This window comes from Desulfurococcus sp. (assembly GCF_038881575.1).
In the GTDB taxonomy this organism is placed as follows: Archaea; Thermoproteota; Thermoprotei_A; order Sulfolobales; family Desulfurococcaceae; genus Desulfurococcus.
Genome location: NZ_JAVZPN010000001.1, coordinates 259,415 through 316,726 on the forward strand (window position 1 = coordinate 259,415; position 57,312 = coordinate 316,726).

Consider the following 57,312-nt stretch of genomic DNA (forward strand, 5'->3'; position numbering starts at 1 on the left):
TTAAGGAGTAGGTATAGTGTCAGCGATCTTCATTACGTCCCCGACGGCGTTAAGGAATCTCTTCTGAGATCTCCTGACATGTCACAAATCTTTAGAGATAAGTACCACGTGTATGACCCCTTCGTAGTATATGTTGGCAGGTTACACCCGCTCAAGGGCATAGACATACTGATAAAGGCGATGGCCCTGGTAACTAAGGAGATGAGAGAGGCAAAAGCAGTGATAATGGGGCCCGGGGATCAGAGGTCCTATAAACAGCTCACTACAAAACTCGGCCTAGACAAGGCTGTGGTCTTCACAGGGTACGTGGAAGAGGATATGAAGATAGCCGCTATAGATGCTTCTAGTGCTTTAATACTTCCTAGTATAAGCAATTATGTAGAGGTTTATCCCATGGTAATATCAGAGGCTTGGGCTCGGGGAAAACCTGTGATAGCCTCAGCTGTGGGAGGAATACCCTACAGGGTAAGAAATATGGTAAATGGTGTATTGGTGCAACCAAGAGATCCCAAGGCGCTAGCCAATGCTATAGCGATGCTACTAAGTGATGAGGGGCTGGCTAAAAAGCTTGGGGAGAGAGGGAGAGGAGAAGTCAAAGCTTGGGGAGAGATAGCTAGAGAGGTGTTGAGGCTCTATGTCGAGTAAGATTCTGGTAACCGGTGGGGCAGGCTTCATAGGTAGCCACATTGTCGATAGATTGATGGGTGAAGGGTTTAGCGTTAGAGTAGTCGATAATCTTAGCAGCGGTAGGTTAGAGAATATTGAGCAGTGGTTGGGGAATCACAGGTTCGAGTTTTTTAGGGGGGACTTGAAGAGCTATAGCGATGCTCTGGAAGCTGTTAAGGGAGTTGACGTTGTTTTTCACTTTGCTGCAAACCCCGAGGTGAGGGTGAGCACAACCAATCCCAGGGTGCACTTCGAGGAGAATGTTGTAGCAACATTCAATCTGTTAGAGGCTATGAGGGAGCGCGGGGTAAAGGAGATAATATTCGCATCCTCGAGCTCCGTCTACGGAGAGCCGGAGACAATACCCGTGGACGAGAATGCCCCGATGAAACCTGTTTCCGTCTACGGGGCAAGTAAGGCGGCATGTGAAAACCTTATCCACTCCTACAGCAAGCTCTACGGGATCAAAGCAGTGATCCTGAGATACGCAAACGTTATTGGGCCGAGGCTGAGACACGGAGTAATATACGATCTCCTAATGAAGATTAAGAGAAGTAGAGAGGTTCTAGAGGTTCTAGGCGACGGTACACAGACTAGGAGCTACATATACATAGCAGATGCTGTAGAGGCTACAATAGCAGCGTGGAGAAATAGTAGAGAGGAGTACAACGTATACAATGTTGGCTCGGAGGACTGGATAACAGTGAGAGAGGTGGTCAACATAATACTAAGTGAGCTAAGATTAGACAATGTGAGAATAGTGTATAGGCCAGTGCTCCACGGAGTTGGATGGCCAGGGGATGTAAAGAGAATAGCCCTAGCCATAGACAAGCTAAAGAAATTGGAATTCACACCTAGACATAAATCAAGAGAAGCAGTAGCAAAAACAGTAAGAGAATTGGCAAAGGAGCTATTATGAAAATAGCATTAATCAGGAATATGGTAAAAATATGGTTCCACAAATACGGCTACCTAGTCTTCACAAAAACACATCAACAAGACAGAAGAGCCGTGGAAGAGTATCTCGAAGAGCTAAAAATTGCCACTTTCGGTAGATGGGGGAACCGGCACTACTGGAACACAGACATGATATATAAAAAGCTTCAGAGATGAGAATACCCTAATATTGTTTCTATATATCACTATGCAATCTATATTAAAGAGAGGAGAAAATGGAATTAAGGTTTAATCACCTAGGCTATCTTTTTAATGTGGCGCCGGTAGAGATTCGAGGAGTATTCCAGGTAGCTAGAGCTTTCACCTTTCGACTAGGAGGCTTTGTACCTCAATTTGAAGCAGGGCTCTCCAAGCCGATCTTAGTTCGTACACGGGATGGTTACCTCTTTTTCTGTAGGCCACATACGCCAGATCTATACACGGTATGTTGCCACGAGCTTTACGAACTTGAGAAGTGGTTTAAGCCTCTTGTTAGAGGGGTCTTTGTAGATGTTGGTGCCTATATAGGCACTTATACTGTTAGGGCATGTAAAAATGCTGAGATAGTTATTGCTATCGAGCCTTTACCGCACAACTTCGCGGTGCTTAAGAAGAATATTGAGCTTAACCAATGCAGCAAGAAGGTAGTGTTGGTAAATAAAGCCGTGGGCTCGATGAGACGTGTATCCTACATGGAGTTACAAAAAAGCATGAATTACATATCTTATTCCACAGCCTCACTTAAACATCATAGGGATGAGGCAAGCAAGCTGATTAGGATACCTGTTATTGAAGAACCGTTAGACGATATCCTTAATTCGTTGGGGGTTGATAAGATCAATCTTATGAAAATAGACATTGAAGGCTACGCAACGCAAGCTCTTCCTGGAATGGTTGATAGCTTAAGTAAAACACGATATCTGATTATCGAGATTTTCAAAGAAGAGCTTGGCGAAGTTCATAGAGTATTAAAACGACTCGGGTTTAGAGTTGTTGACGTTCATGGACTAAACTATTTATATCTTAACGAATCTATATCTTTGTGAATTAGTGAAATGAAATCCCAATATAAAACGCTCATTTTACTGCAATTCTTAAGTTTATGTACTATGTAGTAATTAGGCTGGTTCTGCGTATGATGCATGTAGAGGACATTTTTAAGGCTTTGGATAACCTGCTGGGTTTGACAAACACACCCGTTATTATAATATTAATGTTATCTTTTGCGGTTTTCTTCTTTACATCTTTTCTTCTTCTCTGGCTTGGAAGAGTAAAGGATGAGAAGCTTAGGGATTTCAAGAATGGTGCTAAAACGAGGCGTGGGCACTGGCTTAATAATCTTGTGCTACTTTCAATAGTAGTGCTTGTAATTGGATATGTGCAGAGTATTGTTCTCTTAAGCGTTTCATGGTTGCTGGTTGCAGGTTTAGTGTTGAGCGCCATAACCCTTGTGCTGATCTCCGCCGATGGATCAAACTATGTGTCTGTGGAAAAGCTTTTAATTCTTATCATACTGTTTGCCGCAGTCTTTTCAAGCCATGTAATAATCAATGGTGTTGAAGGTGGCGAAACAACAACTGATACTCTGCAAATCTATATTAAGGGGTATTTTAGGTTCTCAAGACATGCTGGCTGGTACGACCTAGCACCAGTAGATGCTATAGTAAAGAATTTTGTGCTCTACTCCGCAGGTGTTAACAATCCTTACGATCCTCTAACAACAACCATAATCTTCACAGCACTAGGTATTTCAGTAATCATTTATCTACTAACCTATGTGAAGACCTTGCGTGGCAATGGCGTCTTTGATTACTTTGCATTAGCGGTCATACTCATGGCCGTAAACCCATATTCGCTTTTGATAGGAATGTCATCACCACCTACAAATTTCTCCTTGGTTTTCAGCCTACTAGCTGTGTTAGTCATAGCTAGGCATGTAGCCACATCTGCTCCGATAGATTATCGTACGTTAATCCTCGTAGCAATACTTGCTGTATCTGCTACCTTAGCCCACCCCAAGGCTATAATGATACTGTTATACGTATCTTCAATATTGGTGACCAGGCTTTTCGTTCATCGGGGTCGAGGAGACGATCTCACCAGAAGGCTTATTAGTCTCCTGATCATTGTTTTAGTGATCTACTCATTGAAGGCTCTTTATACGGCTACTGCTGAGGGTCTAAAGGGAGTCGTTGACATGATACTGAATGGTTTAACTGATTTGCTTTTTGGAATGGAGTTTAGAGACGTTAATGTATATTTAGGCAGTAGTATGCCTCCACCAAGGTCAACCCTAGTCTCCTTCGCAACCTTCCCAGCCTTCTTGTCGGCAGTATTTCTCGTAGAGCTGTTAAGGTTTTTGAGGAGGGGGGACGCTGATGCGGATACCATAGTCGTAACATTTGTAGTTCTCCTCGCATCGTTCTTCGCTTTAGTTACCAACATAGTCTATAGTGCCTCGAGATATTTAGGGTACCCAGCACTTGTGCTAGGCGGTTTCCAAACATTGACATACCTCATGCATGCAAAGATTAGGCCGACCTATAAGAAGACTATCATAATTCTACTTGGGGTAATGTGTATTTTAAGCATACTTTCGCCAAATAGTCTAATAGAGCAATACAATGTATTTACAGGTGGGAGATGGGCAAGGGTAGAAAACTTCATTTTAACACGGGAGCTATTTGAAATGCTGGACTACAGCTACGTTGCCAGCGTCTTTAATGGATTTGAAGAGGCCAAGTTAACGCTTTATCTGCCGCAGGATATTCTGCTTTATGGTCACCCCTACCACCATGTAGAATGTTTGATTGTGGAGAGAATCCTCATACCAGGAATTGTGAACGCCAGGTCTTACTGGGACTTTTATTCTGGTAATAGGATGTTCTTAAGATCCGAATATCTAGACTCGCCAAATCAATTGGCGAACACAAGTATTATTTTTAGTGGTTGGAAATGGGTGCTCGCATGGAAGCAATAAGAAAAGTTGATCATCCACTGGTTTCAGTTGTCATATCAACGTATAATAGTGCCTCGACAATACGTGATGTCTTAGAATCGCTACTTAAGAACGTGTAGAGATTATAGTTGTCGATGGTCATTTCTCAAGACGAGACGCTGGAGATAGTTAATGAATTTAAGAGTAATAATGCGCATTTGTTTCACGATTTCAAGATCATAGTACACGAAAGAAATTTTGGTGTATCTAGGGCTAGGAATGATGGAATAAAAGCTTCAAAAGGAACCTATGTGCTAATCCTTGATTCTGATGTTGTATTGCCACATAATGCTATTAGTGAATTGGTGAAACTCATGGAAAGAGATCCGGCCCTTGGTTGTTGTCGGCCATTACTTACACCCTATTCAGAAACTAAGATTTCTAAGTGGCTTTTTGACGTCGATCGCAATAGAAAGAGGCGCATTATGAGTTGTGCGGATGCAGCCATGATTAGAAGAGAGGTCTTCGAGAAAGCCGGGTTCTATGACGAGGAATTGGGCCTTTTTTTTTTTCGGTTGATGAGGATATGGAGTTCGCTGCTAGAATATTGAGAGCCAGGTACAAGGTAATTCAGCACGGAGGTCTTATTGCAATCCATTTAAATGAGAAGCGCGATGCCCATCTACTGAGACTAAAGGGGTTAGACGAAAGGAAAGCTAAGATCACCGTAACAACTCTTATTAAGTGGCTATTAGACTACCTTAAACCTAAACATGGTTGGTCGTGGTTTAAGTTCCTTTGTTCACTACCAACAACTTTAAAAATTAGATTTATTCTCCACTCCACTTTCTTACCGTTGCTATTCTTATTGCTAGTTTTCCTAATAATAGTTCCTTCTCCTTCACTTTTAACAGCGATATTTGTTGCCATATTAGCAGTTTTCCTAGATGCGCTACGAGACTTCCTCAACCCAAAGAGGTTACACAAAAGTATTATACTTTCCCTATCAGCACTAGTTAACAGGTCTGTTAGAACTGTTGGGGCATTAGTATATATCATCTATAAGGCTTTGTACAAGAACAAAGTCATCATAAAATAGGGTTTTGGTGTATAAAAATGAAGGTGGCCTTTGTCTCTACACAACTCAGCGTCAATCCTACAGATGGTGTGGCTGTTTATTGCTCTAACATAGCCTCTGAGCTAAGAAAGTTAGGAGTGGATGTCTATGAGATATGGTCTGAAAAAGGTTTCCGAAAGAGATGGCCTGTATACAACCTATATGCTTTTAAGAAGATATCAGATTTGGTAAAGAGCAAACAGATCGACATAGTCCATGGAAACAACGCTGATGGCTTTTTAGCACCACTTCTCGACATTCCCTTTGTCCTAACAGTACATACAGTGTTTCCAGATGAGGTTTCCGCTTCTGGAGATCTTGTAGACGCAGTTAAAAAGCTAAGACTAGACAGACCAGTGATTTTAGGGATGCTCACCTTAGCCGAAGTTTTCGGCGCATATGAAGCTGACATTGTTATAGTTCCAAGCGAATACACTAAGCAACGTCTTGTAAAGCTCTATGGAGTATCGCCAAGCAAGGTTAAGGTTATATATCACGGCGTAAACATAGAAGAATTCAAGCACATTAAAGTACAAAAAGCTGAGGAAACCTGTGACAAAAAGCAGATCACTATATGTTTTGCAGGAAAGTTGGCGAAGTGTAAGGGCGTAGAGTATTTGATTAAGGCCGTTGAAACCCTTAGTAAGAGGTACCCAGTTGAATGTAGAATCATAGGCGATGGCCCATTAAGGGCTAGGCTAGAAAGCCATGTTACCACGAGAAGACTTGACTTCGTTAAGTTCTTAGGCTCCCTTCCACAGAGTAGAGTGATAGAGGAGTTAGCAAGATGTGATATTTTCGTTATGCCAAGTCTGCATGAGTCACTTGGAATAGCTATTCTAGAAGCCATGGCTGCAGGCAAACCTGTTGTAGCTACGAGGGTGGGTGGCATACCAGAAATCGTAGTGGATAATGTTACAGGCATCTTAGTACCACCAGGAAATACAAACGCCTTAATAAAAGCACTCGAAAAACTCATCACCGATGATGAGCTTAGGACAAAAATGAGTCACAATGCTCGTAAGTGGGTTGAAAAATTCTCATGGAAGAGATCAGCCAAAGAACATCTACACATATATACCAAGTTAATAACCTGAGATTTATCAATTAATTATATATGACATAAAAATGTTGTTAATATTGAATGATGGAAAACCATTAATTATATGTGTACAAAAGATCTCTGTTTAAGAGGCATGATATAAGATTTTAGATAATAAAAATAAACTGTACAGCCAAAAAGATTGGAGGTCGTAGCAAGCATTAAAATAGATATTTTACAACATAGACCTACACCTTGCTTATAACATACTTGACACGTTTATCATAATCATATAATTGATGCAAGAGTTTATCAAGACTACAACTTCCGGCATATCTGTGCCGACCTCTTGGAGACTTGTATTATGGTAATTACGTAAAAACGCTAAATTTATGCGCTATATAAATTTATAAATAAGCGAGCTGGGATTGCCCGATGAATAATTTGCATAGCATTAGTGTTGTTGTTGTGAATAGAAATGGGGAGAAGTTTTTAGATAAATTATTTAAATCGTTGTTGGATTCTCTTATTTATGTTGCAAATTTTTATCCTCATGTCAACTTCGTAGAAGTTATTTTTATAGATAACGCTTCAACTGATAGTAGCTTGAAGAAAGCGCATTACTGGAGAATCGTGTTCAACAATAATGGCATAGTGTTTAGGATAGTTCCTCTTAGAAGAAATTATGGTTATACTTTTGCGGCAAGTTGCGGTGTCGTGCTAGCTCGCGGTTCCTATGTAGCTATTTTAAATCCTGATCTATATGTTGATCGCGACTGGTTAGTGCATATATTGAATACTTTTATGAAGTATAGAAGAGTTGGTATAGTACAGCCACTAATATTAGATTATAAAGATCCTAGTATCACACAATCTAAAGGACTTTTCTGTGATGAGGTATATAACTATAAAGGGAATGTATTTAACTCTCAGATAATTCTTGCACCTTTTGGTGCCGCCTATATTGCAAGACGCGATATTCTCATGAAAATAGGTCTCTTAGACTCTCTATTCTTTATGTACGGTGACGAAGTTGACCTCGGTTTACGTGTCTGGCGGTATGGCTATATAGTGCTTTTAGACCCAAACGCACGGGTCTATCATTTCGGTGGAGGAGTGACACCACAAGAGATAGCATTGATAAAGCGGTACTTAGGATTGAGAAATCAACTAATAACTTTGATTAAGTCATGCGACGGAATAACGTGTGCAATTAAGTTTGTGATCTTACTAGGAATTAATGTTGTGCGATGTTTGAGGAGCTTACATACTTGCCGAGCAATACTTTCCGCGTATGCCTACTTGATTAAGAGGCTAAAGGTGCTTCATCGAAGAAGGCTATGTTTATCAGCAAGCAAGCTACTGAAGGAATCTTCTCTCAGAAAAATGGGGCTCATAAGACCTGTTCTGGAATGAGGCCTAGATGTGAATCCTCCACAACTTATGGTAGAGATTGTACAGAGGTCTCTCATAGTTCTAGTATTAAGTCTCGGCTCTCTGGTTTTCTGAAATAAGGATAAGAGAGCGTGGTTCTTTGAGTAAGGTTCCTTGATATTGGCTGCGATTTGAGTTTAATGGGCTCTCTGTTGCGTGCGTAGATTATTGAGTATTAATACTTTTTAGCTACTTTGGCTCTATTTTGGCTCTATGTACTTTGACCTTAATCCCTTGATGCTTCTTCAGTTTTCCTAGTACTTCTTGGACAGGTATATCGTCACCCCATCTTTCGTATACTTGACTACTGATGCCTAGAAAACGTACCATCCCAGTGTTTAAGTCAAGTAAATAGTTAAAATAGTTAAACTAACTTATTGCTCATTCCATAACATTCAGGCTTGTATAGAATGTTTAACCTTAAGGAAGAATATCTTAAATAATCCTCCTAGGTTCAGAGTTGAAGTACCAGTTTCTGCTAAAAATTCTAAGGAGGCTAAAAAGTTTTGAAAAGTTTAGATTAGCAATAGATAAAGCTATTGAGATTGCTCTTAGTTCCTTGGAATAGCTGTTGAGGAAATATGTGACCGATTTACATAACATTAATATTTTAATATTCTAAAAAGTAACTAATGGTTCGCGCTGAGATTGGGGTGATGATGTATTGCAGGCTATAAATGGTGATTTGGGTAAGGTTATTAGCAGGTATCGTGATTTGGTTCAGAGGTATGGGTATTCGTCGTATCTTTTATCGAACCTCGCTTCCCATATTAAATCTTTGGAGGATGCTCTGCGAAAGGTTAAGGATGAGTTTGGTGGGGAACAAGTAAGAATAGCTGATCTGGGGTGTGGTTATGGTGTGCTTGGTAGAATTGTGGCTGACTATCTTGGGGTTGCTGAGCTTCTATGTGTTGATGTTGACCCGAAGAGATTGGAGATTGCGAGAAATCTCTGTGATAGGGTGTTGTTGATTGATATAACTAGTCCTGAATTGGGCGAGAAGTTTTTGGAGGGGTACCATCTTGTCATGATGCATGGTGTGTTAGAGCATGTATATGATTGGGATGCTGTTATAGTTAATGTGAGCAATATGCTTGTTAACGATGGCTTTTTTCTTTTATCAATCCCGAATCTTGGGAGCTGGGTAAACAGGCTTCTCCTCTTGTTTGGGTATCAACCAAGGGATCTTGAGATATCTAGGAGAGGTCTGTTTGGGGTGCTGAAGACTAAGAGATATGGAACAGGGCCGATAGACCATGTGAAGAATAGCAACATATAGAGCCCTAGTAGAGTACTTGGAGAGCTCCAACTTTAAAATCATACGTGCGTACTCCTTATATTCCCGGGAACACCCGCTGATACTGCTAGTAGATAAAATCCTACATCCTTTTCCATCGCTTAGTAGAAGAGTAATGATATTGGCACAAAAATCTCAAAAACACAGGCAATCTTATGAAGGAACAACATAATCTCAAATCTTCTTTATTGCTTTCCTGTAATAATCAAACAGCTAAGTGTTCTGACATTATATTTGCCTATTCATGGATGTACCAAAGAGGCATCGAAATTGGTAAGGTACTTGTTGTAATCAGGGCTAAGGCTAGGGGGCTCGTCTATATTAGCTTTCGAGAAGCTTCCATAGCCCCTCTGCGCAATTCAATACACTACGGTGCTCAAGAAGACTGCCAGGGTGGCGAAGAGAAAGGGTGTTGATACAACAAAATATGTTTTGCCGCCTTTTTAGTAACAATAACAATAAATGGGATTTGGACTGGGTACTGGGTTTTCCGGGGCTGTTTAAAGTTTATTAGTTCATTTTTGCTCTAGATTGATTAATGGAAAGGTATTAGAAGGGTTGGCATGGAGATCTATGTCTTTGGAGGAGTCTTCAAGGAAAGGGCTGGTTAATGAACTTTACAAGGTTCTCAAATCCCACTATATAGCTCTCTATGCCGAGGATAAGTTCTTCGAGTATCTTCGAAAAAGGCTTTGTGTTTATAGTGATGAATGGTGTGATGTGGTATATGCTAGAAGAAATGAATCTACTAGAATAGGATATGTTAAGGCATTGATAAATGATCTTCACCGTGTTGTCTATAGCGATTTTGCTGTAGTTAGAGATGTTGCTCTTGAAAAACTGGAGCTTGCATGGCATGGGCGTGTAAGAGAACAGGTGTCAGAAGATCTTAGCACAGGAATAGACATCGTGTATCTGATACAGTATCCCTATGGTGGTAAATCGGTAGTTTTGCCGCTATTCATTGCAGCAAAATCACAGCAAAATGATTTTACAAAGGTAAAGCCCTCTGAGATTATTAATAGGCATCTAATGTACTTTGGCAAATTCCTTGAAGAGAAACACGGGTATATCAAAGTAGCGATGGAGAGCATTCCGCATTTTGTACGAGGAGTTGTAACGGGCATCGAAACAGAATCAAAAAGAGGTGATTGTCTAGTTGAAAAAGATAGGATGAGAATCTACACAGACATGGTTTGCGGTGCTCTAAACATTGTTTTGCGCGATATACAAGAGATATACAATGAAATAATAAACGATCAAGAGTTGAGATCACTTGACTTAGCTACTTGGATTATAGTATTACTGTACGTATCACGGAAACTAGATTTGGTAGTGTTATCAAGTGCCGAACCCCCTAAACCCCCATATGGAGGACTTAGTCAAATAAATGATATAGTTAGCGAGGTTATGGAGAGGCTTCGCAAGGATGTCGCTGGTGAGAGAACAGAAATTCCAAAGACGTTGGGAAAGCAAATTGAAAATGCTGTTAAAGAGGTATTGAGCAATACTGAAAAAATTGAAAGACGCGGATACAGACGGCCTGTCCCAGCATAGGGATTTAACGCCATAGGCAAAACTTTATGGAAAAATGGAGAAGCCAACACTTGAAGAGCAAAACCATTTTTGATCCAAGAGTTTTTAGATTATTGATCCATAGCTTTTTAGCAAAGTCGATAAAGCCCTTTATATCTATGCCTTAATAGCACTACACACCACAATTCATAAATTTTCGAACAAGAACCTCAGAAACGCTATTATTACGCCTTACTGCAACAGGGTTTTTCGCGGAGAACTACAAAGACCACTCAACATTCAGGGGTGTAGCTTGTGAGAGTACTTATTACCGGTGGCGCTGGTTTTATTGGTCATAACCTTGCTCTGTATCTGGCTGAGAGGGGCTTCGATGTTCTTTGTTTTGGATAGTTTGGAGAGGTCTACTGGCTTCGCGCTGGAGAGGCTTAGAGCTGTTGGAGTCCCTGTTGTGAGGGCTGATGTCAGGTCGTTTGACGGCTACAGTGGCTTCGACGTCGCAGTCCACGCAACCGCCTACGTGAGCGTCCCAGAGTCTATCGAGAGGCCTATCGAGTATCTCGATAACAATGCTCTCGGGACAGCTAGGGTAGCATACAACTGTGCCAGGCATGGTGTTAGACTCGTTTACTTGAGCTCTGCTGCTGTCTACGGGGACCCTGTTAAGCTCCCGATTCCAGAGGGTCACCCGGTCAACCCCGTCTCCCCCTACGGGTTCAGCAAGTGGCTTGGGGAGCTGGCTGTAAGCCACTTCGGCTCTGTCTACGGCCCCGGGCAGAACCCGTCATACGCGGGAGTAGTTGCGAGCTTCCTCGAGAGGGCTTTGAGGGGTGAGCCCCTAGTCGTATACGGTGACGGAGAGCAGACGAGAGACTTCATATACGTCGACGACGTCTCAGAGGCTGTACTGAGGATTATAGAGGAGGACGCCTTCGACAGTGAAGTGTACAATGTGGGTACAGGCAGGCCGATAACCATAAGGATGCTGGCCGAGGCTGTGAAGAGGGTTGTCGGCAGAGAACTAGATATAGTCTTCAAGGACCCCAGGCCGGGTGATATCAGGCACAGCTACGCGGACAATACAAAATTATTGAGAAAGTTCAGAGTAAGCTTCACACAGCTGGAGACAGGGCTGAGGAAGACACTGGAGCTCCAGTACAATCAATAGCCTTAAGAGATTGAACTAGGCATGTGATGAACTTTGTAGCCAGTTAACATTCAACATTCTAAGTACATAAATAACCTTATCTACCCGCTCTAATTACATGAAAGATTAAGATTTTTGTATTGTCAATTAGCGACTTCTTATGCAAGATCTTATTGTTGTAGCAGCATCATTGTTGCATCTGACCTCCTCCCCGCCCTAAAAGGCAGGGCTTTCAGTTGTAACATGCTTTATAGGTAGCGTTGCATCAGCCACATTATCACTCATCTGGTACTGTGACACGCACTATCGCCTCCTTTCTATGCAGGTGCTGTATCTTCGAGCTGAGCTCCTTCGGAATGTATATACACAACAATCCATGGCTTGTCTTCGAAACCCTAGCGTGAAACACGTACTCCTCAGGCATGGCAACACGCCTCCACGAGTAATTACTACAGAAAAACTTGTAAATACTTCTGTAAATTACAATAACGAAATAGGGATGAACTCGGTGAGCAATGCGAGGGGATGGAAGCCGCTCAATGAAGCCCCGTGCCCGCCCGAGGGAGGCAGGCTCCCGAAGAGCGGGCACAGAAGCCGGGCAAGGGGTGATGAGGCGAGCAACGAAATCAACCATCATGAACCACTATGAAACCAGAACCCCTACACTAGGTAGAGGGGGTGATTGTTTTTACTCCAAGTGCTTGGGCTGCTTTAGCTTGTTTTTCGTCTAGTGTAGCTAGTGGTAGCTTCCTCTCCATGGCTACTGCAATGTATAGGGCGTCATACACCGTCACACCTGTTTTAAGAGCTATTTCGAACGCTTTCGGCAAATACTTGATCTCGGGTTCAACATCTATGTTGACTCCCACCATTGATAGCAGTATTTTCATGAGCTGAGTTGCTACATCAATGCTCATGGTTTTCCTGACTACGGCATCTTTCCACACAGCATTCAACACCTCCTTCAACGCTAAGTCAATAGTCACGCACAACTTCAGGTACTCGGCAAGCCTTTCCCAGCCGGGCTCCCTGCGAATGAAGGCTGCTAGCAGGGATGCATCAACGACTATCACGGTCCTCCCTCACAGAAGTAACCGAGGATCCCCTGGGAGACTCTAGTGGTACTTGTGAAAGCGTCTTGACTATATTCTTGATGTTTTCCTCGGCCTCAAGCATCCTCAACCTGCTCTCGATAAACCTCCTCACCTCCTCGGCCCAGTTCACCCGATCCCTGTACTTATCCATCTTCTCCCTGATCTCTCTCCTAAGCTTCACACTGAAAACACTCACTACTCAACCACCACAGTTTATATATTGGTAAACCCAATATTTAAACATATGATAAACCTTAATGGTCTACCAGCTCTAAAACCCGATGTCCCGCCCACTCGCTGAATAAACATGATATGCTGAAGAATCAAAGCCATGTTAGCGAAACACATGGATAAGCTATTTCTCTCCAGATGCATTGATCAACTCATATATAGCGGTTAAAACGAACACCCAGGGAGTCCCACCTTGCCCGCAATTACAACTGAAAGCCCCGCCTTTTAGGGCGGGGAGGAGGTCAGTGGAGGCGTTGAAGCCGTGGTGTCAGAGACCCGAGAATAGTGAATAGCGTGTACCACTCATATTACAGAAATACTACGAGAGAAAGATGCCCATAGGAGAAACCGAGTAATGCGTATATAACTCTGTGAAGTGTATTGTGTTAAGTGATTTTCAAAAAAAAAAGATTTTTAATTCATTCACTGTTATTGTCTCGTTAGGTGGTTGCTGAATCATGGATCTTTACCACCTGGGTCGCTACAGGTTTTTGCTTTCTGCTTCATCTGTCGCGCTCTTCCTGCTATTCTATGTAATTATAGCCATAGTGGACCCCGTGGGCACCGTGAGGCGCGAACTGGTCGACTACGCTTTCTGGCTGTTGTTCATTCTCTCTTTCACAGCTGGTTTCCTAGATGTCTGGACTTATTGGAGGATGCTCCCGGTCTTCTCAACGTACCTCGTTTCATTGATGGGGCTTATCCTGCTGGCCGTGGGCAGGCTTGGGTCTGTGATATATAGTCTTTACCTATCGGGCCTTTCCATTCAGCCCATTGGAGGAAGCCTCATAGATCCCGCATCTATCTACTTGGTATCATATACTACCGTGCCCGGGGCTTACCTCGTCTTCGTCGCGACGACCTGGCATGCTCTCAGAGGCCCAAGGGTTTTCAGCGCATCGCCAACCCTTAGCGAGATCGTTGATGATGCCACCGGGAGGCTGGCCAGAGTGCCTACCACGCTTCTCTACCTCGTCGCTTTTCTCACTGGCTTTCTCATTAGGGCCTACCCGGAGACAAGGTACAGCCTTCCTATTGGCTGGGATACTCTCGAGCATGTCGCGAACTCCCTAGACTTCGCCCAAGACCCGCATATAGTTACAACGTATATTTGGCTCGGCTGGCCCAGGAACCTGCCGCCTCTACTCACATGGATCTCAGGCCTCTTCGCAATGTTCTCGAACCCGTTTCTATTCTACAAGCTCTACCCACCCATAGTATTCGGGTTATCAACCCTCGTGGCATGTGCGATAGCCTACAGTATCTCCAAGTCGAGGCTAGCAGGCATCCTGGCAGCGCTCGCGGTAGCCTTTAACCCGTGGATACTTGGGCAAAGCCAGCAGTGGCAAAGACATATGCTCGGCCTCTCACTCCTACTATTCTACTTATACCTAGACCAAGCGGGAAAGAGCCGGGGCTCTAAGACGGCTGTCTTAACGCTTCTCGCCCTCAGCTATGAGCCTGGAGCAGTTATTGCGCTAGCAATATCCGTGCTAGAGGCTACTTGGACGAGAGATAAGAAGTTCGCGATACCAGCTATTATCTCGTCGATAATGCTCCTCTACTATATACGTTTTCCAATAAATCCTCCTGTATCCATTACTCCCAAAGGCATCAGCGTCGCCGGCGGGGTCAGCTACCCAATGTGGGACACGCTCCGCTACACGATAACGTGTTTCCTCCTATTATCCCCATCCATAGTCATATACAGAATATGGGAAGAGACCGGGAGAGCCGTCAAGGCGACTATAGTGATCCTCCTAATAGTGTTTCTAACACCGGTGGTCTCAACGATCGGCGTCGTCGATCAGCATAGATGGTACCTAATGCTGCTATCAATCCTAACACCATACACAATACTAGCCCTTACAAAAATAAGTAAGAGATTCGCCACAGTGATAATACTCCTCCTAGCACTCATCGGGTCCGCCTACCCTCTCACACCACAAGGCCACTACTACTTCAATATATGGGCCTCAGTATCGACGCCATACGCATACGGTTACCCGTGGAGCTTAACACCAGCAATTGGAAATATTTCAGAAATCGAGCTTGCCGCAGAGATTGTAGAACCATATAGGCTTACGACAACCCTGGTTCCATTCGACCTCTATCCAGCACTACACATATTCATAAGAAACCCATCAAATATCATAATATTGCAACAAGTCAGCATCTTTCCAGTCGTAGACATAATGAAAAAACTTGGAATACAAAAAGCCATAGCTGTAACATACACCAACATGACAAAAGAGCTGGAAGAACTGATAAAATCAAACTCCACGACAGCAAGCCAGATCAAGCTGGAAAAGCTTAGAGAAGACGGCATCAACATATACGTAGTTGAACTAGAAAATTCAACAATAGCAACACCCGTCCCTCAAACATAGCGACAATAATGGTTAAGTGTGGTAGCAAGACATATAAACTTCGTCCAAGTCTTTATAAGTAGCAATTATTATAGAGACAGAACTACTGCTAGCCTCGAATACTTTAAGGCGCTTAGCTTTAGATTTACAGATGCACCTATTAAAAAATTGTTCCACCTTGCTTCATGGAGTTTGATTATATGGGAAGAAGCATTAGATTCCTTGATCCATCACCATTTCTATAAGATATTCTCTTCGAGAACTTCTATGGAGGAGTATACGATGACCTGGATGTCAGGGACAACGTGGCCGTATATGTTGGAGTTGGCATCGGAGATATCAAGATTATCTCTATTAAGAAGCACTAACAGAGTTATCGAGCTAGAGCCTTATCACAAGCCCTCCGACCTGGCTCGCACCAATATTAGAGTCAATGGTTTCGAGGATAGAGTTAAGCTTCTGAACGTAGCTCTAGCCACTAGCAACGGGTACACTCACGCCCCCGGGAAGGAGATTCGCGAATACGCCCTCTTCAGGCCGGTATCGCGGGGCAAATCAATAAAAACCATTGCTCCCAGATCTATTATCGAGGGCTATAACATAGTGAATGGAGTGCTCAAAATGAATTGCGAAGGATGCAAGTACCAGGTATTCAACCACACGGATGGAGATACCCTGAAGGTCTTCAAACAAGTAGTTATCGAATACCATGATGGAGCGAGGCCTATAGCTGGTTTACTGAAGGATTTACGCTACGATGTAATCGCGAAGCCCATTAGGAGCACCAGTATACTCCTGGAGAAGCAGGGCTACACAGCGGCAAAACTCTGAAGCCGGAGAAAGTGATTGTGCTATGTGGCCAAGGATCTCTATAATCTGGCTCAACTACAACTCGGGAAGGATAATCGAACTGGTTCTCAAGTCTCTTGAAGCAGTTGCGAGCCTGGACTATCCGAGTGATAGGTACGAGCTCATAGTGGTGGACAACGGGTCTACCGACGGCAGCTTTGAGGCCGTGAGAGATTATCTCGAGAAGAAGGGTGGCTTGAGGAAAAAAGTGGTCAGGCTTGAGAAGAACCTGGGTTTCACCGGTGGCAACAACATCGGGTTTAGAGCGAGGGATAGAGACTCCGAGTACGTCGTGCTATTGAACAATGACGCTATCCCGTTCCAGGACAGCCTCAAGGCCATGGTCGAGCACATGGAGCAGTTCAACTACGCAGCCCTACAGGGAGTTATCCTGAAGTATGGAGCTAAGAACATTATTGATACAGCCGGCGACTTTCACGACGAGTTCTTCAACAGTATACCGGTCGGACAAGGTAAACCATATCCCTGGATCATTAGAAAACCCTTCTACATAACCTACGCGGATGGCTCATACTCCATATACAGGGTAGACGCTGTTAGAAGATGCGTTGGCGAGAGGCTCTTCATAGACGAGAGCTTCGCCTACGGAGACGACAACTACCTGGGGTTAATGTTCTGGAACTGCGGCTACAGAATAGTTACTATACCGGTTGCTACAGCCGAACACTACAGGTCGGGGACATTCGGTAAAATACACGGCATCCAGTGGTATCTCTCAGTGAGAAATGAAATAGCCCTCAACGTAGTTGCAAACTCGAGGTTCAAAAGCCTAGTTAATCTATATGCTCTAAAAGGCTTCATAACACCAACTGTAGCGAAGGGAGGGCTGTGGAGCCTGCACCTCCAAGCAGTACGCGACGGGTTAAGATATGGCAGGAAGCTGAGGAGAAAAATTGGGCCCATAGACATCTACAAGGCACCACTGGTAGATCTAAGCGTGGGTGAGGCATTAAGCCTCCTTCTTATGCCTCGAAGAGTCTACGCGAAGACCATGGAAGGTAAACTGGGAAGAATTATTGAGAAGTACCAAGCACCATCTAGTTAAACCGATGCCCACTCGGGTAATATTTTTATGCTCGGAGCCCAGCATCTATCCTTAGGAGGAGGTGTTTTAGTGAAGGGGCTTATCCTTGCTGCCGGCGAGGGCTCTAGGCTCAGGCCTTTTACGTTCTCTAGGCCTAAGCACTTGATCCCTATTCTAGGCAAGCCTATGATACAGTATAGCCTCGAAGACCTCGTCTCCTCTGGTGTTAAAGATATCGGCGTCGTCGTAGGCTACTTTGGCGACATGATCAGGGAGTTCCTAGGGGATGGCTCTGGTTTCGAGGCCAAGGTAACCTATATCCACCAGGAGAAGAGGCTCGGAATAGCCCACGCTATCCACAGAGGGATTGAGGAGGGATTCCTGGACAGAGAGTTCATCGTCTATCTGGGCGACAACATCCTCAGCGACAGGGTGAGGAAATACGTTGAGCACTGGCTTGAGAACGGTAGCGATGCCCACATCCTCCTAGCCAAGGTACCCGACCCAAGGCTTTTCGGCGTAGCAGTACTGAGGGATGGAATAGTTGTCAAGCTCGTTGAGAAGCCTAAGGAGCCCGTGTCAGACCTCGCCGTGGTAGGCGTCTACATGTTTAGAGACCCAGAGCTTGTAGCCAGGGCTTTCAAGAGCCTCAAGCCATCATGGAGAGGCGAATACGAGGTCACAGAGCTGATACAGTGGTTTATAGACAACGGGTTTAAAGTCACATACTCTACAGTAGACGGCTGGTGGAAGGATGTAGGAACCTACGAGGGCCTGCTGGACGCTGTCTACCTATTGCTAGACAGAGCCGAGCCAAGAGTTGAGGGCGAGGTTGAAGGCGAAGTCAGGGGGCGTGTGATAGTTGAGAAAGATGCTGTAGTCAAAGGGGTTGTACACGGCCCAGCATACATAGGCCGGGGAGCTATAGTTGAAAGGAACGCTACCGTAGAGCATTACGTGTCGATAGAGCACAACTCGAAGATTACCTCGGGTAGTGTATCCAGGTCTATCATCCTCGACAACAGTACGCTAGACTTGAATAAAGCTAGACTCGTAGACAGTGTTATTGGATCTAGGAGCCAGGTGAAATGCTCTAGGGAGGCCTACGGCGACATCAAGCTTATTGTCTCAGACTACAGTACCATAATACTCTAGGGTGGGCTAGTTGAGGCTCCTGGTGACAGGTGGGGCAGGCTTCATAGGTAGCAACTTCGTCAGATACGTGGTTGAAAAACTAGGCTGGAATATCCTGGTCTACGATAAATTATCCTACGCTGGGAGGCTCGAGAACCTCCAAGGGGTGTTAGACAAGATCCTCTTTATCCGGGGCGATATAGCTGATGAAGAATCGTTTAAGAAGGCTGTGGAGGAGTTCCAGCCCGACGCTATAGTAAACTTCGCGGCGGAGACTCACGTTGATAGATCTATCAACGAGCCCGCGCCCTTCATATGGACGAACATACTCGGGGTTTTCACGATCCTCGAGGTCTTGAGGTCTCTAAAGCATGACATCTTACTCCTCCACATGTCTACAGACGAGGTCTACGGGGATCTATGGGGTACAGACAGATATGCTTCGGAGGATGACCCCTTGAATCCCTCTAGCCCCTACTCGGCTTCAAAAGCATCCGGAGACCTCTTGATCAAAGCCTACGGGAGAACATATGGGATTAGGTATAGGATTATGAGACCATCCAACAACTATGGCCCCTACCAGCATCCCGAGAAGCTTATCCCTAGGAGCATCATCAGGCTAATCCATGGCAAGCCTCCTGTGTTATACGGTGAGGGCTCCCAGGTTAGAGACTGGCTCCACGTGGAGGATACTGCTAGAGCCATCCTCACGGTGCTCGAGAAGGGCTCTGACTACGAGGTCTACAATATCTGTGGGGGCATGTTTGCAACCGTGAGAGAGGTCGTAGTCAAAGTTTTAAAGGCCATGGAGAAGCCCGAGGACTACATCATCTACGGGAAGCCGAGGCCGGGAGAGGACAGGAGGTATGCTATGAAGTGCAATAAGATCAGGGAGCTCGGCTGGAGGCCCCTGATACAACTAGACCAGGGTCTGGAGTCTACTGTCAAATGGTATCTCGAGAACGAGTGGTGGTGGAAGGGACTAGTTGACGAGAGATACGTGTTAGCCGATGCCCCGTGGTGAAATCATGAGGGTCCTTGTCACGGGCGGTACAGGGCTCCTGGGATACAATCTAGTCAAAGTATTGAGTCCCCTAGGCTATGATATCTATGCAACCCACCACGGGCATAAGCCACCTCAAGCTGATGAGGTTAAATGGCTCAAGTTGAATCTTGAAGAACCCGAAACCATAATAGATGCGTTGAACACGGTTAAACCCAACGTTATTATCCATACAGCCGCTTACACCGATGTAGACGGGTGCGAGGTATACAAGGAGAGAGCTTTCACTGTAAACTATATTGCTACGAGAGCAATGGCGAGACAAGCCGCTAAACACGACATCTTCCTAGTCTATATATCCACAGACTACGTCTTTGACGGCGAGAAGGGACTATACAAGGAGAACGATGCCCCAAATCCTGTCAACTACTATGGATTGACGAAGCTCCTCGGCGAGGCATCTGTGGCTTCAATACTTAGCGAGGAAGAAAGCCTCATAGTGAGGATTAGCGGCTTATACGGCTATAGCCCTACCGGGAAGAAGAATTTTGGTATCAATGCTTTAGAGAAGCTACTACATGGAGAAGAGGTTGTAGCATTTGCTGATCAATATCTATCGCCTACATATGCATACTTCTTGTCAGAGAGAATAGCTAAAGCAATTGAAAAGGGAATTCACGGTGTTATCCATATTGCTGGACAGAGGATGAGTAGACTAGAGTTTGCAGCATTACTAGCAAGAATTTTAGAAGCTGATGAGAAGCTTGTAAAACCTACAACGATAAAACAATTCAAATTTAATGCTAGAAGACCCAAAGACTCCAGCCTAGACACATCATATGCAAAAAGCATTGGTCTTGATATGCCTCCTCAGGAAGAATGCATTAAACATTTTGTTGATACATATTTAAGAGAGGTTAAGAGGTGAGTAAATGCCGTTCAAATCATTTAAACAATTAGACATACCTGGTGTTATTTTAATAGAGTATGCTGTGTTCCCTGATCAAAGAGGGTTATTTGCAGAACTCTACAAGAGAACAGATTTTCTATCTAGTGGAATTCCATATGATTATGTCCAAGTAAATCTAAGCTTCTCTAGGAAGAATGTTGTTAGGGGTCTTCACTACCAGCTTAAGCCTGCTGAGCAGGGTAAGCTTGTCTATGTTATCAACGGTAGAGTATATGATGTTGCTGTCGATATAAGGAAGGGTTCTCCATGGTTCGGAAAATACGTTGGCATCGTTCTAGAGCCTGGCAAAGCCCTCTGGATCCCACCTGGATTCGCTCATGGTTTCCAGGCTCTAGAAGATACATATTTCCTGTATCTAGTGACCAAGGAATACAATCCACAACTAGAGAGATGCATAAAGTGGAGCGATCCAGAGATAGGTGTTTCATGGCCCATCAAAGAAGGTGTCATACTTAGTGGGAAAGATGAGAAATGCCCGCCACTGAGAGAAGCTGAGACGAATTTTGACTACCCGGTATAAACAATGCTACAGGTTCAAGGATTGCAGAGTATGTGGCCAGAGATATCGATTATTTGGTTTAACCATAACTCTATGAAGATTACCGACACTGTGTTAGAGTCTCCAAATTTATGAATGTTCCATATCTCTTGGAGACTCTTTTCGTGTGTTATATGCTATCATGTATAGCCTTTAGATATGTTTTGGATGAACCATATCTTAGTGTTGTTCTTCCTGCAACCCATTTTATTCTATGTAGTAAAGCATATGCTTTGTACCTGGTATTGGAAATTAGTATAGTTGTTATTCCATTTTCTTAGCATTAGATATGAACCTGGACTATTCATTTGCCTAAATGTGGGGCTTCTTCTGTGAAGAGTTACTGGATGCAGTATAGAGATTTATTTATATCCGCAACTCCGCATCATTAACCCTAATATGTTGCCATCACCTAGGCAAAAACTCATCTATAAACATCTTATTCCCAATTTTTCTTTCAACGCAGTTAATTATCGCTTCAATTGAATAGAGGGCGTATGCGCCATCTGCATAGGATAATGTAAAAAGGTTTCTTGATGATCCATGGATATATTTCTCCATTCCCTGTTAGATGCGTCGTCAACAACTCATCAACGAATTCTCCAGCAGTGTCTATGCGTTTTCATCATAATCCAGTATAACTCTGTTTAGTCCTCCTATACCCCATTGAATTTCTCTGCATAGTCCACCAAGTCCTTTAAACTGTTTCGCATTGGTATAGCATCATTGTTTACCAACAAAACATATTTTGATTCCTTATCTCTTTCTCTATAGCCTACGTTGCATCCTCCTGTAAAGCCGAGATTATCATCAAGCCTAATAATCTTTTTCCTTGAACCGCTTGTCTTATCGAGGAATTCCCTGATTTTCTCGAAGCTTTCCATCTGTAGAGCCATTATCAACAACTATAAGCTCATACCTATCATTTGGATAGTCTAGATCCGCGATGGCTCTAAGAGACCATATCCATCCTACTCCATCTCTGTGGACTATTAGTGTAGCTCCAATTGCAGTCGTTCCAGCTTTTGATAGCATGAGGTATTCTGCATAGGGTGGACGTAGGTAGAATGAAGCTCTCCAAAAGGATGTTTCTAAGCTTCTGCCTTGTGCATTTCAATAGTGAGCTTTTCAGCACCAATACCTAATCTTATGCAAAGGGTGCATTATCGATATCTTCAGGCGTAACCTATGTACTCTTATAACTAATGATTTTTAAAGAACAATAATGCATTCATTTCAGATCAAAGCAGAAAATCCCTGAAATGCCCTGTTTAAACCCAGACTCCATGAGACCTTGCTTAGTAGCTAAAATAACCTATACGAAGAGGCATTCATGTTCATAAAACACTATGTGATCAATACGCTATACGTAGCTTTAAAGCAAAACGGGTTATAATATTCAGAGGAAAGAGCCACTGGACAGAGATCTAGACTGTGGTGGTATATATGGATAAACCACGCTTAGTCTGCGTGTCGATGCCAACACCGCATAGTGGTGGTGGTGGTTTAAGGGCTTTAAGATCTTTAAAAGAATACTCTAAATATTTCGAAACATATTTGTTTCCTCTTTTCACACTCAGAGAGCGAAGATATATCGATGTTGTAAAAGAGTTGCAAAGTACTGGCGTGAAAATATCCGGCTACATTAATCCATCTGCTCTTCTCTATGGGATTAAACTTACTAGGAAGATCCTTTATCTCTTTCCAAGACTACTTAGACCCCATATTGGAGCTGTAAATTTTAAAGGTGTAGTAGCTCTTCATGAGGGCTTGGACGCTATTTTCATCGGGAATATTCTAGGCGATTATTTCAATATTCCAAAGATCGCACTACTGCAACTTCCTCCTTTTTATAGTTCTAAGGATAGAGTACGTAATATCTTAAGGGCAGCTATGAGGTGGCGAAAACTTATAGCAGGGAACTCACTGCACGAGAAGATCTCTAATATGGAATCAATAGTGAGATTCAATACCTATTACGGGTTGACCTCTAGGAGATTGAGAAGACTTCTAGGAAAATACGATGTAATTATTACAGTCTCAAAATCTATTCCAATGGAAATGGGTGATGAATGGTTAGATAGGGTCGTCTCCCTTGATCCCGGGGTTTCCCTGGATGAAGACGATTTGAGGACTATTATTAGCCTGAGATCCAGCGTCAGGAGAAAAGCGAATTACTTAATTTTTGGAGGCAGACCTGTCTACGAGAAGGGCTTTATAGACGCTTTAATAGCGTTTAAATCAATTTCTAGACACCATAGCGATTTAAAACTTATTGTAACAGGTTACCCCAGGGGTATCCCGATTCAAAGACTGAGAAGAGCCTGTAGGAAACTTGGAGTCGAAGACAAAGTTTTATTTACGGGTTTCTTGGCGAGAGAAAGAAGATTTGAACTGGTTGCAAAGGCAAGATTGATGCTCTACCCCAGCTACATGGACGCTTTTCCCTATGCAGTTCTAGAATCCCTTTACCTCGGGACACCTGTTGTAGGATACAGTATACCTGCTCTGGACATCTACTACGGAAAGCATCCAAGCGTAAAGCTCGTCAGCGAAGGAGATATTGAGGCATTAACCATTGAAGCATTAAATATGCTTGAAAAAACTGGTGAATTCATAGAACCACCTAAAATACGGAGTTGGAGAGAAATAATGGATGAAGAAGTCTCACTTATCAAGAAAACTATAGAGAAGCTTTCGGGTCTTCGAGAGCCCTAGCATTATTTAACGTAGAAGTCTCAGGATCTCCTCCACGAGGAATTCGGCTCCATCGGGGTACACTGGTGGTTTACGGTTCCTAGCTTCCTCGAGTACTCTTATCGCGGGGTTTTGATTAATACCGCGTTTAATTTCTCAGCTAGTACTTCAGCGTCTTAGTGCAGCGTTTAAAGTCGTTTTACCGTAGTGCGATATCACTAGGCTTACACCTGCTATATACTTGTTGAAATCGAATACCATGTCGAACACGATCCATTCATTTCCCATGTATTTACGTGGATCACAGTGTCTATCTGTCTCTGGCCTCTTCCCCCGCCCTGAAGGGTGGTTCACCGGTTCCCCGCATCTATTCCAGGTTTACACCTGTAAAACAACCATGTCTAACTTCATTATCATATATGATATCAAATAATTTGCAGAAACCATATATGTTCCACCAGTAACAACTATATACCCCTCATCTCTGTTCTCGTACTCAGGTAGCTCGTAGAATGGCCCATATACCTTGCCATCTGGGCGGGGTCTCTTCTGCTCAGGCCGCTGAAGAACAGTGATATTACTAATTGGTTTAAGCCACTTAGCAGTCAGGCCCGGCTTAGTAAACCTTTTTCCACCCTCGAGGTTATATATCTTTGAACCCTTAATCTTAGCAGCAAGCACTGGCGCCGCACAGTGATTACTCCCAGTGCTACGAAGACCTCCCCACCTGGAACCCTAATTAAACTCTCAAGGAAAGCCCTAGGCAACAATAGAGCCAGCTTAGCAAAACTCTCATTGGCTCTCTCGGCTTAGTTGTTTCAACCACGCAACCGTACTTCTCCAATCTTCTGCGATTAAGCCAGTCACCCTTGGAAACAATGAAGAGCATCTCAGCTTTACCCTCTAATCTCTGTGCAAGGCTAACTGCAAACCCCATGTGTTCTCCACCGCCAGCGGCAATTACGATCACTGATCTCTCACCATTGAAATACTCTTCAACTATAGCTATATATTAAGGCACAAACATGAATATCGAGAGTACTGTGGTGAGTTAAGCTTCTGACTACATATGATTTAACATTAATTATACGTGGTCTGAATAAAATTCATTTAAAGAGGACAAGTTTCTTAGATAAATAACGCGTGTATATCAAACTACACATTTTCAGCTTCAAAGCGAAGAAGGAGATGATAACTGAGAATATGCATCTATGGAACTGTTTTCAACAATGTCCAATACTTCGAGGAATCTATTAAATCGGTGTTTAACCCCAACTACGATATAATCATAGTAGATTCTTGTTCAACTAATGGAACATGGGGGAAGTTGTTAGAGCTTAGAAAAGAGTACAATTTAACCCTATAATATAGATATAAATCTTCAAGAAGATTAGGGAGATACATAGCCTTGTATGAATGCTTAGAAGGCTCCGTAACAGCGTATTTCGACCTCGACACAATATACTCGGTTGCTTTCCACAGAATAATCGAGTATGCAGAAAACATAAACCCTATATATGCACACTACACCCTAGTAGGAAAAAGAAAATTCATTCTATCTAAGGGTGGTCGGAAAGATCTTGTAATGGAAGAGAACCTAGACTTCTGTATTAGAGTGGTTTAAAGTAGCTTTTCCCATACCTACAGGCTTAAATGTTGTTGTGAGACGTCAATCTCACACATTAGAAAAGAGATATACCAAAGAACTACTAGAGTACGTAAAAAGGGTTATAAAAGGACACTTAGATTTCTACTATTCCATTGGATATATTCCACCACAATTTTTCATTCTTAAAGTTAAAAGAGGCATATTACTATCGTCAATGCTTACCTACTTCTACTTTATCAAGGGGTCAAATCGCTATCATGTTTTTCAAAAACTTCTCGAATCAAGCCGAATTTGAAACAATGGTTCTCTCAAAGATGAGAAATCCCCCGCGAAATAGGCATCGATGATGCATTGTTCAATATCGGTGTAACCTCTGAAACAATAAAGATGCTGGGGAGAGTTAAAGAAATCGATAAAATTGTTTTAAATAAAGTTGGAAATGTCTAAATGTCTATAGGATATCGCGCAAGGTATCATCACCAAAAATAGCATATTTTAAAAGTGTAAACGTTATTCCATATGCTCAATATTTGTTTACCAAGATAGAATCAACAAATGAGGTGGAAACTTGAAGATCTTGATACTTCACCCGCTTTTAGAAATTGGTGGAGGTGCTGAGAAACTAGCTATAGAGATGCACAGGGCCTTACTAGAATTAGGGTTCGATAGTGAAATTGTGACTTTTAACTTCGACGTGGAAAGAGCCGAGGAAGCCGTTAAACTTCTATCTCCTGACTTCTCTCCTCGTATCGTTAATGTTTCCTCGTGGCTTCTACGCGTTACAGACTCCACTCTCAGAGCAGTATCTAGAAATAGAATGACTAAGTTAAGAAGAGCACTTTTAACAGGCTTCTTGATAGATAGTATAATGAAAAACAAGGATGACATATTGATTGATACTTCATCTCATATACCCACTAATACTCACATAGCCTACGTCCACGTCCCTCTTGTAATGCCTAGTGGTAGAAGTGGAGTTGTCTGGAGGACCTACGAAGCCTTTCTTAGGAAAATTGCCGATTCTCTAACAGGTAATCCAAGGCTTGTGTTAACGAATAGTTCATGGACTAAGCGTGTTTTCATGAAGGTGTATGGTTCAAGGTTTAGAGTCGAAGTTCTACATCCACCGGTGGATGTTGAATACTTCGAGTCGACGAACGACTTAAGGGAGAAAATGATTATCACGGTTTCAAGATTTAGTCCTGAGAAGAAGCTTGAAGAGATCCTTAAAGTAGCTGTTGAGCTAAAGGATTACCAGTTCTATATTGTAGGTTCAGCAACGAAGGAAGGCTTTAAGTTAGCATCTCAGCTCGCTGAAAAAGCTGAAATTATGGGACTTGGCAACGTTTACATAATCACGAACATTTCCAGGGAAAAACTCAGAGAACTGTTCCATAGAGCCTTATTCTACCTTCATCCACCTTATCCAGAACACTTTGGATTATCGGTGGCTGAAGCCATTGCTGCAGGAGCAATACCTATCGTGTATAAGGATGGAGGTGCATGGACCGATATCGTTTCCCATATAGACCCGGCTCTCGGATATTATAGTGTATCAGAGATCTCGGGCATAGTCAGACGTATTGAGAAAAATGAGGCACTCGTGAAAACCATTCGTGAAAAAGGCCTAGAAGTAGTAAAATCATTCACTTTCGAAGCCTTCAAGAACAAGCTTAAGCAATTTCTACACATTTGTTGTCTACAATAGCTCATTTTTAATACATCAAATATGTAAGCAAGGATTATAACTGTGTAATGGTGTTTAACGCTACGGTATACTTGAAGCTTTATCAAGGAGAGGTCACAGTTCAGTCAGCGAGTTAATGAAGAGACGCAGAGATTTAGTTAAGAGACACTAGTAGATATCGAAGAATTATGTGAATAATGCTGGCCCTGGTGTTAATGTGTACTGATCTTAACGAATGAGGATAAAAAGACTATGTTCCTTCTCGCGATTTTCTTTATTTCCAACACGAAATTGATTTTTCAATATGTTTTTCTTGAAGTTGTCGTAGTTGATTGTTTTAGACACCTTGCTACGCTTATTTCTTAGATTTCTATATAGCTCTGGGTTTTCACCTAATTATCTCTATGATGCTTAATGCTTCCTTTATCGCGCTATAGCTATAAAGAGAGGGACTTTGCTTACTCCTATTCTTTTTGCCTATTAATTAATATGGTGTTTTTACGTATCGATCGTTTCCTAGCTTCACGGGTATTCAAGTCTTATTTCTATTTATTGTTTTAATGCCTGTGACTCTATTTCTCCATTCTTTATCTCTATAATTTTTGTTGCAATGTTCGCTAGCTCTTTGTACATGTAGTGAGTGGCTATGAGGACTAGGGTTTTTTCACTGCGTGCTAGGTTTACAATGTCTTCTATTAGAAGCTTTGTTCTATGGGAATCCAGGTATGTGAAGGGCTCGTCTAATACCAGCATTTTTGGTTTTATTGCGAAGGCTCTTACGATTGTAACGGCCTTGGATTCTCCGGCGCTCAGCTTGTTGGCGGGTTTTTTCTCTAGTTGTTTCAACCCGTATCTATTGATGTAGTATTCAAGGATATTATCGTTAACTCTTTTTCTAAGTCTCAAGCCAAGCTCTACATTGTATCTTACAGAGCCCCTGACAAGTATTGGTTTATCATGTACATATGCGATGAGGCTTCTAATATTATTTCTCTCTTCTTCCTTCAAGCCCCAGTAGTCTTTGCCGTCTATTAGAATTCTCCCTTTAGATGGCTTTACTATGAGGGAGATTATCTTGAGAAGCGTTGTTTTACCGACTCCGTTGGGCCCTAACACAAGGTATATTCCTGGTTCTATGAAAGATAAATTAATGTTTTTTAATACATATTTTTGAGCATCATAGCTATGCCAAATGTTCTCCAGCACTATCTTCATGCTACATACCTGCTGATGATCTTTACCAATAAGATTATTGAGAGAGTTATAGCGATAAGTATTAAGCCTATTGTGAGAGCATACTCGTAGTTTCCTATAGATGCCTGGATAGCTATAGCTGTTGTTAAAACATTTGTAGCCCCCTCTATGCCGCCGCCAACGATTAAAGCTACTCCGAGTTCTCCAATAGCCCTGGAGAACGCTGTTAGATAAGATGATACCAGGGCAGGCGTTAATTCTCTTAAAAGCAACCTGGGAACATGGTTTTCCGGAGCACCAAGAGATAAAACGAGCTCCCTAATGCTCTCTCTCAAGCCGTAGACATGTCTAAATATCGTTGTAAACGCGATGGGTAATGCAACTATGAATTCACCTATAATGATAGCCTGCAACGTGTAGAGAAGCCTGAGGAAGCCCAGGGGTCCACCGGGATATAGAAGCATGTATACAATGAGCCCCACAGCTGTTGTCGGGACTCCAACCAAGGCTTCGAAAACACCGAGAATCATCTCGGCTTTTTCCCTGCTCAACCTGGAGAACACTAGGCTGAGAAACACCGCGGATGCAAAGGCTAGAAGCGATGCTATGGAAGACACATAGAGACTTCTAAGAGTTATTAGAAAAAACGACTCCATGGTTTAAACCCCTAGGTGTTTTATCCAAGCTTAGTTAATTCTTCCCATGCACTTAGTATTAAGGTTTCATTACCTCTAACAGGCTCTACCAAGCCTTTATATTTTGACGCCAAGAGATCCTGGCCTTTACTCATTATATAGTCCCTCAGCTTATACGCTATATACAGTGTGAATGGATCATCGCATGCAGGCGCTTTTGAGAAGTACATTGAATACACGTTAATTAGGTATAGAGGATCTTTCTTCAATACAACGAGATTGTTTACCTTGCCGTTGTTAACGAGATTTATATAGCTTCCTACATCTGTAAGCGTATAGGCTTTAAGGTTATCAGCCATTAAAAGCGTCTGCGCCATCCCCTGCCCGCTCTTCAAATACCATTGTTTTCCCTCCGGATTAAGCTTGGTGAGATTCCATATCTGTAGCTCTCTGACATTTGTACCCGACATATCCCCTCTGCTAACAAATTTCGCTAAGCCGTTTTCACCAGCGTTGTATATCCTCTTAAAGGCCTCGAGGGAGTTAGAAGCCCCACTCACGTTTGCTGGATCATCGGATGGGCCGACAATAATGAACTCATTGTATCCAAAAACAGCGAGTCTTTCTATTTTCCCTTGATTCATGTATTGAAGCTCGAGGACAGGTGCATGTACAAACCCTATGCATGCAGAGCCATCTGCTAAAAGCCTTAAGGCCTCCCCAGTGCCTTTTGCAAGGACATCGAATTTTATATTCATACGCGTTGAATTATTGAAGTCATTGAAGAAGTCGTTGAGCACGCCGATTTGATATAGAGACGTCGTTGTCGCCACTATCACAGTGCTATGCTGAGGAGCAACAGTGGTTTTTTCTCCATAGTATCTCCCCATATAGTAGCCCAATAGACCTACCGCGATCAATGCAACGGCGAAGACCGCGTATAATAGGGTTCTTCTCACAGATCCCCACCATCAGAAAATATATCACGGATGAAATTAAAAGCGCATCATGAGTCTTAGATGACGACTTTGCGAAGAAGCCCATCACAGCTTGATTACTTCTCTATTTTTCCCGGAGCTCTATAGCCTTCAACTGACCTCCTCCACGCCCTGAAGTGGCGAGGACCCCGGCTCCTCCAGTGCATCCATTATTGTTCTGGAGCCGGCATCATCGCACAGCTCAGGGCCAGCCGTCAGCTTGCGGGCGGTGCATGGCTCATCGACTGCCAGACTCGCCATGCATCAACTCCAAGCATTATATTGAATAGGTTCATATGTCACCTCATCTCCTTTAGAGATATGCGAGAACTCCATATTCGAGGATGGGGTCAGCTATCCTGTACCCTTCGTCCTCTTTGACTAGGAAGCCCGAATCCACTAGATTCTTCAGGATGTTAGCTAGTGTTGGATCAGGGATTCCCCCCAGCTTTGCTTCGATTCCCCGCTTTATTTCGATCCAGGAAGCCCTTTTAAGTATAGCAACCGTCTTCAATACCGCCTCATATCTCTTCCTCCCTATTCCATAGACTTCAAGCGCCTTTGATAGCTCGCTTACTGCAAGCTTCGATGCTTTCTTAAGTATTTCCTCCGATGTTTCTCTTCCCGTAGAAAAAGAGTGACCGAAGTAGGTGAGCCAGCCAATTATCCCGTCGAACTTCTCTACAGCGTCTTCTATAATCTCTTCCTTCACTCGCAGGTTTTCCTGTTCAAATCCTCTCACCAGGAACTCTCTAGCCTTCTCCTTAGGCAGAGGCTTTAAGCGGACTTCAGAGTAAGCTCTCCCGTAGAGGGGGGCCTCGGGATCATCCACCCTGAGGAACCTGTAGAGCAAGCCAATCATGGAACCCGATACGATAATCTTTATGTCTAGATTATCGTATATGTATGCCAGCAGCGAGTCAAACCTATAGCTGGATCTCCTGAGCTCCTGAGCCTCATCCAAGACAAGAATGGATCCTTCCAGGGCTCTTAGAACACGGAGAAGGGTTGATTCCCTTTTATCCCTGATCCTCACCCCGAAGGCCCCAACTCTGACTTCCTCTATGTTGCTTAAAAGATCGCGGGCCCAGCTGAGCCTGCTGAGCTCCTCCTCGAGGATCTCCATGAAAGACCTGAGCGAGAGCATTTTTCCCTGCATAGCCCGGCAGTCCACGAAGACATAGTTCCTGCGTGTCTCATTCAGATACGTGAGAATAAGAGATGTCTTCCCATACCTCCTCAACCCTGTGACTACGGTTAGCTTGCCTTTTTCAAGCGATCTCTCCAGCAGATTCCACTCTTCTTCCATGTTGAAGAAGTCGGCTTTCCTCCTCTTGGGTTCAGGGCTGAAGTAACCCATTACTTACCCCCCTAAGTAACTTTCCCCCCTAAGTATTAAAAATTTTTTGGAACAGTTTCCGCCAAAATTCCAAAGAGGCTGAAAGAGCTCATAGGTAGATAATACATAAAGCCAAACCAGCAATAGATAAAAACTATTGAGGAGGGAGTAAAGGAGCACATGCTTAAGGAAGCCGAGAAGAAACTGGAGGAAAGCCAGCTGAAGCACTCTCACTAGTCTAGCCTTATTCATGAAGCACCACAAGGATCCAAAACTTGTTGTATCAGAGTACGCTAGTAAGAGCCTCATGCTTATCAAGCTATAGGATTACTGGCTCTCGAAACACACTATAGTAGAACTAATCTCATCCCCGCCGTAAAAGGACGAGGATACCCCGATCCATATGATGCCGGATGCCGGGATTCCTGATTTATAAACTCTTCACGACGCCGAAACAACACCAACCAATACAAGCCCGTATGAAAAACAAAACAGTAGCCAAAAGCGGGAAATAGTCGAAGACCCTCTGAACACTCCCAAGCCAGATGAGGGAACGATAACAACCAATATGAACCCATACGAGACCTGAACCCCAGTTTGAAACCCAGCATGTTTACGTGCTCAGTGCCTGTTTTAACAGTATACGGGACTGTATGCACTGTACCCAGCTCTATTGGATGGCTGGGGAAGTCTTCAAGATAACCAGGGCCACGTGTAGTAGGTGCCGCTTCATGGTTCACGAAGGCGAAGTTATTGAGAGATTAGCCAGGACGCTGTGAAGAAAAGCAGGTTTCTATTATGGGTGGCTAAGCACCAGTAAAAGCTAGCCCTCTTTTTCTCGAACACCTGTATCGTTGATCGAGGGCTTTTGTTTTCCCTATATTAGTGTTCCCAGCCTCCTCGCTTGGATCCGGTTTCTCTACTGAGAACATGCATCAATGATCTCTCCCACCAATATGTCTGTCGCAAGTCTCCCGTCTCATAGCTAAGGGGTTTGCATCATTCCGTAGCCTGGCACCTCTCACAGTACCAGGGTCGTTTCAATTGAAAAGCCCCGCCATTCAGGGCGGGGAGGAGGCCAGTATGAATGGGATGTATATTAGGGTGTTTACCGCGGTCACCACGCTTCCCACTTTAAAGAAGTCTTTGAACGATATGGTCTTAGAGTACTTTGATTCAAGCACCTCTAAGATGATTATGTTTGATGCTGCGCCGAGAAGCGTTAAGTTGCCTGCAATTGTGCTGAACGCTGCCAGTGAGAGCCAAGCGTTTACATCTCCCCCTGTGAAGCCAAGCGAGTGCATGTAGTCTATGAAGAGCTTTGTGAAGGGGACGTTGCTGATGAGCTGGCTTATAACTATGGATGAAACAGCTATTGATAAGACGTCTCTGTAGTCCCCGTGCCTCGCACTCATGAAGATGTTTAACAGGGGGTTTAAGACGCCGCTTCTCCATATACCATCCATGGTTATAAACATCGTTATGAAGAACACTATAGTACCCCAGTCCACCCTGCTAAGAGTAGCCCTTGGATTCGATGAGAGAATATATGCGAGTGAAGCCATTATGAAGGGTATGAATCCCCTGTGCTCTATCCATTTAAACCCCATTATTTCAAGGATATCGTTCACCACTAGGATAACTATTGTAGCAGTGAAGAACACCCCTGAAACCAGTGCATCCCGCTTGTTCTTCAAGTGCTCCTCGGGGATAATGATAAACCCTTTTAACACATGGTTCTCAATATTATACAGCCTCATGACTACAAGTGGTGTGAGCACGAGGTTTACAAGTGTTGGAGCAATGAGGACACTCATGAACTTCATAAATGGCGCTGTGATACCTGACTCTATCGCGATGAGTAGGTTCTGTGGATTACCCATGGGCGTCATGGTTGAGCCTATTGTTATCGCGAATGCTAGTATTAGGAAGAATGGCACTGGATCCACACCTGTTATCTTAGCCATCGTATAGACTATCGGAGGCCCCATTAATGCAACTGTATCATTAACAGCGAACGCTGCCAGTAACCCCAGCACTATGGATGTAGACACTAGTATCCCACGGGTTGACCCGGCCCTGGAAACCAGTTTAATAGCTATGACTTTCAGTAGGCCGCTTCCCTCAGCGAGCCCGACCAGGCTGAACATGCCTATCAGGAATAATATTACATCGAGATCTATGGCTTCACCAAGCTTATCAAACGGCTCTAAACCAGTTAAGACAGTGAGGGTTGAAGCAGCCGCCATTATCGCCCATATTGGTATGCTTGGCCTCCGCGACCTAATTATTAATCCCCCTATAATCCAAGCCAATATAATTGATGCTGCAGCATGATTAACCAGAGTCATACCGGTCTACCATTGCATTGATGCTACCAGTTGATTACCTACTACATGATCGCTTTATATATAGGAGTCCTCAGGCCTCAGAGGCTACACCCTGCGGCATTGAACATAGTCTTAGTTGTTTAAGACTACTCGAGTTCAGGAGGTATCCATTTTCACCGTACTTGAAACATATTTAAATTACTTGGACGTAATACATTATATGGTTGATTAAATAATAACGTAATAATGATAGTATTATATGTTGAGATATTTACATCATTTATTTAAATATATTATAACCCCCACCCTTTAACTACCAAGTAATACGAGAATATTACATGGGTGATACTTATGCCTATAAAATATAGGTGTAAAAGCTGTGGGTTCATACTCTTCGAGTTCACGAGGGTGGGGCAAGACTATTATGGAGTGCCCACACCCGAGGAGGTTTACAGGATATACGGTGGCATATGCCCTAGGTGTAAGTCCATGCTTGAGGTACCATTACCGAGTGAAATAAAGAGCAGGATAATAATACGTAGCACGATACAGTTCAAGCACGCCATACCAGGAGGCATGGGAGGCATACCGAGTGAAGCCGCCTCCACTAAACTAAATGCATAGCATCAAGTATTTCACCTAGTGCCTCCAAGCTATACTCGGCCTTATACCTCCTAAGTAGCCTTAATATCTTCTCCCTCTCCAAGCCCAGTCTACTGATTAATTCACTGCTATATCTGAACCGGTAGAGTAGGTAAGAGATGAACGAGGAGAGATTACTCGGCTTCATAGACCTCCTCGCGCTCTCCCAGTCTATTATTTTCACCCCATCGGGGCAGATGAAAACGTGGTTACCAGGCCTGTTGAGCTCGGTATGGTCTATGCGTGTCGAGTCAAGCCTATTTAATGCTACGAGAACCTCGTAAATCACTTGCTTAACCTTATCCATGTCGCCGCTTCTAAATAAATCTGTGAGGAGAACCTCCAGCGATCGACACGTAACCGGGTCCACTAGCTCTCTAAACAAGTAGTCCTGGCTATACATGTATAGTCTAGGCGTGACCCCGGAGCCACTGGCCCCCATCATTGCCTCAGCCTCCCTGAATAAGTCATCCCTTCGACTATCCGTTCTCCTTATCTTTAACACGCCTAAGCCATGCCTTGCATGGTAAGCCACCACGATTATCGAGGAGTAGCCTTTCCCAAGCACCCTGACACCGTGTATTACCTGGCCTGTCTCCAACAGGTATATGAAGCCCTCCTTAATCAGCTCCAGGGTTCTCTCAACTATTAAATCTCTTCTATTGCATGCCGGGAAGCATAGTACTCTATATATATATTCATCCCGGGGGTAGTTGACTAGGAAATGCACTTCACCATCCATATAGGGGTCTTCAATATAAATTCTGAAATCCATCGTAAAGCCCCTCTTCCCGATAACTCTGCTATCACCTCCTCGCTTAAGGCCTTCACCGATGGCTTTATATCCCTGAAGTGTGGAGCAACCGAGTACCCTCGGCTTCCCTCCTCCAGTATCTGCTTTACATTAATATATCTTCTAGGGGATAACGCGTTTAGGGAGCCCTTCTCATCAACCCATACACCGATCCCCTTACCAAGATGCTTCGATATGAAGCTATGTGATCTCTCCCAGTGCTTCACAGAGGGACCCTTATAGTGTTTATATACTGGGAGACTACATGAATCAAGCTCCAATAATATAGCGCAGTACCTGTCCTCGTCAGTCCACGATGATGAATCGATTACGTGGAAATCAAAGTTCTCGAGGAGCTTAACCATGGTATCCCTAACCCTGTTCAACTCGCCCCATACAACATCAGGGGGCAGTCTCTCCTCCAGCATGTACTCAACTAGGACTATACATCTATCCGCGAGCTTCTTCTTCACATCATCCATAGATGGCCCCTCATACTCTAAGCCGTAGAATACTAGTGATGGATGCATGAGATAACACCTGGATGCCAGGCTGAATATTGCAAGGCTTTTCACCGATACATTTGCCGTTACATTCCTCATGGGATCCACTGGGTCCGGCATATATATTACTGAGTCAGGATACTTTTTCCTAAACCCCTTCCAGAAAGATTCGTCAACACTTATCGAGTCAATGTAAACCGGGGGACTCCATTTAGATGCCTCCTCGAGAACCCTCCTCATGGAATTATACCTGGCTATAAGTACTTCCACAGCATAGCCGCTGAAACCCTTTGTCTTGACCTCGGCACCATATACCCCAATACCCTTCATAAACTTCTTTAATAATCTAACCTGGTCTCTCATCTCATCCGTAAGCCTCTCCCTAATGTACCTCGTGTGGAACGGCGTCCTATCCACAGCTGTTCTAATATGTGATGGATCTGATATGTTGAACGCTGGCACGATATCTGCTTCAACATCACTGATCCTGACCCTTACATAGGGGTGTTCAGCATACCTTAACTCGTATCTCCCAAGTTTCTCCGCGGCTTCAACCACTAGCTTAAACCCTTTACTCTTCAACTCCTCAATACTCCATGATTCAGGGTATAGGACGAATACATCCATATCCCTGTCTCCAGATAGCCATGTATCATGCGCTATGCTTCCCTGAATAGTCACCTCGGCTTCAACACCATGCTCTCTCAGCACGGTGTTTATAGCGTCGGCGATTACACGGTATACACCTAGTACATGCTCGTACTCCTCCCTGCTGGGCTTGATTGATTTAAGCACAGCCTCCTCGATCCCGCTGGTGGTCATTTTAATAATCCACCACTGCTAGGCAAGCTTTTTCACGCATATATTGCTATATATTGGTCCACGCGGCGTTAAGACGCTTTTCTTAACTATTACCTCCTCCACTGGTGAATACCCGAAGTCCGTCTCCCTTAGCTCAATAAGCGTCTTCACGAGTTTCTCAATACCCCTATACCCCTTGACCCTGGCTAGGGTTATATGTGGAGTGAACTCCTCCCTCTCAGGTTTAATACCGATCCTCCTTAACCCGGCCTCCACGATCCTGTATAATTCCAATAACTCGCCACTCCCCTCCTCAACCCCAGCCCAGATCACCCTTGGCCTCTCAAGGCTTGGAAAGCCCCCTATGTTCTTAACGTGTATTTGGAACCCCTTGTATGAGATCGTGTTTATGAAGCCGCATACCTCGTCAACGATGCTTCGTGGTACTTCACCAATGAATCTCAGGGTTAAATGAATATTCTCGTCTTCAACAGGCTTTAGATCCACCCCGGTGGCAGTTATCTTATCCCTTACCTCGATGAGTCTTCTCAGGACCTCCTGATTCTTCAGCTCGATGGCTATGAAGCACCTTATGATCTCACCGCTCAAGAACACCACCCCTAACTCTATGAAACATTAAAACGCCTCCAAAATATATTAACTATCCTAAACCAGCTGGTGTAGTATTCATGTTATTCATACTAATCGTGGGGATGCCTGGATCCGGTAAGGGCGTGGTTGTTGAAGTAGCAAGGGACCTCGGCCTACCTGTCTACACCATGGGCGATGTTGTAAGGGAGGAGACGAGTAGAAGATACGGCATTATCACACCGGAGCTCATGGTCTCCACGTCAAGGGATCTACGGAGAGAACGCGGCGATAACATTATAGCTGTTAAAACAATTGAAAGGATAAGAGAGAAGGAGGGCGCCGTAGTTATAGATGGCGTTAGAAGCCTTGTCGAGGTGAATGAATTCAGGAGGCACGGTGAAGTCATTATAATAGCAGTACATGCCTCACCAAGGACAAGGTTCAAGAGGCTGCTGGAGAGGAAGAGGCCTGGGGATCCAGCTTCATACAGTGAGTTCCTTAAGCGTGATATGACAGAGCTGGAGTTCGGTGTAGGCAACGTGATAGCTCTAGCCGACTATATGATAGTTAATGAGTCAAGCATCGAGGACGCTAAAAAGGAAGCCATTAGAATACTGAGGGAAGTGGTGGAGAAACATGGTTAAAATAATAGTTGAAGCTGAGGTAAGGCCAACCGAGGACGCTGAGAAGGTGAAGAAGGCTGTGAAAAACATCTTCGCCGGGGATATAATAATCCAGGAACTAGGCAACAAGTACAGGGTGGTTAAAGGGGTCTCCCTCACTATTGAATCGCTGAAGCCATTGAAAAACCTCGCGAAAACCCAGCAGGTTGAGCCAGCTCTGAAAAACTACCTTATCAAGTACAGGACCACTACCTCAATATCTCTTTTACTACATAAGCAGGCTGCATACGCTGGGAAGCTCTCGCTAATAGACAGTGAGAAAGAATCACCGCTGGGACCAGTGAAAATTATCATCGAGGGAGACGCGAACGAGCTAGAGGAGGTAGTGAAATACTTCTCAACTTAAAATCATTTATAATTCTAGACACTAGTATTATTGATTAGGGAGAATAGCATGGTGAGGATGGTTTTACCTGAAGCGAAAATATTCAGGAAAATAATCGAGTCCGTTGGAAAACTAGCCGATGAAGTCGCGTTTACAGTTACTAGTAACGGTGTCTCCCTTAAAGCGCTCGACGTTGATCAATCATCCTACATCGAGGTTTTCCTACCAGCCGATATGTTTCTCGAGTACACTGTAGATAGCGAGGAAATCCTGGGGGTTTCAATCAGCAATATCAAAAAAGTTCTAAAACACCTTAGGAAAGGCGAGAACCTTATCATAGAGTCAAATGGAGAGTTCATAGAGTTCACTATCAGCGGTGTCGCGAAAAGACGCTTCAAGTTCAGGAACCTAGAGGTCGCAGTACCCGAGATACCTGAATTCAACCTGGAGTTCAAGGTATCAGCTCAACTAGTCTCATCAAACGTGAAGAAGGCCCTTGAAGATGTTGAGAGCGTGGGAAGCCTTATTGAGATAGATGCCCCATCAAATGATCTAATGGTTTTCAGGGCGGTGGGCTCTGGAAAGGTCGAGGTCAAGTTCGCAGCTGGTTCAACAGCCCTGTTATCCATGGATGTGAAGGAGCCGTCTAAATCCATCTATGACGTCGTAAAGCTCTCCACGATCCTCAGTATTACAGAGGTCTCAGACGTGGTTACACTGGAATTCGCTAGTAAAATGCCCCTCAAAATGGAGTTTAAGATAGGAAACGGGAGGATATCGTATCTAACCGCACCAATAGAGGCAGTATAGTTGAAGCCCTACATACCTTTAACCATTTTCAATAATTTAACCCTGATATCAAGGAGGCTTATTGGAGATAGATGCATGGTTGTCTTTTTAAATGACGTGGCGACAAGCCTATATGGTTTAGTAAATCCTTTAACAGAGATAAGGGCCCTTGCATCCTCAGCATGCCTCGATAACGCATTATATATGCTGCTGGAGTCCTTCAACATACAGGAGGAATACTCGAAGGCAAGGCAGCAGTTAGTGGGAAACGGGATCGTTGCTGTCTCAACTAGGACTATGCCTCTCCTGGTGATTGAAGCCGAGAAAAACAACCTGGATCACGAGATAGTTGGATCCCCGGTGAAATACGTGGATGAGGCTTTCGAGTTCTACATACCACAACTAGAGTATCTGATAGTAAAGCTATTGTCTCTAAGACTATACCCATATATAACCTATGGCATCACATTGTTATTCTCATGGGCGGACGTCATTAATATGGATCTATTGTCCAAAGCACTCGAGATAAGCGAGATATCGAGGAAAGAGCTAGCTAGGGAGATAGATTTAACCCTTAGGCATGTGGAGGCTTTCTCGGTGATCAAAGAAGAAAACATCAGGGGAAAGCTGGAGACTCTATTACAGTCTGTTAACTAACTGAAAAGCTTACAGGCGTTTTAACTACTACGGCTATACATAGCTATCCTGGTTCCATCACTACCTGCACCTTAACCCTCCTCATGGTGCTCCTCAGCTTCTCCTAGTGTTCTTTGGGCAAGTATTTCGCCACCCTGTCTTCCCCGTACTTGGTGAACGTTGTCTCGGAAACATATGCAGTACTTCCCATTACAACTGAAAAGCCTCTCACTTCAGGGCGGGGAGGAGGTTGGATCCTTAATAACCCTGGTATATTTTTACCATTATATCATGGGACACTAGGTGAAGGCTATGGCTACTAATATATTTGGTAAGATAAGCCCTCAGACACCGGGTCAGGAGGAGGTGGTAAATGCTTTAAGCGATAAGAAGTATGAGATAATAGGCTTATTCGGCCCTACGGGATCGGGTAAAAGCCTGCTAAGTATACTGTACGGCATAGACTCGGTGGTGAACAATAGGTATAAGAGGTTCATAATATCACGCCCCCTCATAGATGTTGTAACAGGTAAGGAGCTTACTACAGCGGACCTGGGCGATCTATATTATCAACTGGCCTCTTCATACATACAGGATATAATATCCGGTGTAGCTGAGTGGAGCCTCGTCAAAGAGTTAATGGATAAGGGATTGATTGTTATAACGGATTCACACTATCTACGCGGCAGGACATTCGATGACTCGGTGATATTCCTTGATGACGCGCAGAGCATACCGGTTGAAAGCGCTATCGAGATAGTTATGAGGATAGGTAGGAACAGTAGGCTAATAATAGCTGGAGACCCAGTGTTCCAGAGGACAACTGGTAGCAGAGACTCCGCAGGCATGCTTAGAGAGCTATTACTCGGAGAGGACTCAGCGAAAGTGATAGATTTAGGATTAAAGGATATCGTGAGGCCGGGTGCTAGGAGAGGGATTAAACTACTACTGGAGTCCAGGGTAAGAGCCAGGGCTCTCAGTGAGGCAGAGAAACAGATACTTGAAGCAGCAAGAATAAGGGCGCCGGATGCAGATATAGTGACTGTAGTCGAATTCGTGGAGCTTAAGAGGCAACACGGTATCTCAGAGGATAGTGTGCCGGATGCCTTGATTATTACCAAGGAGGGATACATAAGCAGGCTCATTGGTAAAGGCGGTGAGAGAATCACCGGGATAGAGAAAGACACCGGCTACAAGCTGAGGGCCGTAGAGTTAACACTTGACTTTAAGCCATTGATACGGGCTATGCATCCAGTAAGCTGGATACATAAGCATATCATAGATGTAGACTTCGCTGGCCCCAACCTAGCTGTTAAAGTATCCAGCGAAGGGTATGGCGCCTTCGTGGGTCAGAAGGGCTCGCATATAAGATTCATCGAGGCAGTGTTGAAGAGACTGCTCGGCGTAGGAATCAGGGTATATGAGGTTGAAACAGGAGAGAAGGAGAGGAAAAAGAAGAAGACGTAGTACTCCTCCGAACCAGCAGGATTATCCCAGCGGCTACAACTAATGCAGCCAATAGCATTATAGCTATTAACGTGGAACCGGGGCCCGTAATACCTGGCCCACTATTCCTCGATACCGTGGTGGTTGATGCAGGGACCTCGGATCGAGTAGTTGTAGTGGAGCTGGGCTCAGTGGTTTCACCAGGCCCCCCAGATACCTCCTCAATATATTTCTCTATTTTCGAGGGAAGACCACTGATTGATTCTCCGAACATACTCTTATATTTCTCCTCATCAACCACGATGAAGACCTGGGTAGCTGATATTTTCTTATGGAAGTCCACTACTTCCTGAACCTCCGACTCATTTACAATGGTTCCACGTGTGTACCCTTCGAACACGAAGGGGTATTCAAGTAGAGAGCCGGCGAGGAAATCCAGTGAAACCCATCCAAGGCCTGGGATATAGGCTAGGACGAAGGCGTGGGGGCCATTGTATGCATAGTAATAGGTGACGTTTCCAAGATTTGTCTCAAGCCTTAGATCCGGGATATACACGTAGCCGTATCCTATTACAGCCGGTATATTATAGTAGCTGAGCAGCTCAACTAGTACACGCGACATGTCATCGCAATCTCCCTGCCTAGACTCGATTACTTCATCAATAGTCCTCGGGAGGGATGATGCATTATATGTAAAGTACTCTGTGTATATAAAGTAGGCGGCATTAACCGCTATGCCGAGCTTACTTGCTGAGTACACTGATGAATTATACCTGTTCTTAAACCAGTCCTCGAAAGCCGGCACCACAACCTCTACAACTCTACTATATGGTGTTTTCACATACTCCGTGACGATGTCGCCCGGTATGCTTTCATCGCTTATCCTGTAGCCTGGATTATTTAGTGCAAGCCTATAGTATCCGAGTATCGTTGAGTTATCGCTATAGCACACTGTAATCCTTGAGATGAAGAAGCCGAAGAAGCCATTACCAGCTGAGACATTGAAGACATATGAACCCAGGGTTTCATTGAACCCAAGGTTGTACACGTATATAGGGGTGGATTCCTGGCGGAGACCAGTGTTTAACGTGGTATTCTGCGGCGTCTCAAGCAGCAGGGTATCGTTGATCAGGGAGTTATAGACTTTTATAGCATTGATAAAGTAGAGAGTGCTACATGTTTCACGAGGCGTTATCTCCCCATGCACGATGGGAGGGGCTGTGTATTGTAAACATAGGAGAACCACTACTAGTGCCACGTAAAATACTCTAAGCACCCTCATGAAACACACCTGGTTATGATATCTCTTTAAATCTTTACAATATTTTAATATCCACTACCACTTGATGAGTACGTGGCCCCACATTCCTTATCTTCCTCTTACTTGAAATACCATAGTTTCTCACACCGAGCGAGGCAAGTCTTTCAGCCACTAGTTGTTCAGCCTTGGTTAAATAATGCTCCCCCTTCGCTGTTTTAACATGTAGATACACGTGTATCCATCCTCTTCCATCCCTCAACGCCTTCAATGCCTTGTCGAGGTAGTCGAGGGCTAGTTCAGGATATGGCATTAACACCCTGTCGCTTGTATTAGCGAGCCTTGAATCCACTACTTCACCGGCATCGCCTAGGATGGGTTCGACCACGTCCTCCACATGGTTCAACCTCACATTTTCAACCATGTAGTGGTACGCGTATGGATTTATATCTATACTGTATACTTTCCTCGGCTTAGCGTATCTAGCTATTATTATACTGAATAACCCGGCACCCGCGAACATGTTTAAAACCGTCTCGCCAGGAGCCACTAGTTTAGCGATCCTATAGTGCTCGTAGTTTAAGCTGGGAGATATATATACCTTATTTATATCCACCTTGAAGACGCAGCCATGCTCCCTATACAGTGTTTCACTCCTGTCCTCTCCCGCCAGCAACACGTGTTTCCTCAGCCTATAAGGCCCCTCTACTCCTGGGATAGCTGCCCATACGCTTTTAACGAAGTTGAATCGCTTCAGGATCTCAAGGGCCAACGGCTTCAACTCCTCAGGGTTCATATCCAGCGGTGTCCTGATTAATGCGAGATCGCCTATGAACTCAACCCTCCTCCACACCTTCTCGGCAGCCTCCTCTCCAAGTATCTCTCTCGCTAATTCCTTTAGTAGGCTACCCCTTGTCATCGACGGCGTCAACCCCATACCTGCACATGTCTCTCAGGGCGCATTTATTGCAAAGGGGTTTCCGCGCCCTGCATGTTCTCCTACCGTGTGTTATAAGGTACAAGTGTAGATCCAGGTAGTTCTCAGGGGATGTATTATCCATCCAGAACCGTGATATATGCTTATAGCTCCTTGACCCGGTGAAACCCATCCGCATTGTTATCCTGGTTATATGCGTGTCAACCGGGAACACTGGTTTCCTGAAATACCTTAATAACACGACATCCGCTGTTTTCCAGCCGACGCCAGGTAGCTCCACGAGTAGTCTCCGTGCCTCCTCTACACTACTCCTACTCACCTCGCTGATTAATCTCTCCTGGAAGCCGCTCTGGTTGAATATGGAGGCTAGCTCCCTGATCACCCTAGACCTATTCCTATACATACCGGCTGGCCTCAAGGCATCCTCCAGTTTATCAACCGGGAGCAAGAGCACTGCCTCAGGTGTGATGACTCCACTAGTTAACTCCCTGAGCTTCTGCAACGCTCTACAAGCGTTTCTATCGCTAGTGTTCTGGCTTAGGATCACAGCCGTGATTATCTCAAACAACCGGTTGCTTTGAATACATCTCTCAGATATCACGAATTCATCAGCATCCAGCTTATACTCCATCCTTAACCTATTCAGCACCTCATCCCCGATCCTAGTATCCAATGATATATACACCCTTTAGTCTACGGGTAGATTCTTCCCCTGAACCTGGGGAACGGCAATGTATCCCTTATGTGATCCAGCCCGGTAATCCACATCGTGATTCTCTCTATCCCTAATCCGAATCCGCTGTGAGGCACGCTTCCATACTTCCTTAAATCCAGGTACCATTTATAGTCCTCCGGGTTCAATCCCTGCTCTATGATCTTCTGGTATAATACATCATACCTGTCCTCACGCTCGCCTCCACCAATTATCTCACCGTATCCTTCAGGCGCTAAGAGGTCGAAGCCGAGTACTACATTGGGGTTTGATGGATCAACCTTCATATAGAAGCTTTTTATCTGCCTGGGGAAGTGTGTCACGAAGAATGGTTTCTCGAACTCCATGGTGAGTATTCTCTCCTCGTCCGCGCCTAGATCATCGCCCCATTTAACATTAACCCCTTTCTTCTGGAGTATCTCTATCGCCTCATCATACTTTACCCGTGGGTAGGGCGTTTCCATTGCAGGCTTCAATTTCTCGATATCCCTACCCAGGTCTACTAGCTCACTCCTCCTTTCCTCAAGTACCCTGGTCACAATATGTGATACCAGCTCCTCCGCGACCCTCATCATGTCATCCATGCTGTACCATGCCGCCTCAGGCTCTAGGTGCCAGTACTCGGCGAGATGCCTCCTAGTCCTAGACTTCTCGGCTCTAAAACTCGGGGTTAGACTCCATACTTTCTCGAGAACATAGATAAGTGCCTCTAGATATAATTGCGCGCTCTGACTCAAGTAGGCCTTAGACTCAAAGTATTCAACAGGGAATAATGTTGCACCGCCCTCACAGGCTGATGCAGTCAATATCGGCGGGTTGACTTCCCACCAGCCATTCCTCGTGAAGTATTCCCTTCCGGCTTGAAGAATCGTGTGCTTTATCCTAAATATCTTCGCGAACCTTGGGCTCCTTACCCATAGATGCCTGTTATCCAGGAGATATTCTATGCCTTCACCACCCTTTATCGGGAAGTCCCGGCTATAACCTATGATTTTAAAGAAGTCGGCATCTAACTCGTATCCCCCGGGTGCTCTTTCCTCCCTTCTAACAGTTCCACAGGTAATAATGCTCGCCTCTAAGCCTATATCCTTCAACTCGTCTACAAGGGCTTCTCCAAGCCTGGCTGAATCAACCACAACCTGTATTACCCCAGATGAATCCCTGACCCTGATAAATGCTTTACCACCTACAACACTCCTCCTATATATCCAACCCCTTATACAGACGTGTGAACCAACTTTATCATCGCTCATTATCTCAGCGATACTCTTATACTCCATATCCAACCCCTATTTCCCTAGTTTTAGTTTTAAAAGGGTGAACCAGGTTAAAACACTATTCCTATATTAACCGGTTTTAAGTTCTAGAAACTGTAAATCTAGTCGGTGGATAAACCACCGTTGACGGCTTCTAAGGTAGCTCTCTAGCCATCACATATGCGTCCTCGCCGTCTAGGTAATAGTTTTTCTCCACCTTAACCTTTCTATACCCTAGTTTCTCATATAGTGAGATAGCTGGGTTATTGGATACCCTTACCTCCAGGTATGTCTCGTTACACTTGTAATCATAATACATGGACTTCATGGCGTAAGCCATTAAGGCATACCCGAGGCTTCTACCCCGGTGCTCCCTGAGAACAGCTATACTTACAACGTGTCCGCTTCTAGCAATAAACCTATGGAAGAAGCCGGGTTTCCACTCTACACGCGTCATAATATAACCGACTACTTCACCATTGGGTGCCTCAGCAACATAGAAGGCCTTCCCATATTCCTCATATAATTCCTCGAAAAAGCTCCTTGGATAATGCTCTGGCAGTGAAACCATGTTTATCTCGATAACCCTGGCTATATCGTCGCTGGTTGCGTTTCTAACCCTGTATCCCGGAGCTTCCATCGCTAACCTCTTAACAGCTAGGTTAAATACCTCGTCAACACTATACGATGTACCCGTGCTCATAACTATGACCCTAAGTGTATTAAAGCCCCTCGTATGATTTATAAATAGTGACTAAGGTATCAAGCCTAATCGGGGATTTAATTGGCCCATGAAGAGCTGGCAAGGTTTCTCCATCAACCCCTCCAGGGTAGGAACATACTGCTTGGCTTAACGGCTAGCTCATCAATATATAAATCAATAGACCTCGCCAGGAGACTCATACGTATGGGGGGTAGTCTTAGAGTTATAATGACAAGGAGATCGCTTTCACTCATAGGCGTAGACCTGGTTCACTGGGCTACCGGTAGTAAACCATTCTACGAGATGAGCGGGGAAACAGAGCATATAGATCTAGCGCAATGGGCTGACGCAATGGTTATCGCGCCTGCAACGCTGAACACTATGGGGAAGATCGCGTACGGTATACTTGATGAACTACTAACACTAACAGCTACCACGATAATGGGGTCTGGCAAGAAAGTGATAATAGTGCCAGCAATGAACATCCGCTTAATGAGCTCCCCCCAGTACAAGAACGCTGCTGGAAAACTAGAGGAATATGGGGCTATAATAATACCCCCGTTAATAGAGGAGGATAAAGCCAAATATCCTCCCCTAGACGACTTATCCCACTGCATAGACGCCATAGTTAACAGGGGAGTAGACTTAAAGAACCGGAGGATACTGGTTACAGCGGGGCCGACAAGGGAATACCTAGACCCGGTAAGGGTAATAACTAATCCAAGTAGCGGATTGATGGGTGTCCTAATAGCCAGGGAACTAGCCTGCAGAGGAGCCAGGGTAGACCTGGTACACGGCCCGATGACTGTGAAACCCCCATACCTTGTTAGAAGCATCCGTGTCGAGACAACGAGCGATATGGCTGATAAAATACGGGAGCTAACAAGTGGGACAATATATGATGCAGCAGTGTTCGCGGCTGCCCCAGCAGACTATAAACCGGCTTCTTCATCACCAGAGAAGATATCGACCAGGGATAAACCATACCTTGAGGTAAGACTGGAGCAAACCCCGAAAACCATTAAATCCATTGTCAATAGGCCGAGGACACTCGTAATATTCGCTGCTGAAACATGTAGCGGCGAGAAGCTTGTTGAGAAAACCCTTCTGAAGGCAAGCGATTATGGAGCCGATCTCGTCATAGGTAACAACGTGTTATCGAGTGAAGCCGGTTTCGGGAAGGAGATGCTCGAGATCGTTGCAGCGGCTGATGGAGGCATCATGGATAGAGGCCTCAGGTTTAAACCCGAGGTCGCCAGAATAATAGGGGACTTTATATCGAGGAGGCTTCAAGCCTAGTGATCTCATTGAAGACCTCTAGGGGGGAACCAAATACCTCGAATACCCTGTCCTCATACATTCTTCTAACTATATTAAGGAACTCGAGGAGGCATGTTTTCAACCCATTCAACGGCATATCCAGTGGCGCCGGCTCATAGAAGTCTACTCCCTTCAACACTCCTGTAGCGAAATACCATAGAGTCTTACCAATCTTCCTGCCTTTAACGGGTTCCAGCGATACACCGCTACTCGAGAAACTCGTGTGTAGTATATAGATTGATGATATCCTTATGCCTTTCTCAAATAATTTCTCACGGTCACCATTGTTGATATCTATTATCTCGTAGCCATGCCTTGTCTTCCCTTGGGGTGTTATTCTTACCTCATATAGGTCTTTGACCCTAGGATCGTAGACGAGTACCGAGGAACCGGATTTTACGTAGAGTCCATTATCCGAGGCCTCTACCACCGTGTTCTCTGTTGAAAGCAGGTTGAAGCCTCTTGAATACGCTATGCTTGCAATAGTGCTTTTACCTGTATGAGGATATCCTAGTAATAATACGGCTTTACCGGTGCCAGGTATATGTATAGTGATAGAATCTGTTAAAACAACCCGTTTCTCCAGCAAGAGCCTCCTGGATAATGCTTGAAGCAGGAAGAAGACCGGTGACTCATTAGCATACGGCTCCACCGGTCCACCCTCCACAATGTATCTATCTGGGAGGACAGGTGAATTATAGTATTCAGCAGCAACCACGCTAAAACCCTGCCCCCTTATCCATGACACCTCTATGCCTCTACTATCACAGTGATCGCAGAGACGGGGATCGGGTAGGTACCGGCGTGAAAACGAGTTTGTGAATGACTCCACAATGGCTCCTAAATCCTCGCCGTAGAACCCTATGCATACGCCCCCTATCTTAAGGCATTGCTCCAAGACACCCACCAGTAGATTCTATCCGGGTCTGTTATATTTATTGTTATATGACCCCATATACCAGGGTTTTACAGTGTTAACTAATACCGAGTGAATCCATGTGAAGACAGTGTTATACAGTGTTATCAATGAATATCTAGTGGGCCTTGATGCTGAGAGATATAGGCGTAGATAAAACCCGGGACATGGGCAAATAAGCTGAGCCCTGGTATTTTCTTCACAGGTATTATTGCCTGGATGCATCAACGTGGCTGTAGAATTAGTTGGGAGGAGGATAGCTCTCTAAGTCTCTCCAGTATGGTCTCCAATGCCTCTTGAAGTACTCTATTATTATCATAGCCCCTAGCTATCTCCTCTAGCTTATCCCTGCTCATTGATTTCAGTTGTATAGCCTCCTTAATCATTAATGGTACTGCCCTAACAATATTGTCAACTATTGTGATAGATGCCATACGGGCTGTCCTGGAAAGAGGGTTTAGGTCCACCGCTATAACTGTTTTACCCATCTTCCTCAATGCCTCGGTTCTATCCCCGTCCTCCAAGGGGACGAATACCACATCAGCGATCAATATGCCTCTAGGGCTGACACGTCTTCTCTCGCTAAATAGCTCCGGTATGACGGCTGATGCATCGTCCCCCACCCCTAATATCTCATGTGCCCCGTGCTCCATGAGGTGTTTTGCAATAGCTTCCTCTCTTTCACGGGTTCTATAGAATAGGTTTACCTCGAGCTTTGCCCCAGTGACCTCGGCTAACTCCACTATCTCACGTGGAACCAGGGCTGCTGTATTACCGTTTACTGATATCACGGGGTGCTTGGCCAGGAGTAAGTGTGCAACGGCTGCTCTAATCGCTTTTAAAGCGAATCCATGTGTTTTCTCACCGAGCAGGTAATCAAAGCACTCGCCTCTTCCATGAGCTATCAACCCTTCTAACGCGACAATATTCCTCCTATATCCTTCGACTAGTTTCTCCCTTATGAGTAGGCTTTCTCTACGTGGATGGTTAGCCGGGATGCTCAACCATCACACCTCCATCAGATATCGTTGTCTCAAATGCCTTTATCCCGTTGTTACTTAATAACTCATGTATCTCGCCGGCATACTCTTTTTCAACCCAGATGATTAAAGCGGATTTCTTAAGATAATACGATATAACCCCCCTCCTACCGCTCAGTATTTTATCGACTACACTGTAATCGAATACCTTCCTTGTGAATAACTGGGAGTAGTTAAAGAAGTCGAGTAAGTCCTCGCTCTCCACGAGTTTCTTATAGTATGAAAACGCCAACTCGTATAGCTCGCTGGTTATCCGGGAGAGCATCACCTGTGTGGATTCACCACTGGAGAGTTCGCCAACAATGAGTACTGGTTTCTCGAAAACCATAACCCGATGAGCTATGCCTACTCCTGGGGCCCCTGGCTTCAAACGTATAGCGAACCCCCCTGTATACTCGGATAACACGTCACCGAGGCCTGTTAAGTATTTTACTTCAAGGACATGTGCTAATTGAAGAGCCTTCATTGATGAATATTTTAATGCGTGATATGATGCCAGGGCATGTGCTATGAGTAACCCAGCTGATATCCCGAAGCCCCTGCCCAGTGAGACGGGCGAGTATGCATTTACCGAGATACTAGCACCGGTGTTACTGCATATCTCCATTGACTGTTCCCTTAGAACCCTGGCATTATTTATGTAGATGCCGCACTCTCCATCATCAACTATACCGGCCTCTATATACATGGCTAGGTTTAATCCAGCGCCATAGCTACCCGTCTCAAGATAGCTTGATGAGATAGAGGGGATCCATAAGCCTGAGACATGGAGTGGTATCTTGATCTTCAAAAAAACACACCCTGGCTCCTATGAGAGGAATTCCGTGATTACTCTAGGCAGGAGCATCCACCCATGCTGGATGAGCCCTAAGCTTCCCTTACTACACTCCCTCTCTGTGAACTTCTCCACGTTATCGGGCTTAATACCGGGCATGTAGAATGCTACTGGTACAGGGTCATCTGTATGTGATTTAACGCTTGGTGGTGTAGCGTGATCAGCTGTAACAATTAATGCATATCTATCCATTATCTCACTGATAAGCGGCTGTATGAAATACCTATCTATCTCCTCAATCCTCCTCTTCTTCAACTCTAAGTCGCCATCATGCCCGGGCTCATCCGGTCCCTTCAAGTGCACGTAGACTATATCGTTTTCCCTGAGAGCAGCTAGAGCAGCTTTCAGCCTTACCCCGTAGTCTCTAGCCGGATCCCCCGTCGGAGGCTCCATGATTATGGTTTCAGCGCCGAAAGCCCTACCTATACCGATCTCCACAGGCATCTCAGCTAGCACTGCAAACCTACACCTGTATTTCTCGGGCAGCTTAACCGCCCTCGGCACTCTACTACCAGCATCCCTCATGAGTATAGCGTTGCCTGGTAGAAGCCCTTTACTAATCCTCTCGATGTTGACCGGGTGCTTCGAGAGTATTTCAACAGCCTTCTTAAAGAACACGTTGGCTAGCTCAGCCGTCACCCTTGCCTCCGGTGTATCCTCAAGGGGCTTTATCTCCGGTACCTGCTTCGATGGAGAGGGTACAGCCACGCTGACCATGCCGTGTCTCCTGTAGGCTGGGTCATTATTATCCACCATGGGTGAGAGCCTGTGGCTCCTGCTACCTATGACAACTACTGCCCTGTGCCCTATAGTGGCCACTACTCTAGCATATCCATCATATACTCCCAGCTCTAATCCATCAACTGCTTTAGCCAGTTCCCGTGCCTCACTCGTTGTGAGGCTCCTGCCGACTCTTCTATCAATGATCGTGTAGGTTGATGGATCTATGGTTGCAAAGTTAGCCCTGAACGCGACCTCGTGTTCCTCATTAATGCTTAAACCAGCTCCGAGAGCCTCTAGAGGACCCCTACCAGTGTAAACCTCATGGGGATCGTATCCAAGTATGGAGATGACTGCTTCATCGCTCTCAGGTGCGATGCCCTTGCCAACCGTGTACATTAATCCACACTTACTATTCCTGGCTATCCAGTCTAAGCCGGGTTTCACACTGTTCTCTAATGTAGTGGTTGGATCACTTAATCTATCGCTCATGCCGTCGAGCACCAAGTAGAGTAGCTTATATTTCACGGGGATCACCCTACGAATACTTACAATTACTCTAAATTAATAGCTTACTACTGCTTAACTATTAAATACTGCTGGTTTAATTAGATATAATATGGCGGTGGCCTTAGTTGAACTACTCCGGCAACTACGCGCTTCAAGTAGTAAACTTAACAAAGATATATGGCAGGGGAAGCATAGGAGTCAAAGAGCTCAGCTTTAATGTGAAGCAGGGAGAGATATATGGGTTGATAGGCCCTAATGGAAGCGGGAAGACAACTACTCTACGCATAATAGCAACGCTTCTTAGGCCTACTTCAGGAGAGGTACTAGTCTACGGGGTCAGCGTTGTGGAGAACCCGTTGAAGGTGAGGCAGCTAATCAATTACTTGCCCGAGGAAGCAGGGGCGTACAGGGATTTAACTGGATTAGACTTCATTAAATTCATGCTCTCCCTGAGGTATAATGGTAGAGAGTTGGAGAAAGTGGTTGAGGAAGCCGTGGAAATAAGTGATCTAGGGGGCAAGCTAAAGAAACCTGTGAGAACATATAGCAAGGGCATGAAGAGGATACTGGCTCTAAGCGTGGTCCTTGCCTCGAAGCCTAAGCTAATGATCCTTGATGAACCCACATCCGGCCTAGACGTGGAGAAAAGCATATACATCAGGGAATTGATCAGGAAGTATAATAGGGAGTATGGTGTAACAGTACTCTTAAGCAGCCATAACATGCTCGAAGTCGAGAGGCTATGTGATAGAGTAGGCATGCTCTACAAGGGTAAACTAATAGCGGAGGGGACTATAGAGGAGTTGAAGAGTAAGACTGGTGGGAGAGATCTAGAGGAGGTATTCATTAAGCTGAAAACAGGAGAGGGTGTTCATTGATGACCTTGAAGCCACTGGTTATAAGGGAGATTAAGAACTTCCTAAAGAACCCGGCTTTCATAGCATCGATGATTATACTAGTAGTGTTCTACGCGTCGCTCGGAAGCATTATGAGAAGCGGCATAGAGTCAGCTGTGAAAGAGACGATGAGCATATCTATAGGGATAGTCAAGGAGGAGGACACCGAGCTAGTGAACCGCCTCATATCAATGCTTTCACAATACACTAATGGTTCTATAGGGATCTACCAGAGCCTCGAAGAAGCCGTTGATAAAACCGGGGTAGCAATAGTTATACCAAGAGGGTTTACTGAGAACGCTACACAGACAGGTAGCATCATACTGCTTAAGGGAGGGGTGAAAATAGATAATCTCTCACCGATCACGGGACAGGCAAGGATATCCATACTACAGGAAATCGCATCAATAATATCCGACATGCTTCCGGCGGCTGCAAGCGTATTATATAATATATCCATACCGCCCAGTAGGCCGGTCATGGTTGAAAGCTATGTAAGGATATATGATAAAACCCTCACAGCCAACGAGTTCAATAGTTTTATGACCATGTTCTCCATTATACCCGTGGTGATCGGTATAATAGTAGGCATAAATGCTACTTACGCCGCCCAGGCAACAGCTATAGAGAAGGTTGAGAAAGCCTTTGAAATGCTGCTTGCTCAACCTATTCCACGTAGAAGTGTTGTAATAGCGAAGATCATTGGCTCTGTTGCTGCATCAGTGATCATGGGGGTGGCCTACATGATTGCATTATTCCTGATGTTGGCCTCAGCTATACCTGCCGGCATAACCCTGGGTAATCAATCATCGATAAACATAGTTGAATCAGTGATCAGTATAGGGGGATCAGGGAATATCCTGGTATCAATACTTGTAATAATCCTAGGCCTAATATATTCGGGCGCCATCGGCGTGATAATAGGCGCCGTCGTCGCTGATGAAAGGATCGCTGGTGCTCTCTCCACACCTATAATACTGTTATTCATGGGTGTGGGATTCGCGACAATCTATATGGGTATGCCGTTAAACACGGCGACATCCATATTATCTGGTTTAACGATTACATCTATACCGCTTGTATTAATTAATGCAACGCTTTCAGGACAATATATTTATGTATGGATATCTATTTCAATAGCCATAATCGTGTCAATATTGTTAATGGCGACCGCTATATTCGTGTTCAACAGAGATATAGTCATACTGGGCCTGAGGATCTCGTTGAGGAAAAGAGAGTAGTTCTTACTGCTTTTTAGAGTAGAAGTAGTGTTTTTCCTCCGGGAAAACCCCGTTCTTCACTTCCCTAACATATTCCTTGACAGCGTTAACTATGAGGCTTCTTAAGTTGACATAGGCTTTAGCGAATGGAGGCGGGTTCTCCGTTAATCCCAGCAGGTCATGTATAACCAGTACTTGTCCATCACAGAAAGGCCCGCTCCCAATGCAGATAGTGGGTACACTGACCTCCCTTGTTACCTCGCCGGCTACATCAGCAGCCGTATACTCTATCACTATTGAAAACACCCCGGCTCTCTCCAGCTCCCTCGCATCCTCTAGTATCTTCTCCCGCTCCTTCTCGCTCACACCGCGTTTCCTATAACCACCTATAAGGAATGATCTCTGAGGAGTCAACCCGATATGCCCCATGACAGGTATGCCGGCTCTCACAAGGGCTTTCACTACATCGCTTAACTCGGATCCCCCCTCCAGCTTAACGGCGTCCGCGCCAGCCTTCATGAGGAGGCCGGCATGTCTCACTGCATCCTCGATACTGGTTTCATAGCTGAGGAATGGCATATCCCCCACCACGAGCGCGCGGGGCCTTGCCCTTGCAACGCTGGATACGTGTAGTAGCATCATATCCATTGTTACAGGTATCGTTGTATCTAATCCATGGACGACCATCCCAACGCTGTCGCCGACGAGGATTATATCTATGCCTGCTTGATCAACCAGCTTAGCCGTCGTATAATCGTAGGCTGTAATCATTGCTATCTTCTCTTTCCCCTTCATCTTAACTATGTCTCTAACCGTTACCCTTGTATTCAAGGCTGACACCGGGTTTCACTATCGGGTTCTGATCTATTTAAATTAAGCCTTGGATATAATCTATGGTTATTGAACACTATTCCTAGACCTATTGCTTTCCTCGATGAGGTGTATCATTAGGGTTATGATTTTATTAATGGATGATTCTCTCCCGAGTTCTTTAGCGATGAAGCCGTTGATGAAATCTATTTCTGTGGGAGACTTATTCAACACGTCTTGAGCCATACTGGAGTAGTTGTCCCCTGTACTCCTCACATTGTTTGCTACGTATTCGAGCAGCCTGTTAAGCTCGAATCTGAAGCCATGCTTACCAGCTACCTCGATGAATTCGGCAAGGATCAATGAGGCCAGCTCCAGCCCTGGCCTGGATAACACTATACTGTTTCTAGACCTGGAGATAGCTGTCAACGGGTTGACCACGGCGTTCAAAGCCAGCTTCAACCACCTGTAGTAGTCTATATTCGATACGATCCTGAACTCGAGGCCTCCCAGCTTAAACACCCTGTTCAACTCTGCTAATTCCATGCATAAGCCATGCCTACACCCTGCTATGACCACCCGGCCCCCGTGATACACTGTGTAAACAGGTGAGACGCGTTCAGCACCGAAGTAGACCACTCCCCCGGCTACTCGTGCACCAAATCTTTCCTCAGCAAGCTCTAAACTACCTATTCCATTCTGAAGCATCACGATTACTCCGTCGACATCCATGATTCTCTCCATTAGCCTAAGCGTCTCCGGTACACTGTATGCTTTAACCGTGTTCAAGATAAACCTGCATTTATCAATGGGGCTGCTATAGTGTCTAGGTATTATCGGCACGATGTAATCCAGGTTCTCCACTTTATCGTAGACCCTTACCCCTTTCTCCCGTAGAACTGCTTTAACGGTTTCTTCACGACCGAAGTACACGGGTATATCTGTCACACCAGCCCTGTAGAGGAAATAAGCTAGCGTGGATCCTACAGCCCCACCCCCTATAATACAGATATCGCGACTCATGGATACGCCTCCACCAGGTTAACTAGGATTCTTTCAAGCTCCTCATAACTGCTTGTAAACACGTACACCACGGGCTCGAGGCCCCTGCCCCCTAGATCCACTATGATATCGGGTTTCAACCTTGATGCCTCCTCGATTCTTCTCCAAAACTCCTCCTGGCTCTCATGGGGACCCGTTATCACTGCTCTTAATCCAAGCCTGTTGAAGCTACTGAGGTATGCCTCTTCATACCTGGTGTTAAACCCGTATTTCTTCACCGGGTTATGCGACGCAACTAGTAATAGTATCCTTGATAAATGCCGGCTCCCTCCATACATTGGTTCACCCGTCGCGGTCACTCCGCTGAGTGTTTTAACTATTCTACCAGTTAATCCTATCACCTCCATGATTGATGAAGGAGTCTTAGGTGTGTAGACTAGGTTGGAGCCCACTTCTGGTATGAGTTTATGGAGCCCTTTAATGCCGAGTAGCCTTGATAAAACCGTTTTATAGTACTCTATATCCGGGTCAACAAATACCCCGCCTTGACACATGTTTGAGAAGCCCTGCTGAGAGCATAGGGCTTTAAGGGCAAGCGTGTTGACTACCTGGTAGCTTGTGAACACGAATTTCTCCAGGGATTGTTTGAAGGCGATGCTACATAGTATCTCTACATAGTATTCTACAACCCCTCTCTCTATACCCAGCTTCTCGAGTTCCCTGAGATATTCTTCAACAGGCTTCTTCAGGAGCTTATTTATCATAGGCTGGGATACATTGAGTAGCCTCGATATCTTGTGCTGGCTTAATCCCTGATCACTTAGTTTATGGGCTAATAAGCCTCTTAGAGAAACGAGTATTTTCCCACATATGATTTCATGTATGATCATTTCTCCATGATACCTCTATACTTCGTGCAACCGTGTTAACCGGGGATGATGCATATGCTTTCTCCAGCTTCCCGGCCACCAGTTCAGCCAGCTCCAGTATCTCATTGAGTAGCTTGATCTCGTTTGAGAATACCTCCTCATAGTACATCATCTCCTTTATTATACCCGCTATTTTCTCAAGGTCATTAAAGGCTAGTTTACGGAACACCTCCTTATCTACCTCGTTGAGCCTTTCTTTAAGAGCTAGCCTGCGGAGAATGCTGAGCAGGTTCCAGGGCTCTAGGCTCCTGTATTTTATCACTAGGAGTTTTATACGGGGATCACCATCAGTCTCCGGGCTAATCGATTTCTCCAACACCTCTCTCACAGCATCAATATCGCTGAACCTCCACCATGTCTGATTCTTGGATGCATAGGATTTCTCTATTATCCCATAGTTTTTCTCCATAACCTTTAGTAGATTAGCCGGGTTGTATGCAATGCCTGTCTCAGCTAGTTTATAGACTAGGTGCTTGTAACTGAAATCGCCTAGCCTGTGATCTATATTTGGATCCCTTGAAATATTGTACGCCGTCTTTAAAACGATAAACGCCTTCTCCCCGTACTTTGATAGAAAATCTTCTATTGCATTCTTTATCTTCTCGGAAAGCAAGTATTAAACACCTTGAGAGAATAGTATAATGGATTGGATTTAAAAGTATTCCTGGAGACTATTCAATTAGGGGTGGATAGTTAGAGTTGAAAGCCCCGCTCTTTAGGGTGGGGATGGCGGAATGTTTATAGGTTTTGATGCCTGCATTATAGCTGGATAATGAGGTGCAACAACCAAGTATTGAGGGGGATCTCTGATCACCCCGATTACCCTGCAAATGAGGGATGTAAACCTGGAACAGATGCAGGGAACAAGTGAACCACCCCTTCAAGACGGGGGATTAGCTCATGAACGCCATAGAGGTAACTGATCTACACAAGATCTACGGGGACGATGTCCATGCAGTGAAAGGCGTTAGCTTCACAGTGAAACCAGGGGAGATATATGGGTTGATAGGTCCTAATGGAGCTGGTAAAACAACCATTCTAAGGATAATAGCTGGAATAGTTAAGCCTTCACGGGGCACTGTGAAAGTATATGGACTTGACCCTTATAGGGACTTCGATAAGACTAGGGGGCTGATAAGCTATCTACCGGAAGAGGCCAGCACATATCCATTACTAACAGGCCTTGAACACCTCTACTTCTACGCTAGACTCTATGGTGGAGACGTGG

Annotated in this window: 66 protein-coding genes (1 of these 66 running past the window's edge); 36 read left to right on the plus strand and 30 right to left on the minus strand. The window is 44.6% G+C overall.

Features of this window, described 5'->3' with window-relative positions:
- The 14 genes from QXV08_RS01305 to QXV08_RS01370 form a co-directional block, all read left to right on the plus strand.
- The coding region (locus QXV08_RS01305; protein WP_342821374.1) for a glycosyltransferase family 4 protein at positions 1–645 on the plus strand (645 nt) is incomplete at its 5' end.
- The gene (locus QXV08_RS01310; protein WP_342784130.1) at positions 635–1,585 is read left to right on the plus strand and encodes an NAD-dependent epimerase/dehydratase family protein; all 951 of its coding nucleotides are present in this window, start codon (positions 635–637) and stop codon (positions 1,583–1,585) included. The genes QXV08_RS01305 and QXV08_RS01310, both read left to right, overlap by 11 nt.
- Positions 1,582–1,779, plus strand: coding sequence for a hypothetical protein (locus QXV08_RS01315; protein ID WP_342784131.1), 198 nt, complete (start codon positions 1,582–1,584; stop codon positions 1,777–1,779). The genes QXV08_RS01310 and QXV08_RS01315 overlap by 4 nt, the downstream gene beginning before the upstream one ends.
- A 59-nt stretch (positions 1,780–1,838) precedes the next feature.
- Complete coding sequence (locus QXV08_RS01320; protein ID WP_342784132.1) at positions 1,839–2,648, plus strand: FkbM family methyltransferase; 810 nt, start codon at positions 1,839–1,841, stop codon at positions 2,646–2,648.
- 89 nt (positions 2,649–2,737) lie between these two features.
- A complete protein-coding gene (locus QXV08_RS01325) occupies positions 2,738–4,582 on the plus strand; it encodes a hypothetical protein (protein WP_342821375.1) in 1,845 nt (614 codons plus the stop codon).
- Positions 4,570–4,680: a glycosyltransferase gene (locus tag QXV08_RS01330; RefSeq protein WP_342784135.1), complete on the plus strand. Its 111-nt coding sequence runs from the start codon at positions 4,570–4,572 to the stop codon at positions 4,678–4,680. The genes QXV08_RS01325 and QXV08_RS01330 overlap by 13 nt, the downstream gene beginning before the upstream one ends.
- Before the next feature lie 15 nt (positions 4,681–4,695).
- Positions 4,696–5,151, plus strand: coding sequence for a glycosyltransferase family 2 protein (locus QXV08_RS01335; RefSeq protein ID WP_342821380.1), 456 nt, complete (start codon positions 4,696–4,698; stop codon positions 5,149–5,151).
- Complete coding sequence (locus tag QXV08_RS01340; RefSeq protein WP_342784137.1) at positions 5,127–5,639, plus strand: hypothetical protein; 513 nt, start codon at positions 5,127–5,129, stop codon at positions 5,637–5,639. Before QXV08_RS01335 ends, QXV08_RS01340 begins: the two co-directional genes overlap by 25 nt.
- Positions 5,640–5,656: 17 nt before the next feature.
- Entirely contained in the window at positions 5,657–6,754 is a 1,098-nt protein-coding gene (locus tag QXV08_RS01345; RefSeq protein WP_342784138.1) for a glycosyltransferase family 4 protein, read from the plus strand.
- A gap of 380 nt (positions 6,755–7,134) precedes the next feature.
- Positions 7,135–8,115, plus strand: coding sequence for a glycosyltransferase (locus tag QXV08_RS01350; RefSeq protein WP_342821376.1), 981 nt, complete (start codon positions 7,135–7,137; stop codon positions 8,113–8,115).
- A 682-nt stretch (positions 8,116–8,797) separates the two neighbouring features.
- Positions 8,798–9,412, plus strand: a complete 615-nt coding sequence (locus QXV08_RS01355; protein WP_342786664.1) for a class I SAM-dependent methyltransferase — start codon at positions 8,798–8,800, stop codon at positions 9,410–9,412.
- Positions 9,413–10,003: 591 nt separating this feature from the next.
- The gene (locus QXV08_RS01360) at positions 10,004–10,987 is read left to right on the plus strand and encodes a hypothetical protein (RefSeq protein WP_342785990.1); all 984 of its coding nucleotides are present in this window, start codon (positions 10,004–10,006) and stop codon (positions 10,985–10,987) included.
- A gap of 273 nt (positions 10,988–11,260) precedes the next feature.
- On the plus strand, positions 11,261–11,356 hold the full coding sequence (locus tag QXV08_RS01365; protein WP_342788356.1) for an NAD-dependent epimerase/dehydratase family protein: 96 nt from the start codon (positions 11,261–11,263) through the stop codon (positions 11,354–11,356).
- Positions 11,337–12,131 carry an NAD-dependent epimerase/dehydratase family protein gene (locus QXV08_RS01370; protein WP_342785988.1) on the plus strand — a complete coding sequence of 265 codons (795 nt, stop codon included), beginning with the start codon at positions 11,337–11,339 and terminating at the stop codon, positions 12,129–12,131. The genes QXV08_RS01365 and QXV08_RS01370 overlap by 20 nt, the downstream gene beginning before the upstream one ends.
- 256 nt (positions 12,132–12,387) lie before the next feature.
- On the opposite strand, the gene QXV08_RS01375 is transcribed toward QXV08_RS01370, so the two are convergent.
- A complete protein-coding gene (locus tag QXV08_RS01375; protein WP_342785986.1) occupies positions 12,388–12,534 on the minus strand; it encodes a hypothetical protein in 147 nt (48 codons plus the stop codon).
- 75 nt (positions 12,535–12,609) lie between these two features.
- Here QXV08_RS01375 and QXV08_RS01380 point away from each other — a divergent pair, with 75 nt between their 5' ends.
- Complete coding sequence (locus tag QXV08_RS01380) at positions 12,610–12,759, plus strand: hypothetical protein (protein ID WP_342788357.1); 150 nt, start codon at positions 12,610–12,612, stop codon at positions 12,757–12,759.
- 16 nt (positions 12,760–12,775) lie between these two features.
- Here the strand turns inward: QXV08_RS01380 and QXV08_RS01385 are convergent, their stop codons facing one another.
- Both QXV08_RS01385 and QXV08_RS01390 read right to left on the minus strand, forming a co-directional pair.
- Positions 12,776–13,183, minus strand: coding sequence for a type II toxin-antitoxin system VapC family toxin (locus QXV08_RS01385; protein ID WP_342785982.1), 408 nt, complete (start codon positions 13,181–13,183; stop codon positions 12,776–12,778).
- Positions 13,170–13,400, minus strand: a complete 231-nt coding sequence (locus tag QXV08_RS01390; protein WP_342785980.1) for a CopG family transcriptional regulator — start codon at positions 13,398–13,400, stop codon at positions 13,170–13,172. The genes QXV08_RS01385 and QXV08_RS01390 overlap by 14 nt, the downstream gene beginning before the upstream one ends.
- A gap of 493 nt (positions 13,401–13,893) precedes the next feature.
- Here QXV08_RS01390 and QXV08_RS01395 point away from each other — a divergent pair, with 493 nt between their 5' ends.
- From QXV08_RS01395 to rfbC, 7 genes are all read left to right on the plus strand, one after another.
- Positions 13,894–15,825, plus strand: a complete 1,932-nt coding sequence (locus QXV08_RS01395; RefSeq protein ID WP_342785359.1) for a hypothetical protein — start codon at positions 13,894–13,896, stop codon at positions 15,823–15,825.
- A gap of 261 nt (positions 15,826–16,086) precedes the next feature.
- Entirely contained in the window at positions 16,087–16,635 is a 549-nt protein-coding gene (locus QXV08_RS01400) for a hypothetical protein (RefSeq protein WP_342785357.1), read from the plus strand.
- Positions 16,636–16,657: 22 nt separating this feature from the next.
- Positions 16,658–17,719 carry a glycosyltransferase family 2 protein gene (locus QXV08_RS01405; RefSeq protein WP_342785355.1) on the plus strand — a complete coding sequence of 354 codons (1,062 nt, stop codon included), beginning with the start codon at positions 16,658–16,660 and terminating at the stop codon, positions 17,717–17,719.
- Between the two features lie 69 nt (positions 17,720–17,788).
- Entirely contained in the window at positions 17,789–18,853 is a 1,065-nt protein-coding gene (locus tag QXV08_RS01410; RefSeq protein ID WP_342785353.1) for a glucose-1-phosphate thymidylyltransferase, read from the plus strand.
- A 10-nt stretch (positions 18,854–18,863) separates the two neighbouring features.
- Positions 18,864–19,856: a dTDP-glucose 4,6-dehydratase gene (rfbB, locus tag QXV08_RS01415; RefSeq protein WP_342785351.1), complete on the plus strand. Its 993-nt coding sequence runs from the start codon at positions 18,864–18,866 to the stop codon at positions 19,854–19,856.
- A 4-nt stretch (positions 19,857–19,860) separates the two neighbouring features.
- Entirely contained in the window at positions 19,861–20,763 is a 903-nt protein-coding gene (rfbD, locus tag QXV08_RS01420; RefSeq protein ID WP_342785349.1) for a dTDP-4-dehydrorhamnose reductase, read from the plus strand.
- Between the two features lie 4 nt (positions 20,764–20,767).
- Positions 20,768–21,325 carry a dTDP-4-dehydrorhamnose 3,5-epimerase gene (rfbC, locus tag QXV08_RS01425; RefSeq protein WP_342785347.1) on the plus strand — a complete coding sequence of 186 codons (558 nt, stop codon included), beginning with the start codon at positions 20,768–20,770 and terminating at the stop codon, positions 21,323–21,325.
- 426 nt (positions 21,326–21,751) lie between these two features.
- On the opposite strand, the gene QXV08_RS01430 is transcribed toward rfbC, so the two are convergent.
- Both QXV08_RS01430 and QXV08_RS01435 read right to left on the minus strand, forming a co-directional pair.
- Positions 21,752–21,904, minus strand: a complete 153-nt coding sequence (locus QXV08_RS01430) for a hypothetical protein (protein ID WP_342821377.1) — start codon at positions 21,902–21,904, stop codon at positions 21,752–21,754.
- Positions 21,905–21,999: 95 nt separating this feature from the next.
- Positions 22,000–22,239 carry a glycosyltransferase gene (locus tag QXV08_RS01435; RefSeq protein WP_342785345.1) on the minus strand — a complete coding sequence of 80 codons (240 nt, stop codon included), beginning with the start codon at positions 22,237–22,239 and terminating at the stop codon, positions 22,000–22,002.
- 580 nt (positions 22,240–22,819) lie between these two features.
- Between QXV08_RS01435 and QXV08_RS01440 the strand changes: the two genes are divergently transcribed.
- The gene (locus tag QXV08_RS01440; protein ID WP_342788167.1) at positions 22,820–24,061 is read left to right on the plus strand and encodes a glycosyltransferase family 4 protein; all 1,242 of its coding nucleotides are present in this window, start codon (positions 22,820–22,822) and stop codon (positions 24,059–24,061) included.
- A gap of 147 nt (positions 24,062–24,208) precedes the next feature.
- Here the strand turns inward: QXV08_RS01440 and QXV08_RS01445 are convergent, their stop codons facing one another.
- The 3 genes from QXV08_RS01445 to QXV08_RS01455 are packed head-to-tail and all read right to left on the minus strand — an operon-like array spanning position 24,209 to position 25,010.
- Positions 24,209–24,394 carry a hypothetical protein gene (locus QXV08_RS01445; protein WP_342785341.1) on the minus strand — a complete coding sequence of 62 codons (186 nt, stop codon included), beginning with the start codon at positions 24,392–24,394 and terminating at the stop codon, positions 24,209–24,211.
- Positions 24,395–24,418: 24 nt separating this feature from the next.
- The gene (locus QXV08_RS01450; RefSeq protein ID WP_342785339.1) at positions 24,419–24,721 is read right to left on the minus strand and encodes a hypothetical protein; all 303 of its coding nucleotides are present in this window, start codon (positions 24,719–24,721) and stop codon (positions 24,419–24,421) included.
- A 58-nt stretch (positions 24,722–24,779) separates the two neighbouring features.
- Positions 24,780–25,010 carry a hypothetical protein gene (locus tag QXV08_RS01455; protein WP_342785337.1) on the minus strand — a complete coding sequence of 77 codons (231 nt, stop codon included), beginning with the start codon at positions 25,008–25,010 and terminating at the stop codon, positions 24,780–24,782.
- A 237-nt stretch (positions 25,011–25,247) separates the two neighbouring features.
- Here QXV08_RS01455 and QXV08_RS08935 point away from each other — a divergent pair, with 237 nt between their 5' ends.
- The 3 genes from QXV08_RS08935 (at position 25,248) to QXV08_RS01465 (ending at position 27,357) form a co-directional block, all read left to right on the plus strand.
- On the plus strand, positions 25,248–25,406 hold the full coding sequence (locus QXV08_RS08935; RefSeq protein ID WP_404990979.1) for a glycosyltransferase: 159 nt from the start codon (positions 25,248–25,250) through the stop codon (positions 25,404–25,406).
- Positions 25,407–25,448: 42 nt separating this feature from the next.
- Positions 25,449–25,664, plus strand: coding sequence for a hypothetical protein (locus QXV08_RS01460; RefSeq protein ID WP_342788166.1), 216 nt, complete (start codon positions 25,449–25,451; stop codon positions 25,662–25,664).
- 553 nt (positions 25,665–26,217) lie between these two features.
- The gene (locus QXV08_RS01465; protein WP_342785335.1) at positions 26,218–27,357 is read left to right on the plus strand and encodes a glycosyltransferase; all 1,140 of its coding nucleotides are present in this window, start codon (positions 26,218–26,220) and stop codon (positions 27,355–27,357) included.
- 528 nt (positions 27,358–27,885) lie between these two features.
- On the opposite strand, the gene QXV08_RS01470 is transcribed toward QXV08_RS01465, so the two are convergent.
- The 6 genes from QXV08_RS01470 to QXV08_RS01495 all read right to left on the minus strand — a co-directional run bounded on the left by QXV08_RS01470 (position 27,886) and on the right by QXV08_RS01495 (position 33,832).
- Positions 27,886–28,551, minus strand: coding sequence for an energy-coupling factor ABC transporter ATP-binding protein (locus QXV08_RS01470; RefSeq protein ID WP_342785333.1), 666 nt, complete (start codon positions 28,549–28,551; stop codon positions 27,886–27,888).
- On the minus strand, positions 28,548–29,186 hold the full coding sequence (locus QXV08_RS01475; protein WP_342785331.1) for an ABC transporter permease: 639 nt from the start codon (positions 29,184–29,186) through the stop codon (positions 28,548–28,550). The genes QXV08_RS01470 and QXV08_RS01475 overlap by 4 nt, the downstream gene beginning before the upstream one ends.
- A gap of 20 nt (positions 29,187–29,206) precedes the next feature.
- The gene (locus QXV08_RS01480; protein ID WP_342785329.1) at positions 29,207–30,124 is read right to left on the minus strand and encodes a substrate-binding domain-containing protein; all 918 of its coding nucleotides are present in this window, start codon (positions 30,122–30,124) and stop codon (positions 29,207–29,209) included.
- Positions 30,125–30,455: 331 nt separating this feature from the next.
- On the minus strand, positions 30,456–31,502 hold the full coding sequence (locus QXV08_RS01485) for an ATP-binding protein (RefSeq protein ID WP_342785327.1): 1,047 nt from the start codon (positions 31,500–31,502) through the stop codon (positions 30,456–30,458).
- A 785-nt stretch (positions 31,503–32,287) separates the two neighbouring features.
- Positions 32,288–32,413: a hypothetical protein gene (locus tag QXV08_RS01490; protein WP_342785323.1), complete on the minus strand. Its 126-nt coding sequence runs from the start codon at positions 32,411–32,413 to the stop codon at positions 32,288–32,290.
- 129 nt (positions 32,414–32,542) lie between these two features.
- The gene (locus QXV08_RS01495) at positions 32,543–33,832 is read right to left on the minus strand and encodes an SLC13 family permease (RefSeq protein WP_342785321.1); all 1,290 of its coding nucleotides are present in this window, start codon (positions 33,830–33,832) and stop codon (positions 32,543–32,545) included.
- A gap of 330 nt (positions 33,833–34,162) precedes the next feature.
- On the opposite strand from QXV08_RS01495, the gene QXV08_RS01500 reads away from it, so the two are divergent.
- Positions 34,163–34,435 carry a hypothetical protein gene (locus QXV08_RS01500; protein WP_342785319.1) on the plus strand — a complete coding sequence of 91 codons (273 nt, stop codon included), beginning with the start codon at positions 34,163–34,165 and terminating at the stop codon, positions 34,433–34,435.
- Here the strand turns inward: QXV08_RS01500 and QXV08_RS01505 are convergent.
- Genes QXV08_RS01505 through thpR form a run of 3 tightly spaced genes read right to left on the minus strand, consistent with a single transcriptional unit; the run spans position 34,419 to position 37,165 of the window.
- Positions 34,419–35,228 carry a serine/threonine protein kinase gene (locus QXV08_RS01505; RefSeq protein ID WP_342785317.1) on the minus strand — a complete coding sequence of 270 codons (810 nt, stop codon included), beginning with the start codon at positions 35,226–35,228 and terminating at the stop codon, positions 34,419–34,421. The genes QXV08_RS01500 and QXV08_RS01505 overlap by 17 nt on opposite strands.
- Positions 35,171–36,571, minus strand: a complete 1,401-nt coding sequence (gene cca / locus QXV08_RS01510; RefSeq protein ID WP_342785315.1) for a CCA tRNA nucleotidyltransferase — start codon at positions 36,569–36,571, stop codon at positions 35,171–35,173. Before cca ends, QXV08_RS01505 begins: the two co-directional genes overlap by 58 nt.
- Positions 36,572–36,589: 18 nt before the next feature.
- Entirely contained in the window at positions 36,590–37,165 is a 576-nt protein-coding gene (gene thpR, locus QXV08_RS01515; protein WP_342785379.1) for an RNA 2',3'-cyclic phosphodiesterase, read from the minus strand.
- Positions 37,166–37,239: 74 nt separating this feature from the next.
- Here thpR and QXV08_RS01520 point away from each other — a divergent pair, with 74 nt between their 5' ends.
- From QXV08_RS01520 to QXV08_RS01540, 5 genes are all read left to right on the plus strand, one after another.
- Complete coding sequence (locus QXV08_RS01520; protein WP_342785313.1) at positions 37,240–37,785, plus strand: AAA family ATPase; 546 nt, start codon at positions 37,240–37,242, stop codon at positions 37,783–37,785.
- Complete coding sequence (locus QXV08_RS01525; protein ID WP_342785311.1) at positions 37,778–38,170, plus strand: RNA-binding domain-containing protein; 393 nt, start codon at positions 37,778–37,780, stop codon at positions 38,168–38,170. The genes QXV08_RS01520 and QXV08_RS01525 overlap by 8 nt, the downstream gene beginning before the upstream one ends.
- Before the next feature lie 48 nt (positions 38,171–38,218).
- Positions 38,219–38,959, plus strand: a complete 741-nt coding sequence (locus QXV08_RS01530; RefSeq protein ID WP_342785309.1) for a DNA polymerase sliding clamp — start codon at positions 38,219–38,221, stop codon at positions 38,957–38,959.
- Positions 38,960–39,595: a hypothetical protein gene (locus QXV08_RS01535; protein WP_342785307.1), complete on the plus strand. Its 636-nt coding sequence runs from the start codon at positions 38,960–38,962 to the stop codon at positions 39,593–39,595.
- A gap of 291 nt (positions 39,596–39,886) precedes the next feature.
- Positions 39,887–41,041 (plus strand): PhoH family protein, encoded by a 1,155-nt coding sequence (locus QXV08_RS01540; RefSeq protein WP_342785305.1) that lies wholly within the window; start codon positions 39,887–39,889, stop codon positions 41,039–41,041.
- On the opposite strand, the gene QXV08_RS01545 is transcribed toward QXV08_RS01540, so the two are convergent.
- From QXV08_RS01545 to rimI, 5 genes are all read right to left on the minus strand, one after another.
- Complete coding sequence (locus QXV08_RS01545; RefSeq protein ID WP_342785303.1) at positions 40,986–42,302, minus strand: transglutaminase-like domain-containing protein; 1,317 nt, start codon at positions 42,300–42,302, stop codon at positions 40,986–40,988. The two genes, QXV08_RS01540 and QXV08_RS01545, sit on opposite strands and share 56 nt — an antisense overlap.
- 34 nt (positions 42,303–42,336) lie before the next feature.
- A complete protein-coding gene (locus QXV08_RS01550; RefSeq protein ID WP_342785301.1) occupies positions 42,337–43,197 on the minus strand; it encodes a class I SAM-dependent methyltransferase family protein in 861 nt (286 codons plus the stop codon).
- Positions 43,184–43,888, minus strand: coding sequence for an endonuclease III (nth, locus tag QXV08_RS01555; protein ID WP_342785299.1), 705 nt, complete (start codon positions 43,886–43,888; stop codon positions 43,184–43,186). Before nth ends, QXV08_RS01550 begins: the two co-directional genes overlap by 14 nt.
- Positions 43,889–43,908: 20 nt before the next feature.
- Entirely contained in the window at positions 43,909–45,207 is a 1,299-nt protein-coding gene (gene asnS, locus QXV08_RS01560) for an asparagine--tRNA ligase (protein WP_342785297.1), read from the minus strand.
- 130 nt (positions 45,208–45,337) lie between these two features.
- Complete coding sequence (rimI, locus tag QXV08_RS01565; protein WP_342785295.1) at positions 45,338–45,886, minus strand: ribosomal protein S18-alanine N-acetyltransferase; 549 nt, start codon at positions 45,884–45,886, stop codon at positions 45,338–45,340.
- Between the two features lie 81 nt (positions 45,887–45,967).
- Between rimI and coaBC the strand changes: the two genes are divergently transcribed.
- Positions 45,968–47,185 (plus strand): bifunctional phosphopantothenoylcysteine decarboxylase/phosphopantothenate--cysteine ligase CoaBC, encoded by a 1,218-nt coding sequence (gene coaBC / locus QXV08_RS01570; RefSeq protein ID WP_342785293.1) that lies wholly within the window; start codon positions 45,968–45,970, stop codon positions 47,183–47,185.
- Here the strand turns inward: coaBC and QXV08_RS01575 are convergent.
- From QXV08_RS01575 to apgM, 4 genes are all read right to left on the minus strand, one after another.
- A complete protein-coding gene (locus QXV08_RS01575) occupies positions 47,160–48,113 on the minus strand; it encodes a hypothetical protein (protein WP_342785291.1) in 954 nt (317 codons plus the stop codon). The genes coaBC and QXV08_RS01575 overlap by 26 nt on opposite strands.
- Positions 48,114–48,346: 233 nt before the next feature.
- Positions 48,347–49,126: a 4-phosphopantoate--beta-alanine ligase gene (locus QXV08_RS01580; protein ID WP_342785289.1), complete on the minus strand. Its 780-nt coding sequence runs from the start codon at positions 49,124–49,126 to the stop codon at positions 48,347–48,349.
- Positions 49,110–49,952, minus strand: a complete 843-nt coding sequence (locus QXV08_RS01585; RefSeq protein WP_342785287.1) for a kinase — start codon at positions 49,950–49,952, stop codon at positions 49,110–49,112. The genes QXV08_RS01580 and QXV08_RS01585 overlap by 17 nt, the downstream gene beginning before the upstream one ends.
- A gap of 18 nt (positions 49,953–49,970) precedes the next feature.
- Entirely contained in the window at positions 49,971–51,245 is a 1,275-nt protein-coding gene (gene apgM / locus QXV08_RS01590) for a 2,3-bisphosphoglycerate-independent phosphoglycerate mutase (RefSeq protein ID WP_342785285.1), read from the minus strand.
- 107 nt (positions 51,246–51,352) lie between these two features.
- On the opposite strand from apgM, the gene QXV08_RS01595 reads away from it, so the two are divergent.
- Together QXV08_RS01595 and QXV08_RS01600 are read left to right on the plus strand one after the other, a co-directional pair.
- Entirely contained in the window at positions 51,353–52,105 is a 753-nt protein-coding gene (locus QXV08_RS01595; protein WP_342785283.1) for an ABC transporter ATP-binding protein, read from the plus strand.
- Positions 52,105–53,364, plus strand: a complete 1,260-nt coding sequence (locus QXV08_RS01600; protein WP_342785281.1) for an ABC transporter permease — start codon at positions 52,105–52,107, stop codon at positions 53,362–53,364. The genes QXV08_RS01595 and QXV08_RS01600 overlap by 1 nt, the downstream gene beginning before the upstream one ends.
- Positions 53,365–53,367: 3 nt before the next feature.
- On the opposite strand, the gene panB is transcribed toward QXV08_RS01600, so the two are convergent.
- From panB to QXV08_RS01620, 4 genes are all read right to left on the minus strand, one after another.
- A complete protein-coding gene (gene panB, locus QXV08_RS01605; RefSeq protein ID WP_342785279.1) occupies positions 53,368–54,174 on the minus strand; it encodes a 3-methyl-2-oxobutanoate hydroxymethyltransferase in 807 nt (268 codons plus the stop codon).
- A gap of 66 nt (positions 54,175–54,240) precedes the next feature.
- Entirely contained in the window at positions 54,241–55,176 is a 936-nt protein-coding gene (locus QXV08_RS01610; RefSeq protein ID WP_342785277.1) for a 2-dehydropantoate 2-reductase, read from the minus strand.
- Positions 55,173–56,045, minus strand: coding sequence for a thiamine-phosphate synthase family protein (locus QXV08_RS01615; RefSeq protein ID WP_342785275.1), 873 nt, complete (start codon positions 56,043–56,045; stop codon positions 55,173–55,175). Before QXV08_RS01615 ends, QXV08_RS01610 begins: the two co-directional genes overlap by 4 nt.
- Positions 56,032–56,697: a hypothetical protein gene (locus tag QXV08_RS01620; protein WP_342785273.1), complete on the minus strand. Its 666-nt coding sequence runs from the start codon at positions 56,695–56,697 to the stop codon at positions 56,032–56,034. The genes QXV08_RS01615 and QXV08_RS01620 overlap by 14 nt, the downstream gene beginning before the upstream one ends.
- A gap of 287 nt (positions 56,698–56,984) precedes the next feature.
- Here QXV08_RS01620 and QXV08_RS01625 point away from each other — a divergent pair, with 287 nt between their 5' ends.
- Positions 56,985–57,312: the 5' end (the start) of an ABC transporter ATP-binding protein gene (locus QXV08_RS01625; protein ID WP_342785271.1), read on the plus strand. Its footprint extends 398 nt past the window's final position; the window shows 328 of its 726 coding nt (coding positions 1–328); its start codon is at positions 56,985–56,987; its stop codon lies beyond the right edge, outside the window.

Bases quoted from the DNA above. Each gene is read 5' to 3' on its own strand.
- QXV08_RS01310 (WP_342784130.1), top strand. From the start codon at position 635: ATGTCGAGTAAGATTCTGGTAACCGGTGGGGCAGGCTTCATAGGTAGC.
- QXV08_RS01315 (WP_342784131.1), top strand. From the start codon at position 1,582: ATGAAAATAGCATTAATCAGGAATATGGTAAAAATATGGTTCCACAAA.
- QXV08_RS01320 (WP_342784132.1), top strand. From the start codon at position 1,839: ATGGAATTAAGGTTTAATCACCTAGGCTATCTTTTTAATGTGGCGCCG.
- QXV08_RS01325 (WP_342821375.1), top strand. From the start codon at position 2,738: ATGATGCATGTAGAGGACATTTTTAAGGCTTTGGATAACCTGCTGGGT.
- QXV08_RS01330 (WP_342784135.1), top strand. From the start codon at position 4,570: ATGGAAGCAATAAGAAAAGTTGATCATCCACTGGTTTCAGTTGTCATA.
- QXV08_RS01335 (WP_342821380.1), top strand. From the start codon at position 4,696: ATGGTCATTTCTCAAGACGAGACGCTGGAGATAGTTAATGAATTTAAG.
- QXV08_RS01340 (WP_342784137.1), top strand. From the start codon at position 5,127: ATGGAGTTCGCTGCTAGAATATTGAGAGCCAGGTACAAGGTAATTCAG.
- QXV08_RS01345 (WP_342784138.1), top strand. From the start codon at position 5,657: ATGAAGGTGGCCTTTGTCTCTACACAACTCAGCGTCAATCCTACAGAT.
- QXV08_RS01350 (WP_342821376.1), top strand. From the start codon at position 7,135: ATGAATAATTTGCATAGCATTAGTGTTGTTGTTGTGAATAGAAATGGG.
- QXV08_RS01360 (WP_342785990.1), top strand. From the start codon at position 10,004: ATGTCTTTGGAGGAGTCTTCAAGGAAAGGGCTGGTTAATGAACTTTAC.
- QXV08_RS01370 (WP_342785988.1), top strand. From the start codon at position 11,337: ATGTTCTTTGTTTTGGATAGTTTGGAGAGGTCTACTGGCTTCGCGCTG.
- QXV08_RS01375 (WP_342785986.1), bottom strand. From the start codon at position 12,534: ATGCCTGAGGAGTACGTGTTTCACGCTAGGGTTTCGAAGACAAGCCAT.
- QXV08_RS01380 (WP_342788357.1), top strand. From the start codon at position 12,610: ATGAACTCGGTGAGCAATGCGAGGGGATGGAAGCCGCTCAATGAAGCC.
- QXV08_RS01395 (WP_342785359.1), top strand. From the start codon at position 13,894: ATGGATCTTTACCACCTGGGTCGCTACAGGTTTTTGCTTTCTGCTTCA.
- QXV08_RS01400 (WP_342785357.1), top strand. From the start codon at position 16,087: ATGACCTGGATGTCAGGGACAACGTGGCCGTATATGTTGGAGTTGGCA.
- QXV08_RS01405 (WP_342785355.1), top strand. From the start codon at position 16,658: ATGTGGCCAAGGATCTCTATAATCTGGCTCAACTACAACTCGGGAAGG.
- rfbD (WP_342785349.1), top strand. From the start codon at position 19,861: ATGAGGGTCCTTGTCACGGGCGGTACAGGGCTCCTGGGATACAATCTA.
- rfbC (WP_342785347.1), top strand. From the start codon at position 20,768: ATGCCGTTCAAATCATTTAAACAATTAGACATACCTGGTGTTATTTTA.
- QXV08_RS01430 (WP_342821377.1), bottom strand. From the start codon at position 21,904: ATGGAGAAATATATCCATGGATCATCAAGAAACCTTTTTACATTATCC.
- QXV08_RS01435 (WP_342785345.1), bottom strand. From the start codon at position 22,239: ATGGCTCTACAGATGGAAAGCTTCGAGAAAATCAGGGAATTCCTCGAT.
- QXV08_RS01440 (WP_342788167.1), top strand. From the start codon at position 22,820: ATGCCAACACCGCATAGTGGTGGTGGTGGTTTAAGGGCTTTAAGATCT.
- QXV08_RS01470 (WP_342785333.1), bottom strand. From the start codon at position 28,551: ATGAAGATAGTGCTGGAGAACATTTGGCATAGCTATGATGCTCAAAAA.
- QXV08_RS01475 (WP_342785331.1), bottom strand. From the start codon at position 29,186: ATGGAGTCGTTTTTTCTAATAACTCTTAGAAGTCTCTATGTGTCTTCC.
- QXV08_RS01485 (WP_342785327.1), bottom strand. From the start codon at position 31,502: ATGGGTTACTTCAGCCCTGAACCCAAGAGGAGGAAAGCCGACTTCTTC.
- QXV08_RS01490 (WP_342785323.1), bottom strand. From the start codon at position 32,413: ATGTTCTCAGTAGAGAAACCGGATCCAAGCGAGGAGGCTGGGAACACT.
- QXV08_RS01495 (WP_342785321.1), bottom strand. From the start codon at position 33,832: ATGACTCTGGTTAATCATGCTGCAGCATCAATTATATTGGCTTGGATT.
- QXV08_RS01500 (WP_342785319.1), top strand. From the start codon at position 34,163: ATGCCTATAAAATATAGGTGTAAAAGCTGTGGGTTCATACTCTTCGAG.
- QXV08_RS01505 (WP_342785317.1), bottom strand. From the start codon at position 35,228: ATGGATTTCAGAATTTATATTGAAGACCCCTATATGGATGGTGAAGTG.
- cca (WP_342785315.1), bottom strand. From the start codon at position 36,571: ATGACCACCAGCGGGATCGAGGAGGCTGTGCTTAAATCAATCAAGCCC.
- QXV08_RS01520 (WP_342785313.1), top strand. From the start codon at position 37,240: ATGTTATTCATACTAATCGTGGGGATGCCTGGATCCGGTAAGGGCGTG.
- QXV08_RS01525 (WP_342785311.1), top strand. From the start codon at position 37,778: ATGGTTAAAATAATAGTTGAAGCTGAGGTAAGGCCAACCGAGGACGCT.
- QXV08_RS01530 (WP_342785309.1), top strand. From the start codon at position 38,219: ATGGTGAGGATGGTTTTACCTGAAGCGAAAATATTCAGGAAAATAATC.
- QXV08_RS01540 (WP_342785305.1), top strand. From the start codon at position 39,887: ATGGCTACTAATATATTTGGTAAGATAAGCCCTCAGACACCGGGTCAG.
- QXV08_RS01545 (WP_342785303.1), bottom strand. From the start codon at position 42,302: ATGAGGGTGCTTAGAGTATTTTACGTGGCACTAGTAGTGGTTCTCCTA.
- QXV08_RS01550 (WP_342785301.1), bottom strand. From the start codon at position 43,197: ATGACAAGGGGTAGCCTACTAAAGGAATTAGCGAGAGAGATACTTGGA.
- asnS (WP_342785297.1), bottom strand. From the start codon at position 45,207: ATGGAGTATAAGAGTATCGCTGAGATAATGAGCGATGATAAAGTTGGT.
- rimI (WP_342785295.1), bottom strand. From the start codon at position 45,886: ATGAGCACGGGTACATCGTATAGTGTTGACGAGGTATTTAACCTAGCT.
- QXV08_RS01600 (WP_342785281.1), top strand. From the start codon at position 52,105: ATGACCTTGAAGCCACTGGTTATAAGGGAGATTAAGAACTTCCTAAAG.
- QXV08_RS01610 (WP_342785277.1), bottom strand. From the start codon at position 55,176: ATGAGTCGCGATATCTGTATTATAGGGGGTGGGGCTGTAGGATCCACG.
- QXV08_RS01615 (WP_342785275.1), bottom strand. From the start codon at position 56,045: ATGATCATACATGAAATCATATGTGGGAAAATACTCGTTTCTCTAAGA.